This window comes from Rhizobium sp. AC44/96, assembly GCF_001692185.1.
In the GTDB taxonomy this organism is placed as follows: Bacteria; Pseudomonadota; Alphaproteobacteria; order Rhizobiales; family Rhizobiaceae; genus Rhizobium.
The window spans coordinates 1-57036 of sequence record NZ_LXKO01000025.1 but is presented as its reverse complement, the minus strand read 5'-3'; the positions used below and the strand labels follow the sequence as shown (position 1 = coordinate 57036).

At 60.2% G+C, this 57036-nt stretch carries 53 protein-coding genes and 1 pseudogene (1 of these 54 only partly in view); 27 read left to right on the top strand and 27 right to left on the bottom strand.

Annotated features, from left to right (window positions below):
• On the bottom strand, window positions 1-833 hold the 5' portion of the coding sequence (gene yghU / locus A6U87_RS17855; RefSeq protein ID WP_065692637.1) for a glutathione-dependent disulfide-bond oxidoreductase. The gene continues 64 nt to the left of window position 1, outside the view; 833 of the gene's 897 nt are visible here — the first part of the coding sequence; the start codon lies at window positions 831-833; the stop codon falls past the left edge of the window.
• Window positions 834-1353: 520 nt separating this feature from the next.
• Window positions 1354-1713 carry a hypothetical protein gene (locus tag A6U87_RS17850; RefSeq protein ID WP_065692970.1) on the bottom strand — a complete coding sequence of 120 codons (360 nt, stop codon included), beginning with the start codon at window positions 1711-1713 and terminating at the stop codon, window positions 1354-1356.
• A gap of 273 nt (window positions 1714-1986) precedes the next feature.
• Here A6U87_RS17850 and A6U87_RS17845 point away from each other — a divergent pair, with 273 nt between their 5' ends.
• Together A6U87_RS17845 and A6U87_RS17840 are read left to right on the top strand one after the other, a co-directional pair.
• The gene (locus tag A6U87_RS17845; protein ID WP_244499526.1) at window positions 1987-4551 is read left to right on the top strand and encodes an SH3 domain-containing protein; all 2565 of its coding nucleotides are present in this window, start codon (window positions 1987-1989) and stop codon (window positions 4549-4551) included.
• Window positions 4552-4859: 308 nt separating this feature from the next.
• The gene (locus A6U87_RS17840; protein ID WP_065692636.1) at window positions 4860-5231 is read left to right on the top strand and encodes an STAS/SEC14 domain-containing protein; all 372 of its coding nucleotides are present in this window, start codon (window positions 4860-4862) and stop codon (window positions 5229-5231) included.
• A gap of 92 nt (window positions 5232-5323) precedes the next feature.
• On the opposite strand, the gene A6U87_RS17835 is transcribed toward A6U87_RS17840, so the two are convergent.
• The 10 genes from A6U87_RS17835 to A6U87_RS17785 form a co-directional block, all read right to left on the bottom strand.
• Window positions 5324-5758 carry a DUF2721 domain-containing protein gene (locus A6U87_RS17835; protein WP_065692635.1) on the bottom strand — a complete coding sequence of 145 codons (435 nt, stop codon included), beginning with the start codon at window positions 5756-5758 and terminating at the stop codon, window positions 5324-5326.
• Window positions 5759-5938: 180 nt separating this feature from the next.
• Entirely contained in the window at window positions 5939-7096 is a 1158-nt protein-coding gene (locus A6U87_RS17830) for an alpha/beta hydrolase (protein WP_244499539.1), read from the bottom strand.
• Between the two features lie 181 nt (window positions 7097-7277).
• Entirely contained in the window at window positions 7278-8066 is a 789-nt protein-coding gene (locus A6U87_RS17825) for a hypothetical protein (RefSeq protein WP_065692633.1), read from the bottom strand.
• A 14-nt stretch (window positions 8067-8080) separates the two neighbouring features.
• A complete protein-coding gene (locus A6U87_RS17820) occupies window positions 8081-8719 on the bottom strand; it encodes a hypothetical protein (RefSeq protein ID WP_065692632.1) in 639 nt (212 codons plus the stop codon).
• A gap of 69 nt (window positions 8720-8788) precedes the next feature.
• Window positions 8789-10219 (bottom strand): DUF1254 domain-containing protein, encoded by a 1431-nt coding sequence (locus A6U87_RS17815; RefSeq protein ID WP_065692968.1) that lies wholly within the window; start codon window positions 10217-10219, stop codon window positions 8789-8791.
• A gap of 22 nt (window positions 10220-10241) precedes the next feature.
• A complete protein-coding gene (locus tag A6U87_RS17810; RefSeq protein WP_065692967.1) occupies window positions 10242-10811 on the bottom strand; it encodes an OmpA family protein in 570 nt (189 codons plus the stop codon).
• A gap of 785 nt (window positions 10812-11596) precedes the next feature.
• The gene (locus tag A6U87_RS17800; protein ID WP_275078414.1) at window positions 11597-11956 is read right to left on the bottom strand and encodes a response regulator transcription factor; all 360 of its coding nucleotides are present in this window, start codon (window positions 11954-11956) and stop codon (window positions 11597-11599) included.
• Window positions 11957-12088: 132 nt separating this feature from the next.
• Entirely contained in the window at window positions 12089-12733 is a 645-nt protein-coding gene (locus tag A6U87_RS17795; protein ID WP_065692630.1) for a response regulator transcription factor, read from the bottom strand.
• Window positions 12702-14834 (bottom strand): PAS domain-containing protein, encoded by a 2133-nt coding sequence (locus A6U87_RS17790; protein WP_141683990.1) that lies wholly within the window; start codon window positions 14832-14834, stop codon window positions 12702-12704. The genes A6U87_RS17795 and A6U87_RS17790 overlap by 32 nt, the downstream gene beginning before the upstream one ends.
• 485 nt (window positions 14835-15319) lie before the next feature.
• Window positions 15320-15520, bottom strand: coding sequence for a hypothetical protein (locus A6U87_RS17785; protein ID WP_065692628.1), 201 nt, complete (start codon window positions 15518-15520; stop codon window positions 15320-15322).
• A 410-nt stretch (window positions 15521-15930) separates the two neighbouring features.
• Here A6U87_RS17785 and A6U87_RS17780 point away from each other — a divergent pair, with 410 nt between their 5' ends.
• Window positions 15931-16194, top strand: coding sequence for a DUF982 domain-containing protein (locus tag A6U87_RS17780; RefSeq protein WP_065692627.1), 264 nt, complete (start codon window positions 15931-15933; stop codon window positions 16192-16194).
• 144 nt (window positions 16195-16338) lie between these two features.
• On the opposite strand, the gene A6U87_RS17775 is transcribed toward A6U87_RS17780, so the two are convergent.
• Window positions 16339-17034 (bottom strand): VIT family protein, encoded by a 696-nt coding sequence (locus A6U87_RS17775; RefSeq protein WP_065692626.1) that lies wholly within the window; start codon window positions 17032-17034, stop codon window positions 16339-16341.
• Window positions 17035-17228: 194 nt separating this feature from the next.
• Here A6U87_RS17775 and A6U87_RS17770 point away from each other — a divergent pair, with 194 nt between their 5' ends.
• A complete protein-coding gene (locus tag A6U87_RS17770) occupies window positions 17229-17606 on the top strand; it encodes an EF-hand domain-containing protein (protein ID WP_065692625.1) in 378 nt (125 codons plus the stop codon).
• Between the two features lie 159 nt (window positions 17607-17765).
• Here the strand turns inward: A6U87_RS17770 and A6U87_RS17765 are convergent, their stop codons facing one another.
• The gene (locus tag A6U87_RS17765) at window positions 17766-18668 is read right to left on the bottom strand and encodes a LysR family transcriptional regulator (protein WP_198928725.1); all 903 of its coding nucleotides are present in this window, start codon (window positions 18666-18668) and stop codon (window positions 17766-17768) included.
• Between the two features lie 109 nt (window positions 18669-18777).
• Here A6U87_RS17765 and A6U87_RS17760 point away from each other — a divergent pair, with 109 nt between their 5' ends.
• From A6U87_RS17760 to A6U87_RS17730, 6 genes are all read left to right on the top strand, one after another.
• Window positions 18778-19530, top strand: a complete 753-nt coding sequence (locus A6U87_RS17760; protein WP_065692623.1) for an SDR family NAD(P)-dependent oxidoreductase — start codon at window positions 18778-18780, stop codon at window positions 19528-19530.
• A gap of 343 nt (window positions 19531-19873) precedes the next feature.
• Window positions 19874-20710, top strand: a complete 837-nt coding sequence (locus A6U87_RS17750) for a metallophosphoesterase (RefSeq protein ID WP_065692621.1) — start codon at window positions 19874-19876, stop codon at window positions 20708-20710.
• Entirely contained in the window at window positions 20707-21870 is a 1164-nt protein-coding gene (locus A6U87_RS17745; RefSeq protein WP_065692620.1) for an ABC transporter ATP-binding protein, read from the top strand. Before A6U87_RS17750 ends, A6U87_RS17745 begins: the two co-directional genes overlap by 4 nt.
• Window positions 21863-22789 (top strand): carbohydrate ABC transporter permease, encoded by a 927-nt coding sequence (locus A6U87_RS17740; RefSeq protein WP_065692619.1) that lies wholly within the window; start codon window positions 21863-21865, stop codon window positions 22787-22789. The genes A6U87_RS17745 and A6U87_RS17740 overlap by 8 nt, the downstream gene beginning before the upstream one ends.
• The gene (locus tag A6U87_RS17735; RefSeq protein ID WP_065692618.1) at window positions 22786-23625 is read left to right on the top strand and encodes a carbohydrate ABC transporter permease; all 840 of its coding nucleotides are present in this window, start codon (window positions 22786-22788) and stop codon (window positions 23623-23625) included. The genes A6U87_RS17740 and A6U87_RS17735 overlap by 4 nt, the downstream gene beginning before the upstream one ends.
• A gap of 25 nt (window positions 23626-23650) precedes the next feature.
• Window positions 23651-24916: an ABC transporter substrate-binding protein gene (locus A6U87_RS17730; protein WP_065692617.1), complete on the top strand. Its 1266-nt coding sequence runs from the start codon at window positions 23651-23653 to the stop codon at window positions 24914-24916.
• A 6-nt stretch (window positions 24917-24922) separates the two neighbouring features.
• Here A6U87_RS17730 and A6U87_RS17725 read toward each other — a convergent pair whose 3' ends face one another.
• Window positions 24923-25954 carry a substrate-binding domain-containing protein gene (locus A6U87_RS17725; protein WP_065692616.1) on the bottom strand — a complete coding sequence of 344 codons (1032 nt, stop codon included), beginning with the start codon at window positions 25952-25954 and terminating at the stop codon, window positions 24923-24925.
• Window positions 25955-26439: 485 nt separating this feature from the next.
• Here A6U87_RS17725 and A6U87_RS17720 point away from each other — a divergent pair, with 485 nt between their 5' ends.
• From A6U87_RS17720 to flgK, 3 genes and pseudogenes are all read left to right on the top strand, one after another.
• Window positions 26440-26775: a hypothetical protein gene (locus A6U87_RS17720; RefSeq protein ID WP_065692615.1), complete on the top strand. Its 336-nt coding sequence runs from the start codon at window positions 26440-26442 to the stop codon at window positions 26773-26775.
• Window positions 26776-27252: 477 nt separating this feature from the next.
• Window positions 27253-28548, top strand: coding sequence for a flagellar hook protein FlgE (locus tag A6U87_RS17715; RefSeq protein WP_065692614.1), 1296 nt, complete (start codon window positions 27253-27255; stop codon window positions 28546-28548).
• A 12-nt stretch (window positions 28549-28560) separates the two neighbouring features.
• A pseudogene (gene flgK, locus A6U87_RS29355) lies at window positions 28561-29364 on the top strand (flagellar hook-associated protein FlgK); the annotation flags it as partial.
• 89 nt (window positions 29365-29453) lie between these two features.
• On the opposite strand, the gene A6U87_RS17700 reads toward flgK, so the two are convergent.
• The 9 genes from A6U87_RS17700 to A6U87_RS17660 are packed head-to-tail and all read right to left on the bottom strand — an operon-like array spanning window position 29454 to window position 38836.
• A complete protein-coding gene (locus A6U87_RS17700) occupies window positions 29454-30335 on the bottom strand; it encodes an intradiol ring-cleavage dioxygenase (RefSeq protein ID WP_065692966.1) in 882 nt (293 codons plus the stop codon).
• Between the two features lie 7 nt (window positions 30336-30342).
• Window positions 30343-32097, bottom strand: a complete 1755-nt coding sequence (locus A6U87_RS17695) for an FAD-dependent monooxygenase (RefSeq protein WP_065692611.1) — start codon at window positions 32095-32097, stop codon at window positions 30343-30345.
• The gene (locus A6U87_RS17690) at window positions 32090-33205 is read right to left on the bottom strand and encodes a branched-chain amino acid ABC transporter permease (RefSeq protein ID WP_065692610.1); all 1116 of its coding nucleotides are present in this window, start codon (window positions 33203-33205) and stop codon (window positions 32090-32092) included. Before A6U87_RS17690 ends, A6U87_RS17695 begins: the two co-directional genes overlap by 8 nt.
• A gap of 8 nt (window positions 33206-33213) precedes the next feature.
• Window positions 33214-34077, bottom strand: a complete 864-nt coding sequence (locus tag A6U87_RS17685; protein ID WP_065692609.1) for a branched-chain amino acid ABC transporter permease — start codon at window positions 34075-34077, stop codon at window positions 33214-33216.
• Window positions 34064-34786 (bottom strand): ABC transporter ATP-binding protein, encoded by a 723-nt coding sequence (locus A6U87_RS17680; RefSeq protein ID WP_065692608.1) that lies wholly within the window; start codon window positions 34784-34786, stop codon window positions 34064-34066. Before A6U87_RS17680 ends, A6U87_RS17685 begins: the two co-directional genes overlap by 14 nt.
• Window positions 34786-35505: an ABC transporter ATP-binding protein gene (locus A6U87_RS17675; protein WP_065692607.1), complete on the bottom strand. Its 720-nt coding sequence runs from the start codon at window positions 35503-35505 to the stop codon at window positions 34786-34788. Before A6U87_RS17675 ends, A6U87_RS17680 begins: the two co-directional genes overlap by 1 nt.
• Window positions 35506-35557: 52 nt before the next feature.
• On the bottom strand, window positions 35558-36838 hold the full coding sequence (locus A6U87_RS17670; protein WP_065692606.1) for an ABC transporter substrate-binding protein: 1281 nt from the start codon (window positions 36836-36838) through the stop codon (window positions 35558-35560).
• A gap of 58 nt (window positions 36839-36896) precedes the next feature.
• The gene (locus A6U87_RS17665; protein WP_065692605.1) at window positions 36897-37958 is read right to left on the bottom strand and encodes a maleylacetate reductase; all 1062 of its coding nucleotides are present in this window, start codon (window positions 37956-37958) and stop codon (window positions 36897-36899) included.
• Window positions 37955-38836: a dioxygenase gene (locus tag A6U87_RS17660; RefSeq protein WP_141683989.1), complete on the bottom strand. Its 882-nt coding sequence runs from the start codon at window positions 38834-38836 to the stop codon at window positions 37955-37957. Before A6U87_RS17660 ends, A6U87_RS17665 begins: the two co-directional genes overlap by 4 nt.
• 90 nt (window positions 38837-38926) lie before the next feature.
• Between A6U87_RS17660 and A6U87_RS17655 the strand changes: the two genes are divergently transcribed.
• From A6U87_RS17655 to A6U87_RS17605, 11 genes are all read left to right on the top strand, one after another.
• On the top strand, window positions 38927-39877 hold the full coding sequence (locus tag A6U87_RS17655) for a LysR family transcriptional regulator (protein WP_065692603.1): 951 nt from the start codon (window positions 38927-38929) through the stop codon (window positions 39875-39877).
• A gap of 386 nt (window positions 39878-40263) precedes the next feature.
• Entirely contained in the window at window positions 40264-40959 is a 696-nt protein-coding gene (locus A6U87_RS17650) for a GntR family transcriptional regulator (protein ID WP_065692602.1), read from the top strand.
• Window positions 40960-40976: 17 nt separating this feature from the next.
• Entirely contained in the window at window positions 40977-41891 is a 915-nt protein-coding gene (locus A6U87_RS17645) for a dihydrodipicolinate synthase family protein (RefSeq protein WP_065692601.1), read from the top strand.
• Window positions 41884-43401: an aldehyde dehydrogenase gene (locus tag A6U87_RS17640; RefSeq protein WP_065692600.1), complete on the top strand. Its 1518-nt coding sequence runs from the start codon at window positions 41884-41886 to the stop codon at window positions 43399-43401. Before A6U87_RS17645 ends, A6U87_RS17640 begins: the two co-directional genes overlap by 8 nt.
• Complete coding sequence (locus A6U87_RS17635; RefSeq protein ID WP_065692599.1) at window positions 43398-44735, top strand: FAD-binding oxidoreductase; 1338 nt, start codon at window positions 43398-43400, stop codon at window positions 44733-44735. The genes A6U87_RS17640 and A6U87_RS17635 overlap by 4 nt, the downstream gene beginning before the upstream one ends.
• Before the next feature lie 80 nt (window positions 44736-44815).
• A complete protein-coding gene (locus tag A6U87_RS17630; protein WP_065692598.1) occupies window positions 44816-45667 on the top strand; it encodes a glycine betaine ABC transporter substrate-binding protein in 852 nt (283 codons plus the stop codon).
• 83 nt (window positions 45668-45750) lie between these two features.
• Window positions 45751-46842 (top strand): glycine betaine/L-proline ABC transporter ATP-binding protein, encoded by a 1092-nt coding sequence (locus A6U87_RS17625; RefSeq protein ID WP_065692965.1) that lies wholly within the window; start codon window positions 45751-45753, stop codon window positions 46840-46842.
• Between the two features lie 22 nt (window positions 46843-46864).
• Window positions 46865-47713, top strand: coding sequence for a proline/glycine betaine ABC transporter permease (locus A6U87_RS17620; protein WP_065692597.1), 849 nt, complete (start codon window positions 46865-46867; stop codon window positions 47711-47713).
• A complete protein-coding gene (locus tag A6U87_RS17615) occupies window positions 47710-48564 on the top strand; it encodes a proline/glycine betaine ABC transporter permease (protein WP_065692596.1) in 855 nt (284 codons plus the stop codon). The genes A6U87_RS17620 and A6U87_RS17615 overlap by 4 nt, the downstream gene beginning before the upstream one ends.
• Before the next feature lie 141 nt (window positions 48565-48705).
• Entirely contained in the window at window positions 48706-49716 is a 1011-nt protein-coding gene (locus tag A6U87_RS17610; RefSeq protein WP_065692595.1) for a GlxA family transcriptional regulator, read from the top strand.
• A gap of 1 nt (window position 49717) precedes the next feature.
• Window positions 49718-50461 (top strand): MOSC domain-containing protein, encoded by a 744-nt coding sequence (locus tag A6U87_RS17605; RefSeq protein WP_065692594.1) that lies wholly within the window; start codon window positions 49718-49720, stop codon window positions 50459-50461.
• Window positions 50462-50549: 88 nt separating this feature from the next.
• On the opposite strand, the gene A6U87_RS17600 is transcribed toward A6U87_RS17605, so the two are convergent.
• Window positions 50550-51443, bottom strand: a complete 894-nt coding sequence (locus A6U87_RS17600; protein WP_065692593.1) for a LysR substrate-binding domain-containing protein — start codon at window positions 51441-51443, stop codon at window positions 50550-50552.
• A 106-nt stretch (window positions 51444-51549) separates the two neighbouring features.
• Here A6U87_RS17600 and A6U87_RS17595 point away from each other — a divergent pair, with 106 nt between their 5' ends.
• The 3 genes from A6U87_RS17595 to A6U87_RS17585 are packed head-to-tail and all read left to right on the top strand — an operon-like array spanning window position 51550 to window position 55191.
• On the top strand, window positions 51550-52803 hold the full coding sequence (locus A6U87_RS17595) for an SRPBCC family protein (RefSeq protein WP_065692592.1): 1254 nt from the start codon (window positions 51550-51552) through the stop codon (window positions 52801-52803).
• Window positions 52793-53875, top strand: coding sequence for a hybrid-cluster NAD(P)-dependent oxidoreductase (locus A6U87_RS17590; RefSeq protein WP_065692591.1), 1083 nt, complete (start codon window positions 52793-52795; stop codon window positions 53873-53875). Before A6U87_RS17595 ends, A6U87_RS17590 begins: the two co-directional genes overlap by 11 nt.
• Window positions 53876-53910: 35 nt before the next feature.
• Window positions 53911-55191 carry a Xaa-Pro peptidase family protein gene (locus A6U87_RS17585; RefSeq protein WP_065692590.1) on the top strand — a complete coding sequence of 427 codons (1281 nt, stop codon included), beginning with the start codon at window positions 53911-53913 and terminating at the stop codon, window positions 55189-55191.
• Between the two features lie 160 nt (window positions 55192-55351).
• Here A6U87_RS17585 and gfa read toward each other — a convergent pair whose 3' ends face one another.
• Both gfa and A6U87_RS17575 read right to left on the bottom strand, forming a co-directional pair.
• The gene (gfa, locus tag A6U87_RS17580; protein ID WP_065692589.1) at window positions 55352-55924 is read right to left on the bottom strand and encodes an S-(hydroxymethyl)glutathione synthase; all 573 of its coding nucleotides are present in this window, start codon (window positions 55922-55924) and stop codon (window positions 55352-55354) included.
• 139 nt (window positions 55925-56063) lie between these two features.
• On the bottom strand, window positions 56064-57008 hold the full coding sequence (locus tag A6U87_RS17575; protein ID WP_065692588.1) for an electron transfer flavoprotein subunit alpha/FixB family protein: 945 nt from the start codon (window positions 57006-57008) through the stop codon (window positions 56064-56066).
• Window positions 57009-57036 lie beyond the last annotated feature (28 nt).

The following is a 57036-nucleotide window of genomic DNA, read 5'->3' as shown; positions in this document are numbered from 1 at the left end:
AGCTGCTCGGACGGGTCGCCGGACATCCGGTTGACCATGCGTCCACGCTTCACCGCCGGCCGCTCCGCGATCTCGGCGGTCCAGCGCTGGAGGTTGCGATAGCTCTGAACATCGAGGAAGCTGCCGGCATCCCCATAGGTCTTGCCCTGTGCGAGGGCGCCATACCAAGGCCAGATGGCGATATCGGCGATGGTATACTCGCTGCCAGCCATATAGCGATGGTCAGCCAGATGCCGGTCAAGAACGTCGAGCTGGCGCTTGACCTCCATCGAGAAACGATCGACCGCATACTGGATGAGCATCGGCGCATAGGCATAGAAATGACCGAAGCCGCCGCCGAGATATGGCGCCGAAGCCATCTGCCAGAAGAGCCAGTTCATGGTCTCGGTCCGGGCCTTGTGGTCCTTCGGCAGGAACGCGTCGAACTTGTTGGCAAGGTAGAGGAGGATCGAGCCACTCTCAAACACCCGGGTCGGCTCAGCCGTCGAATGGTCCACCAGTACAGGGATCTTCGAATTCGGATTGGCGCCGACAAAACCCGACCCGAACTGCTCGCCTTCGCCGATCTTGATCAGCCAGGCATCATATTCCGCGCCGGCATGGCCCGCTGCCAGCAGCTCTTCGAGCATGATACCGATCTTGACGCCATTCGGCGTCGCCAGCGAATAGAGCTGCAACGGATGCTTTCCGACCGGGAGCTCCTTGTCATGTGTCGCGCCTGCGATCGGGCGGTTGATATTGGCGAACTGTCCGCCATTCCCCTTCTCCCAGGTCCAGACCTTGGGCAGCTCGTATCCGGCGGGGAAGTTATTGGCGGGGGACTTCTCGGTCATCAGTATCTGTCCTTGCTCAGAAACACACGCATCGTGGAACCACAAACGAGCGCTATAGGTATGGTCGAGCGGGCGGCAATGCCATAGCGTTGCGCTGTTTTTTCTGGTGTTTTTGCGATGAGGCGCTTGCGCGTAGAGATGTAGATGAGAGGGCGATGTTTTCTCGCAGCCGTCCCCACGCTTAACTCTTCTCTCTGTGCAACCCTCTACGCGCTGAGGGCCAGCGACGGCCAAGAGCGGAGTCGCTTGAGACAAGCGAGGGGATGTCTGGAGCGGAGATGTCTAACGAAATGGCCCACCTAGATATCAATCGTCCACCGCGAACCTACAAGCTGGCGCCGAACGGCCTTGCGGAGACGGAAGAGGCCTAGGCGAGGATCATAGAGCGCAGGCAAGCGATGTCGCCGCTGCTGACCAACATGGCATCGATCGAGGAAGGTCCACCGGTGCAAATCTGGGCCTACCGTACTCGCATCCTCGACCACGTCCATCTTGCTGCGCTTGCCTCGCGCTTGATCTGTCACTTGACGTAAAAGACCATGTTCCCGTTACGCGCGCGCATCACCCACTCAATATCGTTCGGCGTCAACTTTTTCGCCTTGAGCTGCTGGACCAACCACTTGTTCGATCGAGCCGCCGCTCTGATGGCCTCGACATGCGCCGCACTTCCCGGCGAAGGGTGTGCACCAGTCTCTGCGAAATCAGCAATCCTATAGCTGACGACAGAAAGTCGCTTGCCGTGATACGTGCGTACGGCCCCGGGCAGGCTGTCGCTCCAGTTCATCCGGCGATATTCGCGTCGGTCCTGTTGTGCCTGAACCGGACCGGCGCCGGTCGCAGCCAGCGCGGCTATTCCAAGGATAAGTGCCAGGCGTTTCATGTCTCTGCCTCCCAGAACGAGATTGCTACGCCCCGCATAATAATCCCTGCTACCGACCTGATCATTGCGCATAATCAATACTCCTACGATGCACTTCGAGGCACTGCGCTGCCGCAGAAAATAACCGTCGCCCTGCTCGCGCACGAACTAACCGATAGGTCCGCTACATAGAGAATTCTACATTAGGTTGCACTGGACGAACGTGGCATGCCGACATACATTTCACTTCAGACTTGGGCCAAGTCGGCGTGACGCAATCGGGGGGATGGTATCATGCGCAAAATATGTGCCTATTTGACGATTGCCTCATTCTTCTCGACATCAGCATTTGCCGATCCCGCCGTGCTGACGGCGAACGTGAATTTCAGGACGGGGCCGGGCACCGGCTTCGAGGCCATGCGCGTCGTCAAACAGGGTGAAGAGGTCGATATCAAGGAATGCGACGCCGGCGCCGCCTGGTGCGCGGTGAGCTATGCGGGAACCAATGGCTTCGTCGCCGGAAAATACCTCAATCAGTCCAATACTAGCGCCCCTGCCTGGCCAAGAGTCTTCAACACCGAGAGCGGTGCGACCATTACGCTCTTTCAGCCACAGATAACCGATTGGACGGACTTCAAGCAACTTGACGCGCTCATCGCTACAGAGCTGAAGCTTCCGACGGACGCCAAGCCGCTTTATGGCATCATCGGCGTGTCGGCCAAGACAGTAGCTGACGATGAGAACGAGAATGTCACGCTGACGGAGGTGAAGGCCACGCGCGTGGAATTTTCGACGCTTGATCGGCAGCAATTGTCAGATTTGTCGCTAGAGGTCGGCAAGCTCATGCCGACCGATCCCATCGTTGTCTCGGAGGACCGGCTAACGGCGAGTCTCGCCGACTACAAGCGGCTCGTCGACGTCACCGACATCAAGGCCGATCCGCCGCCGATCTTCACGAGCGAAGTGCCGGCAATCCTCGTGCAGACGAATGGAAAGGCTGTCTCCGCGCCCGTAAAAGGCGTGCAGGGTCTTTCCTTTGTCGCCAATACGAACTGGGATCTTCTGAAGGTCGACGCGACAAGCACCTACTATCTCCGGGACGACCGGAACTGGCTTACGTCAAAAACGCTGGAATCCGGCTGGGTGGTAGCGGACACCGTTCCAGACGTCGTTTCCAACCTGCCTGATGATGACAACTGGAAGGATGCGAAGGCGGCGCTTCCGCCGGTTCCCTTTGCCGGAAAGCCCATCCCGAAGGTCTTTTATTCGGACAAGCCGGCGGAGCTGATGATCTTCGAAGGCAAACCGGCGTTCGAGCCGGTGCCCGGAACAGCTCTCGACTGGGTGTCGAACACGACGGGCGCTGTCTTCTATTACAAGCCGACCAAGGCGTGGTACACGCTTCTTTCGGGACGCTGGTTCTCATCGACATCGCTCAACGGTCCATGGACCTTCGCCACCGCCAGCCTGCCAAAGGATTTCCTGCGCGTGCCCGATGATGCGCCCTATGCGGCCGTGCGCGCGTCCATTCCCGGCACCTCCGAAAGTGCGGAAGCGCGCCTGAAGGCAAGCATTCCGAAGATGGCCCGCGTCTCGACCGATGGATCAGTGACCGTGGAGGTCAGCTACAGCGGTGAGCCGAAGTTCGAGCCGATCGAAGGCACGTCGATGTTCTACGCTGTCAATGCCAACGAGCAGGTGATCAAGGTCGGTGACAAGTATTTCGTGCTCAAGGACGGTATCTGGTTCGTTGGCGACACGCCGACCGGCCCCTTTGCCGTCGCACGTGCGGTCGCCGATGAAATCTACACGATCCCCCCTTCTTCGGCCGTCTATAACGCCACCTACGTTCGCATCTATGACACCGAGGATGATGCCGTCTGGTATGGCTACACACTCGGCTATCTCGGCGCCTACCTGGCATGGGACACGCTGGTGTGGGGTTCGGGCTGGTATTATCCGCCCTATTGGGATTACGACGATCCAGACCTGCCCTACTATCCGCCGCCGATAACCTACGGTGTCGGCGCATTCTATAATCCGGCTTACGGCGCCTTCGGCCGCTACGGCTATGCCTATGGGCCGAACCGTGGCCTGGTGGTCGGCGCTGCCTACAACCCGAAGACAGGAACCCATCTCCGGGCCGGCGCAGCCGCGGGACCGAACGGTGAGAGAGGCTTTATCGCGGCCTACAATCCGCGCACGGGTAATGCGCTCGTCGCGCGCGGCGGGCAGAATGTCTACGGCTCCTGGGGAAGCGTCTCCGTCAAGCATGGCGGTGAATTCGCCCGCATCAGCGGCGGATCGACCGGCAGTGCCGGCGGCCTCCGCTGGCGCAATTCGGAAGGTGACAAGGGCTTCATTGTTGGGAGCAAGGGCGGCGATGTCTATGCCGGCCGCGACGGCAACGTCTATCGACGCCAGGATGGCCAGTGGCAGAAGCATTCGTCGGATGGCTGGCAGCCGGTTGGGCCGCCGGAACGCGGAGACCTAAAGCGACCGGAGCAGCGGCCGGCGGCAAACAGACCACAGATCTCGCAACGGCCCGCGGGACAACGCCCGGCCAGCCCGCGCCACACCCAGCAGCGCTCTCTCGACCGGGTGCCTTCGCATCTGTCGTTTGACATGGATGGACGGCAGCTCGGCAACCGCAACGAACTGAACCGCGCCTATGGCCGAAGCCTGCCGCAAACAGGGGGAAACTTCCATAACTTCGACCGCGGCGGCAGTTTCCACGGTGGAGGCGGTGGCGGCGGGCGCAGCTTCCATGGAGGCGGCGGACGTGGCGGCGGCGCAGTCATGCGCGGCGGCGGTGGCCCTAGTGGTGGCGGCGGTCGTGGTGGCGGTGGGAGGCGGTAAAGAGGCAATTCGGCCGGACGTCAGGCTCAATTCTTGCCGGAGCCTCTACCGACTAGACTATCGCAGTAAACGCATCCTCAAAAACCGGTATACAGCTCTACTGCCGTGCTATCTTGATGAGGCATGATCTTCACGCGGCGAGCTTTCGCTCCCCAGAGCCATTGATCATCACTCGGCGCGCTGGAAAAGAGGTTTTGCGTTTTCCGCATCCGCGATCGATGATCGCTGCAACACCCGTTTGCCGCTGCGGCGTCTACGCGTGTTTCGCCCGACCGACCGGACCAGTGCTGGAAAAGGAGCGATGGCAAATGATAAGCGTTGAGACAACGAGCAACAACAGCATTCTGATCATCACACCGCAAGGCCCACTCGAGCGGCAGGATTTCGAGACGATCGGGAAGGAATTCGACCAAGCCATTGTGTCGAGCGGCAAGGTGACCGGTCTCATGATCAAGATGAAGTCGTTTCCCGGTTGGGAAAACTTCGAGGCGATTGCCACCCACCTGAGTTTTGTCGCCGGTCATCACCGATTGATAGAACGGATCGCTGTCGCGACCGATAACAGCTTCCTGAAGCTCGTCCCGGGCTTGGCCAGCTATTTTGTTCACCCCAAGATTCAGGTTTTCGACCTCAGCGAAACGGAGCAAGCGATCTCCTGGCTTGAAACGGGAGTTCGGTGAACACTGAAGCATAGCTGAAAACCGGCTCTTCAACAGCCCTCGGACGACCTTCTTCGGTAGCAGCAGGTTGTCACCACATCTTCCGACGTCGCCTAAACATAGAAATCGAGGTCGTGGAGCGCGGCTCGCACTTCCAGCAGCAATGTGACCAGGGAGGCTGCGAAGAACAGGAGCGCGATCGAGAACATGATTGCCGCGCCGTATTCATGCTTGAGGTTGAGAAGGGAGCTGGCAAAAGCCAATATGACAAGCGCGGTCGTGCATATTCCGCTCATCACGGCAAACTCGATCGCCTTGTTGAGCAACCTTGCACGCCGCTTCAATCGTGGAAGAACGATCTGAAGATGGCTGCGGCTCATGTCCCCCTCGGGAAAGGCGCTCAGGACATTGCTGCGATCCGCGATCCGGTTCATGCGTGTGATCAGAACCGAGATGAATGCCGCGACCGCACCCAATAGAAAGGCCGGGGCCGTCGCTTGCGAAATCACGCGAGAGATCTGTTCAGCGGTTGTAACGTCATTCAGCATCACATCTCCTATGTTGAGCCCACCTTGAGAGGTTGAGCACGAGGGTAGCCTCGTGGCTCAGCAGCGCTTGTTTTCCTGGCCTGTTGGGGCCAACGGCGACGTCGCGGACTATCGCCAAGCCGCTTACCAAGGACACTGGGGATGAGTCTTCATCCAAGCGCAAGCCAATGTTGCAGCAGCCTAACGATCGCAGTTCTTCGCTGCTGTCTGGCTGGTGGTTTCACACTTGCTTTTAGCCGTATACGGCTTCGATTCACTGCCTGGCGGGACAAGCGTCTCGGCATAGTGGCTGTAGTTCTGCCGCGTGTTCTGATCGACGATGGCGACCGGAGCAGAGACGATCAAACCAGCAGCGGTCCCGAGGGTCTGCGCAGCGCCAGTCGTCGCCACCACGATATCGTCGCCAAGCACCAGCCTGTTGTCGGTCAAGGTTTGTCCGTCGGACAGGCGCTTGCCGATCAGTTGCACGATCTCCGGCGACTCGGCGAACTTGGTGTGGTGAAGGCTGTCGCCCTCCTTGAGCTTGGTCAGATCGATAACGGTGATCTTGTTCGCTTCCAATTCCTCCCGATAAGGTGACTGATCAGGATTGATCGCTCCCAATCGGGGGACGTTGCCCCAGACGCGGCGGGAGAGAGCGAGCGCGCGGTCGTCGCGGGAGACGAAGAGCGTGAAGTGCGGCCGTTGCTTGCCCATGTCGACGATCTGGGAGCCGAAAACGTCGACATCGACGTCCGGCGACGCCAACATGACGTTCTTGAACTTGGCTGGAAGGCCTCCGTTACGAATGGCCATTTGCCGCAAGGATTCCAACGCCAGCCAATTGCCCATCGAATGGGCCAGGATCGACACTTCCTTCACCTCGGGATCGCGGGCCAGATATTGAAACAGATTCTCTACCGCGTTTCTCGTGTAGTTGGCGCTCTCACGGTCATAGCCGTAGTCCAACAGCTTGCCGCGGGATGGCCATGTCGCGAGCACCGGCACGCTGTGAGCGCCTGAATCATGCACGATCTGCGCGAAACGAAAGACGGCATCGTCAAACTGGTTATTGAAGCCGTGTATGAAGACCAGAACACTGCCGTCCGAGGTTTTGCGGACGTGGTTGCTTAGCCATTGTTCGGCCGCGCGGCGGTCGATTTCATCGGCCTTCAACGTCGCAAAGTCCGTCGCCGGATTTGGCGGCAGCCGTCGCGGCCAGGCGACATCGCCCACTTTTCGCGCCTTGGCCGGCGGAATGGATACAGTTATATCAGCATAGTTCGCCGCGCGAGCGCGCTCGCCGCTGAACATCTCGCCGGGATTAGGTGACTTCGCACGGGTCGTGGCAACAAGCATCTCGACCTGGCTTGCGGAAGCATTGGCTGCTACGGGCTGGAGCACGCCGGTGGGGCGGCTCGCGCAACCGCAGAGCAAGGTCAAGATCACCGCTGCGCTAAGAAAGCCGAGCGAGCATCGAACGACACTGCAGGAACTCTGGAAAAAATTAGCCAAACCCAATCCCCCGTGTGGCTTCGAACTAGAAATGAACGACCAAGCCGAGGATGGGCCCCTGTTGGACGACATCGAATTCGAAACCGTCGTTTTCGAAATCGACGCCGATGGCACGATATCCGACCAAAGCTGAAAAAGTCTCGCTGAATTTGTAGCCTAGGGTTGCAGCAACGTCCCAGTCGAGGTCTGCGCCACCGCCCCCGACAAGACCCCATCCGCTGAGGTAGACATTCGGTGTCAACGAATAGCTTCCCTTGAGGCCGCCGACGGCATCGACCCAGGTGTCGCCGTCGCTCCTCGATCTGCCGTCGAGAATGCCACCCTGCAACGAAATCGTCGTGTCGACCGACCAGATCCGCGCGCCGCCGACAACGTCAAGCTGGCCGGTTGCATCTTCCAGCACCGAATACCCACCGCCAATGAGCCCGCTGAAAACTTCGGTTTCGAGCTTCCCGTCATCAGCCAGAACGCCAAAGGGTGTTGCCTTGCTGCCGGATATCTTCGTGTAGAGAACGTCGCCGAAAATGGAATATCGGTCGTAGCGAGCCTCTCCTATGGCCATGGCGCCAAAGTCGAGATGGTCCCAGATTTCACTGAAAGAGGTATCCACGTGAACCGCCGGCAGGCCGAACTGGGCAACGTCACCGGATAGCCCCGCGCCCCAGAAATAGGGTGCGAAGACAAGGGTCCAGCCACTCTCAGTTTCGATCTTCTTGGCGTCAGGAGTGACCGAGCGGGCCATATCGGCGGCGAGTGCGGCGCTGTTGAGCAACATCGCCGCACTCAATGACATCGTCCATAATTTCAACCGCATTGAAGTCTCGGGTCCTAGTAGCAGGGCGGATAGGGATAGAAGCCACAGGCAGGCAGGCCGTAGGCCGCCGCCGCTCCCGCTGCTCCGGCATACCATGCTCCCCGAAATGCAGTGCGGCGTGCCACGCCTGCAAAGGACATCGGTGTTCTCGGCATGCCAATGATGTCGATAAAGATCGATGCCGGGCCATCGGCCTTGGAAAGACTGCCCTCCAGCACATCCACCTTGAACGACAGGTTCGTGCCTTCGAGCTTCGGTTCCTTCAGCACGACGACAGCGTCTTCGACGCCTGACGCATCCTTGCTGAGCACCGAGATGGTAGCGTTCGGCGGATCCTTTTCAAAGCTGCCGCCCTGTGCCCATTCTTCCAGCAGGTGTTTGGTCAAGGCATGGCCGGCGGAGCGAACCGGCCGATCGGCGAACAGGATCGAGTTGCCGGAAATGCTCGTCAGGGTGAGAGTATCGCCCCTCAATGTCGCACCGCCGGAATTCATCACGATCAGCGAGGGGACCAGCTCGGTCTTCTGATTGCTCGGCGCGCCGATGGACTTCGCGGCAGGAGCCGAAATCGCGTCCTGTGCCAGCGCGGCGCCCGCGTACAGGGCAAGGCCCGCCAGGGCCGCAATCGTCAATGCAGTTCTTTTGAAGGTCATGGGTATTTCTCCTTCGAATGGTGAGAACGAGCCGGCCCGTCGTCCCGGTTGGACGACGGGCCGGGTGCACTAGCTGCGCACTTCGACGGGCGGGATCGTCCAGGTCGCATCGATGATCGAAGGGTCGTTCTCGTTCGGCCAATACATTCTGAGCATCAGGAGGAACTTGCCGGCCGGTGCAGGCAGCCAGTTCGACTCCTTGCCTGCACCCGGAGACTCGTGCTGCAGGAAAAGGTCCAACGACCCATCGGCGTTGTACTTCAGGTCCTGTCGAGGGCTGATGGAGTAGCGATTGATGGGGTTTGCGACGAAGAAGTAGTTCTCGTCATACATGGTGATCGACCAAAAGCCGGAGACCGGGGGCGCCTTGCCCTTGTCGAAGTGGATGACGTAATTCTTCCGGCCATCATAGGCTCGCTCGTGGGCATCCTTTTGGGATGTCGGATAGACCGCGTCCTGGGGGCGATTGGCGCCGAGACCAATCGCCGTGACGAGAGCCCGCATGAGATAGTCGGTGCCGTAAAGCCCGGTCTTGGTCGTAAATGCCCAGCCATTCATATTCTTAACCTGGCTGTTGACCTTGAACTGCAGCATGATCCGATCGAACCCGACCGTCGGGATCCGCTTCTGGAAGTCAGCCTTCAGCTTGCTGGCGTCAAAATCCTTGCCCGCGACCAATCCTATGCGCTCAAACCGTTCCAGTGCTGGCGCATCTGCGTCTGATGGCGGGTTGGTTTTCATGAGCTCAGCAAGCAGCGTGAAATACTCGACCGCAGTCAGACGGTTCACCTGGTCGCGCACAGCCGTTTTCATATCGATCGACGGATCCACCTTGCCGGCAGGAGGCGTGTAGTCTTTGCCATAGGCGCTGAGCGGGACCAGCTTGAACTCGTCCTGCAGCTTGTGGACCTCGGCGTAGTCCTCGGGGGTTCCCGTGCAGTAAATTCGGCCGAGCAGCCAGACGATGTTGGTCGGGGACTCGTATTTCGTGACGCCGTCCGGAAGCTTGCCACTCCAGCCGGGGGCCGTGATCGCATATGTCTGCGCCGCCGTCCCCGTCGTCCGCTTGCCCGGCACCTGAAAGACGTTTGTCCAGCCATCGAGCATCGGCAGCAGGAAATACCGGCCGTTCATATCAGGCACGCTGAGCACGTAGGGCTCCTTGCCGACATCAAGCCAGGAGGTCGTGTAAAGCGTATCAGCGTTCGGTGCGGTGACATCCTTGAAGGACGAGTCCGGATACTGCCGCAGCTTGATGATATGCCCCATTGGGCCACGGGTGCCCTTGAGCTCGGCCACGTTGGTCATGACGCGGCGCGTCATCTCCATGGTCACTAACGGGTAGCCATAGATGTAGGCATCGGTGGCAATCCAGAAATCCTCGAGGTCCGCACCGAGCTGCAATCCTCCTTCGCCGAACTCGGCATAGGCAGGAGAGATTGCGGTTCCAGCGAGAAGGCTGAGGCCAGCGAAAGTCAGGGTTCGACGGGTGATATTCATCATGAGCTCCTTCCAGACAGCGCTACTTGAGCAATCCGACGTTGATCAGCTGGACCCTCCGATTTGCGGCGGCCTTCGGATCGGCGACGTTCAATGGCATTTCCTCACCGACCCCAACCGCGAACAGCCGGTCGGGTGCGACGGCGAATGTCGTACTCAAAGCGTCCCGGATCGCATCGGCGCGGGCCGCGCTGAGTTTGAGATTGTCGTTCGCATCGCCGGTCGAATCGGTGTGACCGACGATCAAAATCTTGTGGCCGAGCAATCGCGGATCATGGAGCGCATCAGCGATCGCGCCGACATTTCGATACGACTCCGGTGCGATCGCCACCGAGTTGAGTTCAAACTCGATATCGACGTTGATCTGCGGCATCGCCGCGAGCCGGTGCCACGTCGGCAGCGCATCGCTTCCCTTGCCGACATTTGCAGCGACCTCCTCGACAAGCAGCGCCGCCTCGATCGATGGCGCTCCCTCGGACACTTGGCCGAGGGTCGCGATCAGCTGCTGGTTGGTGAACGTTTCTGCGTTCGCAGCACTCGCTGCGACCAAACCAACCAATGTGAGCGTGAACCGAAATTCTGAAATCCGCATTTGCCCCTCCCAGCCAAGGTTATCGCCAACGGCATCCGTTATGATCTGGCTACACTTCTTGCCGACGACTTCTGTCGCCCTGGCCAGACAATTGACAAGGTTCGCCTCACCGGGTGCCACGTCGTGGCAGACCCGCGCGGCATCCTCGCGGCAAATCTTGGTAACGCTGGCCTGTGCCTCCAGACGCTGCTGGATCGAATTCGTCACCTCACCGAGCGTCGTGGTGCAGGTCGGGGAAACCTCGGCCTCATGCTGCTGCAGGCATTGTTGAATGCTGTTGTTGGCGAGGTTCACGCCCTTGCAGTGCTTCTTGATGTCGGTGCTACAGGCCTGAGCGAGCGTCGATACGGCATCTGCAAAGCTGATCGTCTCCGCGCGGACCACACTGGCGGCAACCAACGTCGCGAAAAGCGCGCAACTGAGAATGCGAGATCGTTTCTGCATGCGCTTCCCCTCAACAATTTCTCGGTATTCTGCGACTTGCTCAGTTGCCTCAATGAGAAGGCGAGTACGGTAGGCGCCGCAGGATGGACGTCGATGCCAGTCAGACGCCCGCTTGGTGCTGACCCCAACGTTAGGTTGCTTAAAACGAGGCCAAAAATCACCTCGTAATATTACGAGTTCCCGGGTTGAAAATTTACGAGGTGAGCGCTCGCCTCATCGGTCAAAGCCTTCTCGAAGGCCCGCCCTCGGAGGTTGAGCCGTCCACAACCTCACGATTTCTATTGATAATTCTTGTCTCAACACTCGTGTTGCTGCGGTGGAACTCACTGTTCAAGTGCTCGTCACCGCTCAGCAGTACCGATGAGCGCCGCATCCAGCGCGGGGATGAGGTCTGTTGCAATCGCTCGTTTGAGTACGAACGCATCCGCTCCCGCCCGCAAGACTGCGCTGCGGACACTCGGCTCGTCGTGAACGCTGATAGCGATCAGCTTGAGATCGCAAAACTGTTTGCGCAGGCGGCTGATGATGTTCGAGCCGTTGCCATGCGAAATCGATATGTCCACAACGGCAAGCTCCACGCGCATACGGTCGATGGTCGTAAACAACGACGGCTCGTCCGCGACCATCACGACAACGGCAAACGTCGTCTCCAATAGACCGCGAATGCCGTCGCTCAAGGCCAGGTGGCGGTCGGCTAGCAGAGCGCAGCGAGGTGACTGGCTAATCGTACCCTCCCTTAGGCGGACAGCCTAAAAAATCGGTTGAGGGAACTGAAATGTCACCTCGCAAAAATACGGGTTCTCAGCCCGAAAATTTACGGGGGCCTCAAGCGTTCAGACCGTGACGATGCCGTTCTTGATCGCGAAGTGGAGGAGCTCGGCGCTGTTGCGCAGACGGTGTGTGTCCATCATCTGGTATTTATGGAATTCCACGGTCCTCGGTGATATCGACAGCGCCGCCGCAATCTCCTTGGCGGAGCGTCCCTCGGTCAGCAATTGCAGTATTTCGCGCTGGCGCTGGGTGAGAACCGCGTGGCCGGGCTCGGCATCATGCTTGGGGTCGCGCTCGATATCCGTCAGCACTTCCGCGGTCATTGAGGGGGCTATAAAGGTCTTCCCCTTGGATGCGGCGTGAATGGCCATCACCAGTTCGGCCGGAGCCGCGTGCTTCACCACAAAAGCGGAGGCGCCGGCTTCGATCGCGCGACGCGCGTAAGCCGCCGTCTGGTGCATCGTCAGGATGACGATCTTGACGGCCGGGTTGTCGCGCTTCAGGTGGTAGATAGCCTCGATGCCGTTGAGGTTGGGCATTGAAATATCGGTGACCACGACGTCGGGCTTGAGCCTCCTTGCGGTATCCACGAGCGTACGGCCGTCTTCCACCACGCCAATCAGCTCGAAATCGTCGGCAAGAATACGCTTCAGGCCCTCGGCGATCATTACGTGGTCATCTGCCAGCAGCAACCGTAGCCGTTCCATCGTCCTTCTCCTGCAGTGGAACCGACGCGAACACGGTGGTCCCGGTTCCCGTGGCGCTTTCGATCTCGATTGTCCCGCCAACCAATCTGGCGCGCTGTCGCATGCTGGCAAGACCGAGGCTCGCCTTCCCCGTCACAGCCAGGGAGTTGTAACCTTTGCCATTGTCCTGGATAGTCAGGTTCAACTTGTCACCCTTCCGGACCAGAGATACCCGTACTCGGCTGGCGTCTGCATGACGGCCGACGTTGCGGAGCGCCTCCTGGGCGATACGGAACAGGCACAAGGCGATATCCGGCGATATGTTCGTGGTGGAATTCTCGGTATCCAGATGGATGATCGTCCGCTCCAAGGCGGCAAAACGATCACACTCGGCCCGCAATGCTTCTTCCAGTCCAAGGTCTTCGAGGATCGATGGATGAAGTCGATAGGACAGCGAATGCACATCCTCGCTCAGCCGAACCAACTCTTCGCGCATCTCGTACATCGCGGCACTATCGGCGGGGCTATCCGCACTTCGCTCAGCGCGGCCGGCATTGATGGCGAGGACCGCCAGCCTCTGCGTGACATCGTCGTGCAGCTCCCGCGCAAGCCGCGCCCGCTCATCTTCGTGAGCATGAATGAGCCGGCCGCTCAGTTCCCTCGCCTCCTCCTCCGCTGCCTGCCGGCCGGTGATGTCGACAGCCACGCCGCGCATGCGGCTGGGCTTGCCGTCGGTATCGAATTCCACTCGTCCGCGTGAGGAGACCCAACGAAGGCCGCGGCCCGGCACAGTGAGGCGAAACCGCGGCTCAAACTCCCCTCTCTGGGTAAGCGCCTCGCCAACGGCGCGCCAGAACGGCCTGCGATCATCGGGATGGACTACTTTGACCAAGTGCTCGAACGTCGTCCCCTCGACGCCGAGGCCGAACAGTTGTCGCCCACTCTCCGACACCCAGATGTCGTTCTTTTGGATGTCCCAGACCCATAGGCCAACGTCGGCGGCAATCGCGGCCGTGCTCAGACGCTCCTCGCTTACACTCAACTCTTGCTTGGTCCGTCTCAATCGCCTGCGGTGTTCGAGCAGCGCAACGACAAAGATCGTTTCGATCAGCAGAAGAGCCAAAACACCGAGGATTTGCCATCGATAGGTTTCGTAGAAGGTCGGCTCCCTGAACAGCGCGACGCTGCCTGCTGGCAGACGACTTTCGGGTATTCCCCACCGAGCGAGCTCCCGCTCATCGAAGGTCGGCGCGCTGGGGCGGCGCGGAGGTATGTGGATATCGGCTGGCGCATCGCCGGCCAGCATTCGCAAGGAGGCATTGGCGGCGTCGCTGGCAAGATCGTCAATTGCCAACAGAGGCCCACCAACGATGCCCTTGCCGAGTTGACTGTCAAACAGGCCGAACAATGGTGCACTGGCGGCCTCATGCAATCGGGCGATTACCCGATCCTCTTCATAAGGTATCCCTGCTGCATCGACGACCATCAGGCCCGACAGGACAGCCGTGCTGGGCGGCAACGCCGCAACGCGGGAAACGATCTGGTCGAACGACATCGAGCTGGAAAATTCGAAGGCAACCCGATCCTGAAAGGGCTTGAAAGCGGCCTCGGCTTCCTGTGCCCAGAACCGTTCAAGCGGAGAGCTGCCGATCACGACAAAGATCTTTTTCGTCTCGGGTCGCACCTGCAGTATGTTTTCGACCATTGCCGGCAGGTCGAGACTGACCGTGACCGCAGCGTCATTGGCGGTCAGAGAGCTAGCCTTCAGCACGCGCTCGTCCAGAGCCGTGAAAAGGGTGGGGGTCGAGGGGAACAATTCGCTGCGGTGAGCCTGGGCAAATCGCGTGGCAGCGCCCCCGATAGCGACAACAAGCTTTGGCGGCCGCGCCCTTACCAGAGCGGTGAGGTAGTCCACGAACGGGTCGTTCTGCTGGTCGACAGAAAAGCGCGCGGTTTCAAGCGATGCCTCATAGATGTCGATCGGCTTTGGGGAGCGGCTAATGAGATCAACGCGAAAGGCGCTCGAGAAGGCGTTGAACGGGGAAAACCGCGCGCCGAACGAATGCAGCAACAGCACCCGTTGCGGCTCTTCAGCTCCCCCAACACCCTTGGTAAGGCACAACAGCGGCACCAACCAGAAAAGGCGGCGAGACGTCCTCCAAATCTTCCCTTTATCTATTATGATCCCTGCGCCGACACGATGTGTGCCCCCCCTCACGGCGAAAAAGGCCTCCGACAGATCGCCAGTCCATCGGCACCCCCTTATAAACTAACATTAGCGCGTGCGAGCGCAACCGGCTAAATGCACGTCAAAATGGAGACTAAGATCGCAAGCCGCACTGTCGCCGCGCCATGGCCTTCACCTCGATCGTAGTAATTGCCGGATGCGTCTGGCGACCGATCGCCTTGGCGTTGGACCAATGGATCGCGGGGTCAACCACCACACCGCTGTGCCCCGCTCCCGTCGAGCGCAATTCGCCTCATCGCTCAACTTAGCCGAGGAAAACTAGCATCCCATCCCAGTGCGGGCCCGTGGTATCCCGTAACATCTCTAGTACGAGGATCACACCGAAGTGCGTCCCTCCACTCATTTCCGGCACGAGGGAATCAGTTGGAAAGCACCAGCCTCCCGGAGGTGGTAGCAGTGATATGCTCAGCAATTGCACGCCTGATGTCTGTCACCGTATCGAACACACGATTATCGAGGTCGATGACGTGGAACCGGACAGCGATGAACCGCAGACGGTTATCGACCGGAACAGCGATCCCGACTTCCTGACCATTAAAGATGACAGCTTGCTTGCGCATGCCAAACCTCCGCCCCGCACAACCGTGCGCACTATTAGCAACAATGAATGAAAGATTTGCGACGCCCTCAGGGGCTTGCAAGCCGGTATCGGATCCGCCCGGCGCAACACATCCGCTCCGCCACCATGGAGGCGGGCAGTCGAAAAGATTGGCTCATCGTCCCTCCCTCCAGGCATCACCAACCAGATGCAATCCGAAGATATATGCAGGGTGAAGTACACCACCGCCTTAGGCAAAAACCTAGCCCAGATGAACGCCTCAAGCAACTGATTTTCCGATGATTTTAGAACATCTAATTATATGACAATTACCGCAATTGCGAACAGGATTTGATGTACGTTCATCCGAAGCCTCCGCGGAACGGAACTTGCAAGGTTAGCAATCTGTGAACCGATCGAGGTGCAGTTGTAGTGAATTGGGACAGAAATGAAGACTTCCTGCCATTGTTGCTGGTGATGGGTGGACGAGATAAATACAGGCATATCGGATCACTGCGCGATGTCGCAGAAGCGCTAATCATCGCGTGGCCCTCGGATGACGGTGAGGAATACATGGGTGCCATCAAGGCTTGCCTGGAAGCAATTCACGGTAGGGTCCCGGCGAAGGAAGCGCGCGTCGCCCTCATCCGAGCCGCCGAGGAAGCTGGCATCCCGGTGATCACCGTCGTCCACTAAAGGCGAAAGGCACCATCCAAGAGCCCCGTGTCCGCGCGCTGTGCTGGGCTCCGAACCTAGCGTCACTTATGCCTGATTAGCCGGGTGCCATCATTCGTAATGCACGCGGAGCAACTGATGCCCGGCCTACGGGAGAAGTCCACGCTACACTGCCCTACCGACCAGCGTTCCGATTCCAGCGGTCAGCGCCATGGCAAAGGCGCCCCAGAAAGTGACGCGTACGGTGGCTTTCAGGACGTTGGCTCCACCTGCCTTTGCTCCCACGGCGCCGAGCACTGCGAGAAACAGTAGCGAAGCGATCGAAACCGCCGTCACGAGGCTGGACGCAGGTGCAATCAAGACCATCCCAAGCGGCATCGCTGCGCCGACTGCAAATGTAAGGGCAGACGTAAGGGCGGCGACCACCGGTCGTGCCGTCGTGATTTCCGATATGCCGAGTTCATCTCTTGCGTGGGCTTCTAGCGCATCTTTTTCCATCAATTGGTCCGCAACGCGCCGGGCCAACTCGATCTCGACACCACGCTTGACGTAAAGCTGTGCCAGTTCCTCGCGCTCTGCCTCTGGCTGGGTCGCCAGTTCCTGCCGCTCGCGGGCGAGATCCGCCTGCTCCGTATCCGATTGGGAACTGACCGAAACATATTCGCCGGCCGCCATCGACATGGCACCTGCCACCATCCCCGCGATGCCGGCGATCAGGACGTCGGAACTCGCTGCCGAGGACGAGGCAACCCCTACGATCAGGCTCGCCGTCGAAACGATCCCATCATTGGCGCCGAGAACAGCCGCACGCAGCCAGCCTATGCGGGAGACGAGGTGATTTTCACGGTGCAATCGGCTCATGGTTTCCTCTTGTTGACCGCGGCTGCGGTCTGCTCGGGTGGCGATCAGACGCCACAGCCTGCTGTCTCTCCAAACATATTAGATGCTTACCCCGGTCCGCAATTTGATCCAGCACAACGTTGCAACACCGGATTTACCCTATTGATCAAAGCGGCCCCCATTTGTGGAGCAAGACCTCAAAGAGGAGACACAAAATGCGCACCTTCAAGCTGGCGACTATCGCCTTCCTTGCCCTTGCCGGCACAATCGGGATCGCCTCCGCCCAGACAAATGGTCCGGACGTTGCGCAGTCGGGTGATCAGTCTCATTCCGATCCATCGAAGATGATGCCCGGCATGATGGATCGCGGAACCATGATGCAGCCCTGGATGACCGAGGACATGCCCGCTATGGGACCCATGCGCGGTCACATGATGAAGATCATGTTCGCCATCGCGGATACCGATGGGGACGGCGCGATTTCTTTCGATGAGATGGTTGCGATCCACAAGCGGATCTTCACTGCGGTCGATACCAACCATGACGGCAAGATCACACCCGACGAACTGCGGGCGTTCATGCAAGACAGGTGAGCGCAGATTCACCTAGTCAGAGTGGTGTTTCGGCCCGTGAACAGCGGCGATGTCATACCATTGATCCGGTCGCGCCGATGCAGGAAATCGATACTGAAACACTGAAGCGCATAGCGAAGACGACTACGGCCGCACCGTGTTCGTCATGACAAGACATATTCAGTGCCCCAACGCATCCTTTGGAAAACCTGCGGCGATGCTGTCGATGAATTTGCGGACGCCGGGCGGCAGGCCGTGGCGAGTCGTGAACACGAGATGCACGAGCCCCTGCATGCCGCTCCACCCAGGAAGAACCCGTACGAGCTTGCCTTCATCAAGCGCCTCGCGACACGTGTGGTCTGGAAGCAGTGCGATGCCGAGGCCCGCCACGGCAGCGGCGCGAACAGCCGTAAAGTCCGCGCAACCCATCCGTGGCATATGGCTCAGAATATGCCGTCGGCCATCATTCGTTTCGAGATGCCAGTCCACGTCACCTTGATCGTCGCTAGTCGAAAGAGTCGGATGATTGCCAAGATCTTCAATGCCGGTGACCCGACTGGCAATCTGCGGGCTGGCGACGAGGATACGCACCGAATTTCCCAGCGAGCGCATAGTCAGCGAAGCGTCGCCGTCAAGCGACGTTCGAACCCGGAGTGCGACATCGATCCGCTCCTCGATCAGATCGACGGGGCGGTCGATCGCGACGAGTTGCAAGCGCACTTTCGGATAGCGCTCGAGAAACTGCGTCACCAGTCTGGAGACCAGCTCGACCAGGCCAGTCGGGCAGCTCATCCGGATCAGCCCATGTGGCTCCGAGCGCGCTTCTGCCACCAGCGCTTCGGCCTGCTCCGCCTCCGCGACCATCGCCTTGCAACGTTCGTAGAAGGTCTGCCCGACATCGGTCACTCGAAACCGTCTGCTCGAGCGTTCGATCAGTCGGACGCCAAGCCGGGCCTCGAGACCGGCGATACGACGGCTGAGCTTCGACTTCGGTTCGCGTAGCGCCCGCCCCGCGGCCGCGAACCCGCCATGTGACACCACCTCCGCAAAGTACACCAGGTCGTTCAGGTCAGATCGCATCATCGTTCTCCAGATAGAACGCTAAGTAACATTATTGCCGACTATTTGCACCAGCGTTCTGCTGGCATGTTCCTTCTCAACGGCAAGGGGCCGCAACACAAGGAGCTAAGCAATGACCAAGAAGTTCGAAACCAAAGTAGTGGTTGTCACCGGAGGCACGAGCGGCATTGGGCTTGCCACGGCAAAGGCCTTCTCTGAGGAAGGCGCTTCGGTATTCATCACTGGTCGCCGCAAGGAAGCGCTTGATGCTGCAGTCAGGGAAATCGGCGGACGCGTCACCGGTGTCCAGGGCGACATGAGCAACCTCGTCGACATCGACCGTCTCTACGACGCCGTCCAGCAGAAGCACTCCCATATCGACACCGTCTTCGCCAATGCCGGGGGCGGCGAGTTCGCACCGCTTGGGGCAATCACGGAAGAGCACTACCAGAAGACCTTCGATACCAACGTCAAAGGCGTGCTCTTCACCGTCCAGAAGGCGCTTCCGCTGCTTCGCGACGGCGGCTCCGTCGTCCTGACCTCGTCGACCACCAGCGTCTCGGGAACACCGGCGTTCAGCGTCTATTCCGCGACCAAGGCTGCCGTGCGCAACTTTGCCCGCAACTGGATCCTGGATCTCAAGGATCGCCGTATCCGCGTCAATGTTGTCAGCCCCGGCGTGACGGACACGGCTGGCCTCAACGAACTCTTTGGTGATGGCGACAGCGCCGAAAACACCAAGAACTACCTCGCCGGCCTTATCCCGGCCGGCCGCATCGGCAAGCCGGAAGAGATCGCCAAGGCGGTGCTGTTCCTTGCCTCCGACGAGGCCTCGTTCGTCAACGGCGTCGAGCTGTTCGTCGACGGCGGTCAGGTTCAGATCTGATCAGCTAGTCTTCGACGAGAATGGAGTATGGCAGGCATCGCCATGCTTCTCGATCGACGCGCAGATAGATCTTCGGGAGGGCGACAGCGCCCTCCCCCTGATACGACGAAGCGCTCATGCGGCCGTATGCTTGAGGCAGGAATGAGCGGCCAGTCAGACCCAATCCCTCGGCATCGAGCAAAGGATAGGCTTCGGCGGCGCGTATGTGACGATCCGATGACGCAATTGGAAGGACGGTGGAAACGGTTGTTACCGGCCTGACATTCGGGGGCACTAAAGAGGCGGCAGCTTAGAGCCCGGCGCCGGTTTTCCGGCGGGGCGCATCGAACTGGAGAGCACCGCCGTGAAGATTGTTCAGATCACCGACACCCATTTCAGCCCGTCAAAGCCGCATTTCAACGGCAACTGGCAGCCTCTGAAGGAATGGCTCGAGAAGAGCGGTGCGGACCTGATCGTGCACACTGGCGACCTCTCCGTCGATGGTGCCGACAAAGAGGAAGATCTGCGCTTCTGCATGGATCTGATGCGGCAGGTTTCTATTCCCATGCTGCTCGTGCCGGGCAATCACGACGTCGGGCATCTTCCAGGCTCCCTGCAGCCGGTCGACCAGGGCCGGCTCGGGCGCTGGCGCAGCGCGGTCGGCGCGGACTATTGGGCCGAGGATGTCTCCGACTGGCGGCTGATCGGCATCGACAGCCTGCTCCTCGGCTTCGAGGACGCCGAAGAAGAAGCACAGTTCGAATGGCTGGAAAAGACGCTCGCCGAGCGCTCCGGCCGGCGCGTCGCGATGTTCGCCCACAAGCCGCTTTTCGTCGATGCGCCCGATGAGGGCGACACGGGCTACTGGAGCGTTCGTCCCGCACAACGCCGCAGGCTCTTCGATCTGATCGCGGCCAACGACGTCGCGCTGTTCGCCAGTGGCCACCTGCATTGGGCATGGGCGGGGCGCCACCTCGACACCTCGCTCGTCTGGGGCCCTTCCGCAGCCTTCATTCTCGGTGGCATGGAACGCGACATGCCGGGCGAGAAGCTCATCGGTGCTGTCGTTCACGAGCTCGATCAGGGCGTGACCAGCCAGATCGTCGCCGTTCCCGGCATGGTGGCGCATGTACTCGACGACATCGTTGCCGAGGTCTATCCGCACGAGGCTCACAAGGTGCAGACGGAGCCGGCGCAATGAGCGCGCTCTCCCTCAAGGGCATTGCTAAATCCTACGGCGACAACGCCATCCTCAAGGGTGTCAGCCTGGATGTTCAGCCGGGCGAATTCATCGCGCTCGTCGGCCCCTCGGGCTGCGGCAAGAGCACGCTCCTTCGCATTCTCGCCGGCCTCGACCATGCTGATAACGGCGAGATCAGCATAGACGGCCGCGAAATGTCGGGCGTCGCTGCGGCAGACCGCAACATCGCCATGGTCTTCCAGTCCTACGCGCTCTACCCTCACTTGACAGCGGGTCAGAACATTGCCGTGCCGCTCGCAATGCGCCGGCTGAGCCGAACGCAGCGGTTTCCGTTCGTCGGGCCGCTCATGCCCGGCCACCGCGCGATCCGTTCGGGCATCGCCCGCGATGTGCAGGAAACGGCAAAAGCGCTGAAGATCGATCATTTGCTCGATCGCAAACCGGCGCAAATGTCAGGCGGCCAGCGCCAGCGTGTCGCGTTGGCCCGCGCAATGGTGCGCCACCCGAGCGTCTTTCTGATGGACGAACCACTCTCCAACCTCGATGCCAATCTGCGTGTCCACGCCCGCGGCGAGATCGTGGAGCTTCACCGCCGCGCCGGCGTGCCGACCGTTTATGTGACGCACGATCAGGCAGAGGCGCTTTCGATGGCCGATCGCGTTGCGGTCATGATCGGCGGAGAATTGCTGCAACTTGCAGCACCGCAGACGATCTACGACGATCCGGCCCATGTCGAGGTGGCCCGCTTCGTCGGCCAGCCGCGTATCAACCTGCTTCCGGCTCGCGTCGAGAACGGCACGGTCGCTTTCGGCGATATCAGGCTGGCACTCGAGGACAGAGGTTTCGCCGGCTCTGAGGTGACGCTCGGCATTCGTCCGGAATTCGTACAGCTTGCAGACGATCGGCAGGGAGCGTTGTCGTCGCGGATCGAACGCATGGAGTTTCTCGGCTCCGAAGTCCTCCTCTTTTGCCGCCTGGATGCAATCGGGGAAGCAATCGTCGCCAAGCTCGCACCGGCCGAAGCCGCAGGTCTTTCAACCGGCATGCAGATCGGCCTTTCGCTCGCCTCGGACAAGGCACTGGTCTTCGCCGAAGATGGCCGCCGGCTGCGCACACTGCCGTTGACGGTCGATGCTTCCCGGGAGAAAGCCCATGGCTAGCATCGCCATCAGTCACGCGGGTTCGATGTCGGCCGCTGTCCGTCACGAGCGCAGCGAGGCGCGCGTCGCCTGGTTGCTCGCAGCGCCGGCGATCGTGCTCCTTGTCCTGTTCGTGCTCCTTCCCGTCGTGGCCGTGCTGATCCTGGGCTTTACGGACTTCGAACTCGGCGTCGGCAACATCCGCTTCGTCGGCTTCGAAAACTATGCCCATCTCTTCAGCGACCGCATCTTCCGCAAGGCGCTCTGGAACACGACGCTCTACACGGCGATCGTCGCGCCTGTTTCGATCCTGCTCGGCCTTGGCGTCGCGATGCTGATTGAAAGCGAAGGCTGGGGGAAGAGCTTCTTCCGTACCGCCTATTTCCTGCCGGTCGTTTCCCTGATCGTCGCGATGGCAACGGTCTGGCAGTATCTGTTTCACCCGACCATCGGTCCGATCAACGCGTTGGCCGGCCTCGTCGGCCTCCCCAAGCTTAACTGGCTCGGGAGTTCATCGACCGCGCTCTACAGCCTTGCCATCATCGGCATCTGGCAGTCCGTCGGCTTCAACATGGTGCTGTTTCTTGCCGGACTGACGGCAATCCCGCGGGAACTCTATGCCGCAGCCGAGATCGACGGCGCGAAATCGTCGCTTGATCGCTTCCGGCTCGTAACCTGGCCGATGCTCGGGCCGACGACGCTTTTCGTCGTCATCATCAGCATCACCAATGCCGTGAAGACTTTCGAGACCGTGAAGACATTGACGGATGGCGGTCCGAACCATGCCTCGGAAGTGCTGCTCTTCACCATCTACCAGGAAGGCTTCGTGTACATGAAGGTCGGCTATGCCTCCGCCATGACCATGGTCTTCCTCGCCATCCTCGTCGTGCTGATGTTCCTTCAGTACCGTATCCTCGACCGGCGGGTGCACTACACATGAGAACACAGTCTCGTCTGACGCCCGGTCGCGTGTTGCGCCTGGCGCTCCTGATCCTCGGCGCCATCGTCTTTTTGGCCCCCTACATCTTCATGATCTCCACGGCCGGAAAGGCGCAGGACGATATATTCACCGCGGCCCTGTCGCTGATCCCGCAGCAGTTCCGCTACCTGGAGAATTTCAGCAAGGCGCTCGAGAAGGTCGATATGGGCCGGCTCCTGTGGAACGGCGTTCTCGTCTGCGCGCTGATCTTCTTCTTTCAGGTGGTCGTCGCCATTCCGTGTGCCTACGCCATGGCCAAGCTGCGTTTCCGCGCCGCGCGCACCATGATGGCGCTCGTCATGCTGGGGCTGCTTGTGCCGATCCACGCCACGGCGCTGCCGCTCTATGTCGGCTTCGACAAGCTCTCGCTGCTCAACAGCTATACCGCGCTGGTCGCGCCGTTCACGATTTCGGTTTTCGCGATCTTCCTGTTCCTGCAGTTCTTCCGCGCCATGCCTGACGATCTCATCAATGCCGCGCGGCTCGATGGCATGTCGGAACTCGGCATCATCTCCCGCGTGATCGTGCCGAACGCGTGGCCGGCGGTCACCGCATTCGCGATCTTCTCGGTCGTCGCGCATTGGAACGATCTCTATTGGCCGCTGATCGTGATCAGCAAGCCGCAATACGCCACGCCGCCGCTTGGTCTCATGAACTTCCGCGCCGCGGAAGCCGGTGACGACTACGGGGCGCTGATGGCGGCCACCATCATCATCACCATCCCTCTCGTCGCAGCCTACCTGTTCGCCCAGAAGCGCTTCGTCGAAGGCATAACCATGACCGGTCTCAAAGGCTGACCGGTCGAACCCAGGAGAACCAGCGATGAAGCATTTCACCAAGTTCCTCGCAGCGGCTACGCTGTCGATGGCTGCGGCCCTGCCGGCCTATGCCGAAACCACGCTGACCGTGCACTATCCCATGCCAGGTTTCTTCAAGGACGTGATGGACACGGTCTCGAAGAAGTTCATGGAAGAAAACCCGGACATCAAGATCCAGTTCGCCGCCCCGTCCGCGACCTATGAGGATGGCATCCAGCTCATCCTGCGCCAAGCCGGCACCTCGGAAATGCCCGACCTCACCTTCATCGGCCTGAACCGCCTTCGCATGCTCGACGCGCGCAACGTCGCTGTCGACCTGACGCCGATTGTCCAGAAAGAGGGCAACATGGCCGAGCAGGGTTTCTCCGACACCATTCTCAAGCTTGCCCAGGTCAACGGCAAGCAGGTCGGACTAGCTTTCGCGACCTCGAATCCGATCATGTATTACAACGCAGATCTGGTGAAGGCTGCCGGTGGCGACCCTGATAACCCGCCGAAGACCTGGGACGACGTCATCGCGCTCGGTGGCAAGATCAAGGCTCTCGGCAATGGCGTCGACGGCATCGACTTCCGCTGGCAGGGCGACGACTGGATGTTCTCGGCGCTGCTCTTCGGCGCCGGCGGATCGATGCTGAGCGCGGACGAACAGAAGGTCGCCTTCAACGGTCCCGAAGGCCAGAAGGCCGTCGACCTGATCGCCCGCATGGTCAAGGAAGGCGGAATGCCGGTGTTCACCAAGCCGGCAGGCGAGCAAGCTTTTGCTGCCGGCAAGGTTGGTTTCGAGTTTCAGACGACTGGAGCGCTCGTCAACACGATCAAGAACGTCGGTAAGAAGTTCGATCTACGCACCGCGAAGATTCCGCTGATCGATCCTGAAAAGGGCCACCTGCCGACCGGCGGCAACGCCGTCGTGATCCTGACCCACGATACGGCCAAGCAGGAAGCCGCCTGGAAGTTTGCGAAGTTCGCCGCCGGTCCTTACGGCGCTTCGGTTGTCGTCCCCGGCACCGGCTACGTCCCGAACAACGAACTCGCCGCCAAGTCGGCTGAGTATCTCGGCGACTTCTACAAGAAGAACCCGCTCTTCCAGGCCGGCCTAAGCCAGATGCCCCTGATGGTTCCGTGGTATGCCTTCCCGGGATCGAACGGCGTCAAGGTTACCCAGACCATCGTCGACAACCTGTCGCGCATCGTCGACGGCTCTGCCGAACCGAAGGAAGCGCTTGACGATGCAGCCGGTGATGTCGAAGGCATGCTGCCGCGCAGCTAAGACGCATCACGCATGATACTGGGAACCGCCGCGCCTGACGGTTGCGGCGGTTTCGCCTTGTTCAAAGGTGCGCACGGTGCCTCCTTCGCGCAGGGCGTAGGGGAGCTCGAGATGCCGGCGCGGCGCATTGTTTTCGGCGATATCGAGCAGCAGCGAGGCGGCCGTCGTCCCCATGATGGCATCCGGCATCTCGATGGTCGTCAGCGGCGGATCGATGAGCTTGCCGATCGCGATACCGTCGAATCCAGCGACAGACACATCACCGGGAACGGAAAGCCCTTCGCGCCGTACCGCGCCGATGACGCTAAGCGCGATCAGATCGTTCGAGCCGATGATGGCCGTGGGGCGATGAGCCTGCAGGGCGCGACCGAGATCCAGTTGGTCGTAGCCGCTCACGAAGGACGTCTCGATCGCATCGAGCGGCACCACGCCCGCGTCCTCCATCGCCTTCCGATATCCGTGGTATCGCAACAGCGCCCGGTCCGAGGCAGCGAAATTGCCGGAGACATAGAGGATCCTGCTATGTCCCTTCGACAGCAGGAATTCGGTCAGCCGGTGCCCTGCCCTGTAGTTGTTGACCGTCACCGCCGCGGGAAAGCGCTCGCTTGGCGAACTGCCGAGAAGCACGGTCGGCGGCAAGTCGCGTTCGGCCGCAAGACTGGTGCCACCGTCGCAGACCGTGAGGATGAGACCGGTCGGACGCTCGCCCAGCAAACTGGCGACAGCATGCGCTTCCTGGTCCGGATCATAGTTCGACTGGGCAATCAAAACGCTATGGCCGGCGGCCAACATGCGATTCTGTATGCCTGAGAGAGAAGAGGCAAAGACTGGATTGGTGACGCTTGGCACTAGGACACCGATGACGGGGCGTCGGGTATTGCGACTGAATGGAGCACCGAACCCGTAGCCGATCTCTGCTGCGGCCCGCCGCACCCGAAGCGCGGTCGCCTGGCTGACGGGTCCGCTCAGGTTCAGGACCCGGCTTGCGGTCGCTGACGAGCACCCCGCCCGCAACGCAACCTGTTTCAGAGTCGCCATCAATCGTCGCCCTCTTCTCGGAAGATAAGTTGGGGCGGATCAATACACACGGCTTGTCATGAAACGATGACGGAAACGCAGTGGATACAAAGCTCTCTACGACGACCCAGGAGGGCATCGCATCCACCAGAGCGCGCTCAAGATGAGTGCACGCGTCGCTTGCCCATCATTACAAATCCTTTCAGCTTAGCAATCATTTGAAACACTGCTGCCACACCGAGGTCAAGCTTCGTGGTCAAATGCTTGCACATCGCAACGCAACAGGTCGGCAAGACAGATGCCAGTCTGACAGTTGCGTAAGGCAGGTTTTGCCGGACTTATGTTGATGATTTTTGATTGGCCCGTCCAAGAGTCGGGTCGTGAGTATCGCCATTCCAACCCCTCAAGGAAAATGGCGATGGGCCGGATAGGCTCTCGATCGCTCGGCCTGAAAACGTCGAGCGATCGATCTCTTTGCTACGAGCGATATTAGAGCGGAAAGACAGATGTCAGAGACAATCCAGAAGCTGTGCGAGCTTCGCACACAGATCAGTTGCTGCGACGCAGCCACCGCGACGCAGCTCCCAAAAACAACACACAGCCTGATCGTGGAGGTCCTCGATGCCGCGCCCGCATGTGCTTATGTTGTCGATTGCCTTCCTGCTATCAGCGTCTCGATGAACACGCTTTTGCGGGCGTTGGGTACTTTCGGACGTCAGCCCCGATCTCAAGGCGCGATCGCGGACGCGCGCAGCGACCTCCTACGAATGATTGACATCTTCTTTGATGAGGTCAGTCTCCAGCTTGCGCCTCAGAGCAACGTCGTCTTTTTTCGCGCGTAGGCCCGTCGATTAGCGATCCAAGTAGCCGGCACGAATGGTGTTGTCAGTCGTTCGACAGCTGCCGGGTAGAATATTGACTTCGCGAACTCCCCTGATCCGGCAACAAGTTTATCGGCATCTCGCGACCGCTCGACCGCTTACGCCTAAATAAGCGACGCGCGGACACACTGTGCTCGGCTACGGGATGCCTCTTGATGACACCGCCCCTCATCACCCTTCCAAACAAAAAATTGCAGGTCATTTATCGGGTTGCGGAAGTCAGTTTTATATTTACGGTACTTCATAGTACTTTAATGATTCACCGCTGACTGGCCTGAGTTGAAGCAAGCCTCAGCGCGCGCGTGCGGATTATCCGCATGACTGAAGCCAATCCCAACTTCCCGCCAGACAACACGGTCGACACATGTCTTCGGTGCGGTCGTTGCCGTGGCTCGAGTTGGCGGCGGCATGTCTCTCAAACCAAGACAGGGAAGCGCCATGAGCATCTTCGGCAGTATGAAAACAGCGGTATCTGGAATGGCGGCGCAGGCAAATCGCTTGAGCACGGTCGCCGATAACATCGCCAACTCCAATACGACGGGTTACAAGTCGGTCTCCACTGCGTTTTCCTCCCTCGTATTGCCGTCCACGACTGGCAACTACAGCTCAGGCGGCGTGCAGACGACGGTGCGCCAGGCCGTCGCCGAACAGGGTGATATCTCCTATACGACATCGGCCTATAATCTCGCGATCTCAGGGGACGGCTTCTTCATCGTCACTGGCGCAGACGGTACGCCGGTCTTGACGCGCGCAGGCGATTTCTCCGTCGATTCCAGCGGCAATCTTGTCAACAGTGCTGGCTACACGTTGATGGGCTACTCCTATGACTCGGGCGCTCCCGCCGTCGTCGTGAACGGCTTTGATGGCCTTGTTCCGATTAATGTCAGCCAGTCGGGCCTTAGCGCGGTGGCTTCCACGTCCGCCTATTTCAGCGGCAATCTGGATGCGAGCGCGGAAGTTGTTTCAGACACCAGCACATTGCCGAGCGCGAACGACGCAACGACACTCACCGACGACACCAAGAAGATGTCGCTGGTGGCCTATGACACCCTCGGCAACACGGTGCAGTACGACTATTACTTCACCAAGACCGGCGAGATCACAGACGCGAACGGCGCCGTAACGGGCTCGACCTGGGAAGTGGCTGTTTATCGCAACGCCGATGCCACGACAGGCGGCACGACCTCTTTCCCCTATTCGTCCAGCGCCGTCAGCGTAGCAACGCTGAACTTCGATGCGAATGGGCAACTCACCTCGGCCACCGATACCGACATCGTCGATCCGGTAACGGCCGGGACGATCACGATGGATTACTCGGACTTTACGCAGCTCGCATCTGATTTCGCGGCCACCGGGTCGGCCGACGGCCAGGCCGCAAGCACGGTCAGTTCCGTCAGCATCGGGACCGACGGCGTCGTGTCGGTTTCCTATTCGAACGGAACGACAAAATCGCTCTATCAGATCCCGCTGGCGACCGTTGCAAGTCCCGACAATCTCACCTTGCTGAGCGGAAACGTGTACAGCGCAAACGGCGCGTCGGGCGTCACGGTCACGGGCTTTCCCCAGTCAAACGGGCTTGGCTCCATCCAGTCGGGCGCATTGGAAAGCTCCAACGTCGATCTGGCCGGCGAACTGACTGAGATGATCGAGGCTCAGCGTTCGTACACCGCCAACTCAAAGGTCTTCCAAACCGGCTCGGACATCATGGACGTTCTCGTCAACCTGAAGCGATAAGGACAGCCGCCGATGTCATTGTCCGCCGCGCTCAATACGACAAAAAGCATATTCAGCACGACGACCTACCAAAGCAGTGTTCTCGCCAACAATATCGCAAACTCAAGCAACACCGACTATGTCCGCAGGGAAGCATCGGTCACGACCTCACTTGATGGAGCAGGTCGTTGCCGTCTCTCGCGCCCAGGAAGATACCCTGCTGACGCAATATCTGCAGGCGAATGCGAGCGATAGCGGACAGGAGACCTTGCTCGGCGGATTGGAGCAACTAAAATCGACCTTGGGGGCAACGATTACGAAACGTCCCCAAGCACATATCTCGCCGCTTTTCAGGAGGCACTACAGACCTTTGCAGCATCACCGAGCAGCTCTGTCGCCGGCCAGCACCGCGGCGCAGGATCTGGCAACTCGCTCAACGATGCCAGTGACAGCGTTCAATCTCTTCGCGAGGACGCCGATGCGGAAATTGCGACCCAGGTCGACACGCTGAACAGCCTTCTGGCACAGTTCCAAACGGCAAATGATGCCGTCAAGGTCGCGACCGCAACCGGCGAGGATACGTCGAGTGCGCTTGACCAGCGTGACGCCTTGCTCAGGCAGATATCGTCGATCATCGGGGTTACCACGATGACCCGCGATAACAACGACATGGCGCTGTACACGAGTGACGGGACCACGCTGTTTGAGACGACCGCCCGCAACGTCACCTTCGAAGCGACGTCCACCTTTGTGGCCGGAACGGAAGGAAACGCTGTGTATGTGGACGGCGTCGCTTTGAAAGCTGGAGAGGGATCGGCGACTTCAGCGAGCAAATCGTGGCAGGTCGCCATTTCCCATGGGTGAAGAGCAACGATACATGCGATTGCCTCTCGACCCCGCGCAACCGGCACGCCGACACAAGCCACCTAGGTGCCACGCGCGAGCACGAAGTTATGCTCCACCTCCCAAAACCTGTCCGAGAAGCCGAGCTCCTTGGCGCGTTGGGCGTCGTGCGTCAGGCGAAACTTGGCGAGCAGGCTTTCCTTAACTCCGAATACCGCGTCGGAATGAATATAGGGATCGTCGGGATCGAAAATATGCGTCGTCAGCGTCTCGAACCCATTCGCCATGATGATGTAGTGAAGGTGCGCAGGGCGATAGGGATGTCGACCGAGCTGACCGAGCAATTGCCCGACGGGGCCATCATCTGGTATCGGGTAGAACTTCGGCTTCACCGCGCGGAACCAATACTGTCCGTCAGCGCCTGTGCGGAAGATTCCACGCAAGTTGAAGTCCGGCTGAATGCCTTTTTGCTGGACGTCGTAGAAGCCTTCGTCGTTGGCCTGCCAGACATCGATGACAGCGTCCGCGATCGGGGCACCCTCCGTGTCGAGGATACGTCCGCTGATCACCAGATCCTCGCCTTTCTGGTCGAGGCAGATATTGGCACCCATCGGCAGCTCCGGTGCGTCGGCGACGTGGAATGGCCCGAGTACGGTGCTCTCCGAAGCTCCAGAGGGCTTTCGATTGTTGATTGCATCCACGAGCATCGACACGCCCAGCACGTCCGACAGCAGAATAAACTCCTGCCGCCAGTCGGTGCAGGTGTGCCCCGTACGCGTGAGAAACATGATCGCCTGCATCCACTCGTCCTGGGTCGGCTCCAGTTCCTTGACGGCTTCGTGCAGCTTTCGGGTCACGACCTCCATCACCTGTTTCAGCCGCTCGTCCTTTGCGTTGACGTTTCGGCTCGTGACGACTTCGACCGAGCTAGCCTCAGTGAAGTATCCTTTTTCTTCGCTACTCATCTTCATCTCACCGATCCAGGACAGCTTTGATGACGCGGCGCAATTCGCCTTCGGCGTTGGCCACCACCGCCTCGGCACGCCATGCGATGTGGTGATCGGGACGCACAAGCAATGCGCCGGAATCACGGATTTCATGGGCCCGCGCCCAGTCGCCGCTCAAGTCCTGCCAGACCTGTCGCGGTCCGATCTTGTGTACGTTGATCTGGATTCCCAACTCCTTGGAAATAGCCTTCGCAGCGGCGACCCACGCGTCGCCGCCGATACCCGTCAGGATCGTGAAGACCCCATGGCCAGTCAGATCAAGACTGGAGACCTTTTCGCCGTCCTGACCAAACAGCCAGACATGCGGCAAGCGTGCGCCCGGCCATGACGTCGGCTGGAAATGAAGCTCGGCATCCCTCTCAAATTTCGGTTCCGGCTGTCCGTCCTTGGCGACCGCCTCCGAATTGTAGCGGTGGTTCATCTCGACACCGTGCGCGTCGAACTCATAGACCTTGCTGGCAATCGCGTTGCGAATAGCCTCTCGCTGACGCTCGGCGTCGGTCGTGTCGTTGCATCGAGCGTCCATGTTCTGCTGCATTTTCACCGGATCGACCGAATCCAGCAGACCCAGCGACTTGAAGATCGGTCCGAATTCCTCGATCGACTTGTTGGCACGGGTTACGATCTGTTTGGCGATCGGTGCGCGCTCGGCCTGGTAGCTGTCGAGCAGACCCTCGCCTGCTTGTCCCTTGAGCACCATGGCCAGCTTCCAGGCGAGATTGAATGCGTCCTGAATGGAGGTGTTCGATCCGAGGCCGTTGGATGGTGGATGCCGATGAATGGCGTCACCCATGCAGAAGACGCGACCCTTTGAAAGCGTGGTCGCATACATGTTGTTGACGGTCCAGGTCGACACGGACTTGATCTTCGGTTTCAGATCCGGAACGCCAACGAGCTCCCTGACGACCTTGGTCGCGAATGCATCGTCAACCTGCGGGGCCGGTTGATTGATGTCGTAGCCCCAGACGATCAACCACTCGTTCCATGGCCGGACCATGCGCACGAGACCCATGCCGATGCCGCCGACATCGGCGCCCGGTTGCAGCACCCAGTAGAGAACCGACGGCCGGTGGGCCACATATCTCGACAGATCGGCTTCAAAAAGGATGTTCATCGATCCGGCAACACCCATCTTGCCTTCGAAGGCCAGCCCCGCGTGCTCGGCGACCTTGGAGTTTCCTCCGTCTGCTCCGACCAGAAACCTAGACCGTATCGTCAATTCCTTGCCCGTCAGACGATCAAGGCACGTGGTCGTCACCCCTTCGGCGTCCTGAACGTGGCTGACATACTCGGTCGACATGCGCGATTGAGCACCGCGCGAACATGCGGTCTTGAAGAGCAGCGGTTCCATGAAAGTCTGCGGCAGGTCGTTCATCCGGCTGGGAGACGACAGGAGGTGCTCGGCCCTCGACAGCGGGTGATTGCCCCAGCTTTGCATCCGGCCGATTTCTTCGCCTGCGACTGCCGTGCAGAACACGTTCTGCCCCATCAGATCCTGCTCGACGGCGAACATATAGGCCTCGTCCTCCACATCGCGGCCCAGATCGCGAAGAACCTCCATGGTTCGCTGGTTGGTGATGTGGGCACGTGGCGTATTCGCGAGCCAGCGGTAGCGGTTGACGACAAGCGGTTCAAGGCCGTAGCTGGCAAGAAGCGCCGCCGTCGCAGACCCTGCGGGCCCCGTTCCGATAATCAAGACGTCGGTGGTAATGTCAGCCATTCGGCCCTCCCTTTTCAGAATATGAAGCAGATCCGCCCCTCAGGCGTCGGCGGACCGGAAAGAGTTCCCATCCTGTGCGGTGGGAGATCAGACCCCAGAGCCCCTGGGGCGCGAAGAGCATCGTGACGATCGCCAGCGCCCCGAGCGCCAGCAGATACCAGGATCCGTAGCTCGAAAAGGCGTTCTGCAGCAGGAAGAAGACCAACACACCGAGGATAGGACCTTCGATCGTGCCAATGCCACCGATCACCACGATGAAGACCACATAGGCCGTCCAATCCGTCAGCGAGAACGCCGCATCGGGGGAGATGCGCCCCTTCTGCAAGTAGATGAGCGCGCCGACCACGCCGGTCACGAAGGCGGTCAGCAAATAGATCGCTGTTTTCAACCGACGGGCATCGACGCCCAGGGCTCGGGCCGCCGTCTCGTTGTCGCGCACGGCCGCAAGCCCGAGGCCGTGCTTGCTGCGCAGGAATTTATAGACAAGCGCGATCGTCGCCACTGCCACTGCCAGCGCCAGCCAGTAGGCCAACGCATCAGCAGCAGCCGACGGGCGCATGCCAAACCAATCTGCAAGCCCGGAAATTCCGACCATCTCACGCGTGGCATCGCGCGGCAGCGAGGTGCCGGTACCGCCACCCAAGGCTTTCCATTGCGCAAGCACAAGCCGGCCGACCTCCGCGATGACCCAGGTGCCGATCGCAAAATATGGACCGTAGAGTCGAAAAACGAAGAAGGCCGTCGGGATGGCGATCAACGCGGAAAACAGACCGGCGACGGGGATGGCTAGCAGCGGATCCCAGCCTGCCAGGATCACGGCGGCAAACAGGGCGTATGCACCGCAGCCTACGAAGAGCTGCTGTCCAACCGAAATCAGCCCGGCATAACCGGCAAGAAGATTCCAGCTCTGCGCCAATGTCAGCATGGTGAGGATGAAGAACAGATCCTGCACGACCCCGCGAGAGACGGCAAACGGCGCTGCCGCCATTGCGACGACTGCCACGAGCGAGACGATCGAGAAGATGCCGGACAAGGTGGTCCGCGTCTCGATCTTCCACTCGCTTTGCATGTCAATGTCCTTGGTCATGGTCTCGAAACCGGTCGTCATGATGCACCTCAATCCACGGCCCTGGGGAAGAGACCTCGTGGCCGAAACAGAAGCACGAGGAGAAACGCGATATGCCCCGACAGAATCTGCCATTCCGGATTGATCGAGGCGCCGACTGTTTGCGCCACGCCCAGGATCACTCCGCCGGCAAGCGTTCCCCAGAGCGAGCCAAGCCCACCGATGATGACCGCCTCGAAGGCATAGATAAGCCGGGCGGGACCCGAGGTTGGATCGAAATTCGCCCGTGTTCCGAGGTATAGCGCCGCCACCGTGACGATCACCATCGCGATCCCCGTCGCGATCGCGAAGATCGAATTCGGGCGTATTCCCATAAGCCGCGCCGTGACGAGGTCGTCCGATGTCGCTCTGAAGGCCCGCCCGAGCGCGGTCCGATAGATAAGCTGGTTGAGCGCCACGATGACAACGATGGCTGACGCGAAGGTGATCAGCGGCATCAGCCCCGCCGTTACCCCTGCCAACTGGACCGATGCCGTTTCCAGGGTGCCGGCGGAGACGCGCTTGCTGTCAGCGGTGAATGTTTCGAGCAGCCCGTTCTGGATCACGATCGACAAGCCGAAGGTGACCAGAAGTGGTGGCAGAATGTCCTTGCCAAGCGTTCTGTTGAGAAGATGATATTGCAGCAGCCAGCCTAGCGCGAACATGAGTGGCGCGGCGAGCATCGCCGCGAGAAACGGATTCAAGCCCAGCGTCGACACGATGAGAAGGATCAGGAAGGCCGCGAGAACGATGAGATCGCCATGCGCGAGATTAACAAGACGCATGATACCGAAGACGAGGCTGAGGCCGGCCGCGAACAAGGCGTAAAGCCCGCCGAGCAGGACGCCTTGCAGAAGTGTATCAAGCCAGTTCATGGGTACCCGCTCCGAAATAGGCCGCGTGAATATCGGCGCGATCGAGCTCTGCCGGACGGCCGCTCAACGTGATCCTGCCCTCCATCATGCAATAGACACGATCCGCGACCTTCAGCGCCTGGCCGATGTCCTGTTCGACGATCACGATCGCAGCACCCGCCGCGCGGATCTTCGAGAAGGCGCTGTAGATGTCCTTGATCACGACTGGAGCCAGCCCGAGGCTCAACTCGTCGCAAAGAAGCACTTCCGGATTGGACATCAGCGCCCGTCCGATCGCCACCATCTGCTGCTGCCCGCCCGAAAGCGCCGTCGCTGCGTTTCGCCGACGTTCCTTGAGTACGGGAAACAGGGCATAGACGCTCTCGAGCGACCAGGGGCCCTGTGTCTTGCGTCCGTAGGCGCCGATCTGGAGGTTCTCTTCCACGCTCAGCGAAGGAAATAGCTTCCGTCCTTCGGGGACGAGCGCGATGCCTCGCCGCACCACGTCCGCGGCGTCTTCCGCCCCGATCGGCTCGCCACGATGGAGGATCATGTCGGGGCGGTTGGCAAGAATTCCGGCGATCGATCGCATGAGCGTCGACTTCCCGGCTCCATTAGCGCCGATGACGGCGATCGTCTCTCCGGCGTCAAGCGCCATGTCGACACCGAAGATAGCCTGGAAATCGCCGTAGAACGCGGTGAGCGCGCGTGTTTCAAGAAGGCTCGGCATCAGACCTCCATCCCCAGATAGATCTCGCGAACTTCTTGCGACGACATGATGGTCTGCGGTGTGCCGACTCCAATGACCCGTCCGAAATTCAAGACGAGTATCCGCTCGACCACCGCCGTCAGCGCATGAAGGACATGCTCGATCCAGATGATCGCCACGCCTCGGCCATGCACTCTCTTGATGGTTGCCACCAGTTGCTGACACTCTCCTTCGGTTAGGCCGCCGGCGATCTCGTCAAGCAGCAGAAGTTTTGGCTGGGTCGCAAGTGCGCGAGCGAGTTCGAGACGCTTGCGTTCGAGGAGTGTCAGCGACGATGCCTGCACATTGGCCTTGGCGATGAGGCCCGTTTCCACGAGGATATCGGCGCAAATGCCCGCCACGTCGTTTTCGCTCGCCTGCGAACCGAACGCACCGGCGACCAGAAGATTCTCATAGACGGTGAGCCGTTCGAACGGCTGCGGAATCTGGAAGGTTCGCCCCATACCCGCCAGACAGCGTTGCATTGGGGAAATAGAGGTCACGTCCTTGCCATCGAAGCTGACGGAACCGCTCGCGACCGAAAGATTGCCGTTGATCAGGTTGAACAGCGTCGATTTTCCGGCGCCGTTCGGCCCGATCACGCCGAGCGCCTCGCCCTGCTCTACCGAAAGGCTGATCGCATCGGCCACGACGAGCGCGCCGAAAGACTTCGAGACATTGTCGAGCTGCAATATGGGCATGGATCGTCTCCGCACCGGAGCCGCCCGGCAATGTTGCCGGGCGGTTGCCGGTTCAAGCCAGCGCTTCGAGTTTTCCGCCGAGCGGCACGTTCGGCGCCAGCCCGTTTTCCACGACGACAAGATCGTAGCCGCCGCCTGACTTGAGGCGCCATTGACCACCGACCAGCGGCGTCTTGGCCACGTTCTTCTGGGCGAAAGGCGGTAGCTTTTCGTTGCCCCAGGCAATTGGGCCGACGAGCGTGTCGAGCTTGGTCTCGCCAATCGCCTTGGCAACCGCATCGCCGTCACCCGCGTCGCCGGCGCGCGTCATGACGTCGACAGCAAGTTCGAACAGCGCATGGGCAAAGCCGATTGGCTGCGTCCAGGGGCGACCGGTACTCTTCGTAAAGGCATCGGCAACGGCCGCGGTGGTCTCTCCGGTAAGGGAGGACTTGAAGGGATGGCTCGGGGTCCACCAGACTTCAGTGGAGAGGTTGTGCCCGGCGTCGCCAAGCGCCTCGACCGTCTGCGGAAATAGAAGTGCCTTGCCGATCGATGCGATCTTCGGCTTCAGGCCCTGCTGCTTTGCCTGGTTCCAGAAGGTCGTGAGGTCCGGGGGGATCATCACGCCGGTCAGAATGTCTACGTTGGCCTGTTTGAAGGCGTTGATCTGGGCCGAGAAATCGTCGGTCAGGTTCTGGTACCGGCCCGTGTCGGTCAGCGAATAACCCAGCTTCTCAAGGACCGGCGGGAAGCCGACGACCTTGTCACCCCAAGCGTTGCCATCGCCATCGTTGGGGAACAGCCCACCGACCTTCTTGTTCGTGTCGATCTGCCCCCACATTCCGGTGAAGACCGCGATGATGTCCTCGAGGCCCCAGAAGAAATGGTAGACGTAGTCGAACGGCTTCCACGAAGCCGGATCGCCGGGATTGCCCTGCTGCCCGATGAACCATGGCTGCCAGGGAGCCACGGTCGAGATACATGGCATCTGCTCGCCTTCGCAGGTCGTCGAGACCGGATTGGTCGTCTCAGGCGTCGACGAGACGAGCATTAGATTGATCTCGTCGGTGACAATCAGTTCCTTGGCAACTTCCGCGGCGCGGTTGGGATTGGACTGACTATCCTTGACGACGACCTCGTAATTCAGACCAAGCTTTTTCGTGGTGGCCAGAAAGGCGTCGATGACGAACTTGTCTGCCTCTCCGAACGCTGCCAGTGGTCCCGTCTGCGGGCTCACATAGCCGAGCTTGATCGCCTTATCCTGGGCAATCGCCGGCGCAGCCAGGCCTGATGTGGCGATGACAGCCCCACCGGCTGCGGTCGTCTTCAGAAAATCGCGTCTCGTAAACATGTGTCCTCCCATCATTCTGTCTCCTCCCAAAGAGCGCGCTCAACAGCGCGTCAAAAATTCATTCAGATGGCCGGCGGCCCTCCCAGGCATTTTGCAGAAGCTGCCGGATGGATTGGCGGTTGATCGGCTGCGGGTTCCAGTAAGGGTTCTCCACAGCTATGCCCGCCGCCTTGTCGAGATCCGCTTCGGTCAGACCGAAATCGCGAAGTGACAGCGGCGCGCCAATTGCCTTCGCGAAGTCCCAGAGACCGCCGCCAACCGATCCGCCGAATATTTCCGCGACCGGCGCAAGCTCTTTTGCCGCCGCCTTCGCATTGAAGCCGGCCGTGTGAGGCAGCATCACCGCGTGCGTTTCGGCGTGCGGCGTATCGAAGGAACCGCCGAGCGTGTGACAAATCTTGTGATGGAGCGCCATGCCGACGGTTCCGAGAACGGTGCCGCACAACCATGCACCATAGAAGGCGTCACTGCGCGCCTCCGCGTCGTCGGGTGTCTTCACGATCGTCGGCAAGCTGCGGGCGAAGGCGCGAAGCCCCTCGATTGCCATCAAGGTCGAGATCGGATTGCGATCCTGCGCGTAGAGCCCTTCGACGGCGTGGGCCATGGCGTTCAGACCGCTCGTCACGCTCATTGAAACCGGTAGCCCATAGGTCAGGAGCGGATCGTAGATAACGATTTCCGGGAGGATCTTCGCATCCTTCACCGTCGTTTTTCGCCCGCCCTCGGTTTGACCAAGAATGGGGGTGACCTCGGAACCCGCATATGTCGTCGGCACGACGATCTGGAGAAGGTCGGTCCGATAGGCGATCGCCTTGCCGAGGCCCGTCGTCGATCCGCCGCCGAGCGAGATGACGCAGTCGGCCTGCGTCTCCGCAACGACCTTCATCGCGGCCTCGGTGACATCCACGGGCGTGTGCATGACCGCGCCGGAAAAGACGCCGCAGGCAACGTCGCCGATTTCCCGAGCCAGCGCCTCGGCATCGGCCTTCTGGTGGGGAGTGGAGAGGACAAGCGCTCGCTTGGCGCCCGACTTGGCAATCCATTCCGACAGACGCTTCCTCTCGCCATTTCCGAAGACGATACGGGCAGGACTGCCGGCGTATGAAAACTCGACGGTCATATTGTTTTCCCCGGTTTCGAACGAACCATGGTGAAGGTGATTGCCACCGCCTTTCCTCCTCCGTCACCGAGCTCTACAGGCTCGAAGCGATGGATAAGTTCGGGACGAACGCCGAAGAGAGCGTCTTCTGAAAGGATAGGATCGCTCGCGTCGTAAATGTGCGTGGTAATCGGTTCGAAACCCTCGGCCCGAACCTGGAAATGCAGATTTGCCGGGCGGTGAAGCGGCAGCCCGGCCGCCGATAGCAACCGTCCCACGGGTCCGTCACCCGGCACGCCGTAGCCGGAAGGAACGATCGAGCGATACCGGACTCTGCCGTCGGCATCGGTGCGGAAAACGCCACGCAGATTGTGCTCCGGCTGCAAATCAGGCTGCTGGTTCTCGTAGAAGCCCTGTGCGTTCGCTTGCCAGGTCACAACCTCCGCGTCCTTGATCGGCAAGCCATCGAGGTCCTGAACCCGAACGGACACCGCCAAAGGTTCGCCGATCCCGTCCAATGATATCGACGCACCCGGCTTGCGCTCCGGAGCGTCGCCTCTGAAGAACGGTCCACGGATGGTGTTGGGCGTAGCCCCCTTCGGCCGTCGGGAATTGATCTCCTCGACGAGAGCCGAGGCCCCTGTCAGATCGGAAAGCAGCACCCATTCCTGACGTTTGTCGTCGGAAGCATGGCCGACCTCGGTCAGGAAGGCGATGACCTTGCGCCAGTCTTCCTGCGTTGGGCGGAACTGTTTGATGAGATCGTGAACATGGGTAACGGCTGCGGCGATCAGGCATGCCACGTCAGCATTCTTCTGGCTGGCGAGACGCTCGGCAAATACCTCCGATGAGGTCGCCTCGCTGAATGTGAGTGTCGGAACACCGCCCGCCATCGTCATCCTCCCAAATCGCCTGCCGGTAGAAAGTACCTTATCAACGACGTTGCGAGGCATTGATGATTTTATTGCCAGTCAATATAACGGATTGTTATGAAGATTGACGAACGCCATCTCATTCAACTGGCCGCGGTGGTAAATACCGGCGGTGTGACCGAGGGCGCGGCCTTGCTTGGACTGGCGCAATCCGCGGTCTCGCGAACCCTCTCCATGCTTGAGCGCCGGGTCGGCGAGCCCCTGTTCATCAAGGGCAGGCGCCCGCTTCAGCCGACATCCTTCGGCCTGGCCCTCGCCGAGCACGGTTTCGTCATGCTTGCGGCATCCCGAAAGGCCTCCGACTTGGTGGAGAGCTTTCGGATCGGCAACAGCGGCGTGGTGCGGGTGGGTGGAACGCCCTTTTTCATGGACTCATTGATCGCGGGGCTGTGCGCGGAATTTCAGGTCACACATCCCGATGTGCGCATCGATCAGAGCTATGGGTACTTCCCGGATCTGCGCGCCGGGCTGAAAGCCGACCAGATCGATATCGCAATCTGCCCCATCGACATCCTGGACGAAGGGTCGGGCCTGGAATTCCAGCAGATTCTTCCCGGCCGGAACGTCATCGCGTGCGGTGTGACACACCCTCTCCTTCTGAAGAGGAAACCGCAGCCAAGCCAGCTTCTGAATTATCCTTGGGTTGCGCCGCCGCCGGGAAGCCCGCTGCTGGCGGACCTTCGCGCCTTGCTGCTGTCGTTCGGTGGCACGGAGATAAAGGTGCGCTACTCGGGGGGATCCCTTATGGGGGTCATCAACTACCTGAAGGTTTCCGACGCGCTTACCGTCATGCCGCATAGCGTCGTCTTTGCGCAGCGCAAGGAGAGGTCGATCACCGCTCTTCCGATCAACATCCCCCACCCCGAACGAGCCCTCGCCATCCTGAAGCGCGTCGACGCGCCGCGCGCGCCGGCTGTCGAACAATTCGCCAATCACATCCGCTCCGGTTTCCAGACGCTTCGCCATCTCATCAAGCGCCACGAGGAAGCGGTTATCTGGGGCGGCTAATCGGGCCTTCAGTCTGAGCAAGCCGCACAGTGCGCCATCTCCCGGGTGGCCGCTCGCGGACCACGATTTTCGCCTTTGGCTCGTCAACAATCACCTGACCGAACTGACTGCGACGACAGACGCGCCAGCATGCTACCTGCTGCCCGACAGAGAAGACCGACCTCCGGCAGTGGCGTCTGGCGTGCAGCAACCTAGCGTATTCGGCCACCGCTACTAACCCCTAAGAACCCTCGACAACCCCATGTATCGACACGGCTTTTGTCCGCGCTCGCACCCAGTTGTATTTTGCATTTACATCTATTGTGTACGCAAAGTACACAATCCGTTGACTCTCGTTTTCTAAGGTGTATGGTTTGCATGTCGAGGAACGAGGAGTTGGCCCCAAAATGGCGAAAGCGATCAAAAGCAATCTCTACGAGGACCTGAAGCGTCAGATCCTGACGATGGAACTTGATCCCGACACCGATCTTGATGAGGGCAGCCTCAGCGAGCGTTACGGGCTCTCGCGGACGCCGGTCCGCGACATCTTTCGTCGCCTTGCAGGCGAGGGATACATCGACATCCGCGAAAACCGTGGAGCGCGGGTCATCCCGATGAACCATGTTACGCTCCGAAACTTCTTCCTGGTCGCACCGATGATCTACGCAGCGATCGGGCGGCTGGCGGTGCAGAATTTCAAGTCGACGCAACTGGCGGATCTCCAGCAGACCCAGGAGCGGTTCCGCACGGCGAGCGTGAACATGGATCCGCTTGCCATGGTTCTCGAAAACAATCGCTTCCATGAGATTTTCGGCGAGATGTCGGCCAATGCCTACCTGCAGCCAAGCCTGGGCCGATTGCTGATCGATCACGCCCGTATCGGCCACACCTTCTTCCGCCCTCGCAACGACGACATGAAGCGTCGCCTGCAGGTCGCGGTCGAGCACCACGACGCCTTCATCGAGGCACTGAGCGCGCATGACGAGGATGCGGTTGTCGATCTCGTCTTCGAACACTGGGAACTGTCGCGCGAAAACATGGAGATGTTCATCGCGCCACAGGGCCTCAAGGCGGACGCCCTGGTCGGCACTCCGGCCACTTAATCACTGGAGAAGTCATCGTGAAATTCGAGGGGATCTACACCCCGGCCGTGACCCCGCTCGACGAGAGCGGGCAGATCGACCGGAAGGCGTTCGCTGCTGTCCTGGAATCGCTCATTGAAGCTGGCGTTCATGGGATTATCGTCGGTGGGTCGACGGGCGAATATTACGCACAGACCAGCCAGGAGCGTTTCGATCTTGGCGCCTACGCCAAGGATGTGATCGGCAACCGACTGACGCTGGTCATCGGAACCGGCGCTACCCGCACAGAAGATTCGGTCGAGTACGCCAAAGCGGCGAAGGAGATCGGCGCCGATGCAATTCTCGTGTCGACGCCACCCTACGCCCTGCCGACCGAGCGCGAGAACGCCGTCCACGCAATGACCGTCGATCGCGCGGCGAACATGCCGATCATGCTCTACAACTATCCGGCCCGCATGGGCGTGATGATGGGCGAGGAGTATTTCTCCCGCGTCGGAAAATCCAAAAACGTTGTCGCCATCAAGGAAAGCTCCGGCGACATGGGCAACCTGCATCTGCTTGCCCGCAAGTTCCCGCACATCGCCCTCTCGTGCGGTTGGGACGACCAGGCGCTCGAGTTCTTTGCCTGGGGCGCGAGAAGCTGGGTCTGCGCCGGCTCGAACTTCCTGCCGAAAGAGCACGTCGCGCTCTATGAGGCTTGCGTCATCGAGAAGAACTTCGACAAGGGCCGCGCCATCATGACCGCGATGCTGCCCCTCATGGACTTCCTTGAGTGCGGCAAGTTCGTCCAGTCGATCAAGCACGGCTGCGAGATAATCGGCCTGAAGACCGGCTCCGTGCGGGCGCCGCTGCGTCCCCTCAACTCCGAAGAAAAGCGAACACTTGAGACCGTTGTTTCGACGCTGAAGCGCACGGTCGGCCAGATCATATCGGGAGCCAATCGTCATGCATGAGCCCTTGACCGCCGCCGAATACAAGGCGATTGCAGCCGACCTTCAATTTCCGACGAATGCCTTCATCGATGGCGCCTTCCGCCCTGCAAGCTCGGGCAAGACCTTCAAGGCGAAGAACCCGGCGACCGGCGATACGCTCGCCAAGGTCGCGGCCTGCGACAGCACCGACGTCGACCATGCGGTGGCGAAAGCCCGCGCGGCTTTTGATGATGGTCGCTGGCGGCTGCGCTCGCCTGGCGAACGCAAGCAGGTTCTCCTGGAACTCGCCAAGCTGATCGAACGCAATCGCCACGAACTTGCGGTCATGGAAAGTCTCGATAGCGGCAAGCCGATCCGCGAGTGCCAGACGGTCGACATTCCAGATACCATTCATACGCTGCGATGGCATGCCGAGCTGATCGACAAGCTCTACGACAATACCGCGCCTGTCGGATCGAATGCGCTGACGATGATCGTCCGCGAGCCGATCGGCGTCGTCGGTTGCGTTCTTCCCTGGAACTTCCCGCTCCTGATGCTTGCCTGGAAGATCGGCCCGGCATTGGCTGCGGGCTGCTCTGTCGTCGTCAAGCCCGCCGAGGACACGACGCTGACAACGCTTCGGGTCGCCGAACTCGCCCATGAAGCCGGGGTCCCCGCGGGCGTCTTCAACGTCGTTACCGGCAGCGGCAAGGAGGTCGGCGAACCGCTCGGCCTGCACATGGACGTCGACATGATCGCCTTCACCGGATCGACGCCGACCGGGCGCCGGTTCCTGCGCTACGCTGCCGATTCCAATCTCAAGAAGGTCGTTCTCGAATGCGGCGGCAAGAACCCCGCCGTCGTTCTCGATGATGCCGAGGATCTCGACCTTGTTGCAGAACAGGTCGTCAACGGCGCCTTCTGGAACATGGGCGAGAACTGCTCGGCCACCTCGCGCCTTATCGTCCATGCCAATGTGAAGGACGATCTGCTGAAGCGGATTGGCGCCTACATGAGGGAATGGAGAACCGGCGATCCGCTCGATCCGGATAACCGCATCGGCGCCCTGGTCAACAAGGCGCATTTCGAGAAAGTCACATCCTTCCTCGACGATGCGAAGAAGGAGAAGCTGTCGGTTGCCTATGGCGGCGACACGCATGACGGCATCTTCGTGGAACCGACGGTCGTTGATGGCGTGACGCCATCAAGCCGCCTCTTCAAGGAAGAGATTTTCGGACCGGTGCTGTCGGTGACCACCTTCAACACGCTCGCCGAAGCGGTCGCGCTCGCGAACGATACCAATTATGGCCTGACGGCGTCCGTTTACACCGGCAGCCTCCGCAACGCGATCCGGCTCTCGCGAGACATCCACGCCGGCGTGGTTACGGTCAATTGCTTCGGCGAAGGCGACGCCTCCACGCCGTTTGGCGGCTACAAGGAATCGGGATTCGGCGGTCGCGACAAGTCGGCATTCGCCCACGACAACTATTGCGAACTGAAGACCATCTGGATCGACATCTCCGAACGGTCAGTCGACGAGAGCATCCGATGACCAGCAACCCTGTCAGAAGGCTGCCGGTTGAGAACGGGGTCTCTGGCTGGGAGGCCATCAGTCAGCGCCCATTTCCCTTGAGAAAACTCGACGGCAACGTGTCTGCCGACTGGTTGGTCATCGGCGCCGGATTTGCCGGGCTCTCGGCTGCCCGACGCCTCCGTACACTGCGCCCGGGTGAAAAGATCGTTTTGGTGGACGCCGGCGAGATCGGAAAAGGCACGTCGGGACGGAATTCCGGCTTCATGATCGACGTGCCGCACAATCTCTCGGCAAGCGAATATTCGAGCGGAGGCGACGAAGCGACACGGATCGAAATGGCGCAGAACCGCTCCGCCATCGCCTTTGCGCGGGAGGCCGCGGACGAGTTCGGGATGTCGCGCGAAACTTTCGACCCGGCCGGCAAGATCAATGCCGCGGCAACAGTGCGGGGCATGGCGCTCAATGCGAACTTTGGGCACTCCCTGGGAACTGCTGGCGAAAAGCACCTGTTTCTGAACGCCAAGGAAATGCGGGATCTAACAGGATCGAACTATTACCTCGGCGGGCTTTATACGCCTGGCACGGTGTTGATCCAGCCTGCCGACTACGTAAGGCAGTTTGCGGCGGGACTAACAAGCACCGTCGACATCTTCGAGCGCTCGCCCGTCACCGCTTTGGCAAGGCATGGTTGCGATTGGACCGCGACCTGTCCGTCCGGAACAGTCACGGCGCCCAAGGTCATCCTCGGCGTCAATGGGCACATCGATGATTTCGGCCACTTCGGCGGGCGGCTGATGCACATCTTCGCCTATGCGTCGATGACCGCTCCCTTTCCGGCGACGTCTGCGATCGCGGGTAAGGAAAAATGGGCTCTCCTGCCTGCAGACGCCATGGGGGCGACGATCCGCAAGATCACGTCCGGTGGGCTTTCGCGCATCGTCATCCGCACGCGATATACCTACGACACCAAGGTCGCCGTGAGCGAGCAACGCATGACGAAGATGGCTGCCGAACATCGCCGCTCGTTTGACGCACGGTTTCCGGAACTTGCCGGACTTCCCTTCGAGCACAGCTGGGCGGGGCGACTGTGTCTCAGTCGCAATCATTCGCCGGCATTCGGCGAGGTCGAGGAAGGCCTGTTTTCGGCATGCTGCGAAAACGGCCTCGGAACCGTGAAGAGCACGCTTGGCGGAATGATGGCAGCGGAGCTCGCCACGTCGACCGCATCCCAGGAACTCACTCGGTACATGGACCACCCGGCGCCGACCAGGCTGCCGCCCGAGCCATTCGCGTGGCTCGGGATCAATTCGGTGATCCGCTTGCAGGAATTGCGTGCAGGTCGCGAGGGATGATCCCTGGCCGCGCAATATGAAGTCACCGCCGCTCGCAGGGCTTCAACGATAATGGGAACGAAGAACTAGGAGTAAGAACAATGAAGACATTGTGGAAGGCGCTTTGCGCTGCTGCGATGGTCGGGATCAGCATGCTCCCCGCCCGTGCAGAAGAAAAGACCATCAACATGGGCACGCTGTCCTGGGAAGACCTGACGCCGATCACCGGCATCACCAAGAAGGTTCTCGAAGACGCCGGCTATACCGTCAAGGTCACTCAGTTCTCTGAATGGGGCATTGCCTACGCCGCTCTCGCCAAGGGCGACATCCAGGTTCTCGCCTCTCAGACCGACTATGTTGCCCAGGACTACTGGAACAAGAACAAGAGCCGCCTCGAGAAGATCTCGCCGGTCTCGCATGGCCTCTACCAGGGCATTGCCGTGCCGAAATATGTCCCGATCGACTCTCTCGAACAGCTCAACGAGAACGCCGACAAGTTCGGCGGCGAGATCATCGGCATCGAGCCGGGCTCGGGCCTGATGCGTGACGCATCGAACGCCGTCAAGGACTATGGCCTCAAGCTGCAGCTCGTCGAAGGCAGCACCGCGGCGATGACGGCTGCGCTCAAATCGGCATACGACCGGCAGGAATGGACCGCTGTGACGATCTGGGAGCCATCGTGGATGGTGCAGAAGTTCCCGATCAAGTACCTGAAGGATCCGAAGGGCGTCTTCCCGCCACCGCAGAGCTACTACTGGATCGGCCATAAGGGCTTCTCGGCAGACAATCCGCACGCCCGCGAAGTCATGGCCAGCGTTTACGTCCCGCTTGCCGATATCACCGCCATCAACGGTGCCGTCAACGAGGGCAAGACCATGGACCAGGCCGTCCAGGATTGGGTCGGTGCGCATGCCGACCTGATCAAGCGCTGGGAAAACATCAAGAAGGATTGATGTCGCCACGGCCGTCCGGGCGCCGGACGGCCACTTCAAGCCCAAAGACAGAAGCCAGCACCAATTGGCTCAAGGGGATCGCTATGAAAGCCGCTAATACCGATACCAATGAAGTCCTGATTGACTGCCAATCCCTGTGGAAGGTCTTTGGCGACAAGTCCACCGCCGCCATGAAGTCCATTGCCGAGCGCGGTCTTGGAAAGAAGGAAGTCCTCAAGGAATTCAACTGCGTCGTCGGCGTGTCAAACGCCGGCCTGCAGGTCAGGCGGGGCGAGATCTTCTGCATCATGGGTCTGTCAGGCAGCGGGAAATCGACACTGATACGCCTGCTGAACAAGCTGATAACGCCAAGCGCCGGCAAAGTGCTGGTGAAGGGCAAGGACATTGCGGCGCTGGCCCCGGTCGATCTCAGGCAGATGCGGGCGAAGAACATCGGCATGGTGTTCCAGAGCGTCGCTTTGCTTCCGCATCGCACGGTGCTGGAGAACGCTGCCTTCGGGCTGGAAGTTCAGGGCATACAGAAGGCCGAGCGCAACAAGACTGCGAAGGCGGCCCTTAAAACCGTCGGGTTGGCCGACTGGATCGACCGCTATCCGACAGAGTTGTCCGGCGGCATGCAGCAGCGCGTCGGCCTTGCCCGGGCACTGGCCTCCGATCCCGAAATCATCCTGATGGACGAGCCTTTCAGTGCCCTCGACCCCCTGATCCGCCGCCAGCTCCAGGACGAATTCCGGCAGCTCACCAAGTCGCTTGGCAAGTCAGCGGTCTTCATCACGCACGATCTCGACGAGGCCATCCGGATTGGCGACCGTATCGCCATCATGAAGGACGGCGTGATCATACAAACCGGCACCGCCGAGGACATCATCCTCAATCCGGCCGATGACTACGTTGCCGAGTTCGTGGCAGGTATCTCGCGCCTGCATCTGATCAAGGCGCATTCGGTGATGCATAGCGTGAGCGAGTTCCAGCGGGCCGCACCGAATGCCGACATCTCGTCGCTGGCGCGCACCACGCCGGACGCAGATATCGACGAACTGATCACCCTGACCATGCAGACGGACCGCGATGCGATCGCGGTCGTTGATAATGATCAGGTGGTCGGCGTCGTCACCCCCCGAAGCCTCCTGATGGGAGTGAAGGGAACTTCAAGTCACGATCGCGCGGCCGCTTGAGTGCCGGCAGGAGCTGAATGACATGGACATTTCAAGCTTCACAGATGCCTTCGACGAATGGACCGATACAGCGCTCGGATGGTTGGGCGACAATGGCGAGTCCGTGTTCGAGTTCATCAGATGGTTGCTGGAGGGGCTCTATAACAGCATCCTCTTCCTGCTTGAGCTTCCCCCCTTCTATGTGATTGCAATCGTGGTTGCGGTCATCGGTTGGCGGCTCGTCAACAAGTGGTTCGCAATCCTCAGCGCCCTGGCGCTGGCGCTCTGCTTCTCGATGGGCCTTTGGCCGCAGACGATGAGCACTCTGGCACTCGTTCTGACCGCGACTGTCCTTGCATTGGCCATCGGCATTCCGGTCGGAATAGCAGCCGGCTTCTCAAAGGCGCTCAACAAGTTCATGGAGCCAGGCCTCGACCTGATCCAGACATTACCGCCGTATATCTACCTGCTGCCGGCAATTGCACTGCTTGGCTATGGTCCGGCCACTGCGCTGATCGCAACCATCATCGTCGCCGTACCGCCGACGATCAGGCTGACATCCCTCGGCATTCGCATGACGCCGCGGGAATTCATCGAACTTGGCGAGGCGAGCGGGATCACACCGGCCCAGATGTTTTTTAAGATCCGCCTGCCATTCGCACTTCCAAGCATCATGGCCGGCATCAATCAAAGCCTGATGATGGCGTTTGGCATGGTGGTTATCGCCGGCATCGTCGGTTCCGGTGGGCTTGGCGAAACTATCTACGGTGCCATCCGCACCCTTGATATCGCCACATCGATCAACGGCGCGATCGCGATCGTGGTTTTGACCATGGTGCTTGATCGCATCACACAGAGCGCAGCGCGTCTCGGAACGGGGAGGACGTCATGAATACTTCGCTTTTGAAGTTCTCGCCGGGCGCTTTCCTGGCGCCCGCTGTCGATTGGCTGAATACCAATCTCCATCCATTGTTTTCAGCCATCAGCACTATCGTTGAAACGGTCCTGTCGGCAATCGAGGCAGTCCTTCTCATCCTGCCGCCGCCTGCCATGATCGCGATCGTCGTCGTCGCGGCGTTCTTCGCCGTCAATCTTCGTGGCGCTGTCCTTGCCGGACTTTGCCTCGGTTTTTGCCTCATCGTCGGCTTCTGGACGGCATCGATGCAGACCGTCGCGCTGGTGACCGTCGCCGTATTCATCTCCGTGCTCATTGCGTTCCCTGTTGGAGTGTTGTGTGCCCGCTATCGGGCCCTGGAGGCCGCCGTCCGACCTGTCCTCGATGTGATGCAGACCGTGCCGCCATGGGTCTATCTCATTCCGGCTGTCATGGTCTTCAGCCTCGGGCGCGTGCCGGCGATCATCGCGACGATCGTCTATGGGATCCCACCTATGCTGCGTCTGACCACGCTGGCATTCAAACAGATACCGCGCGAATACATCGAGCTCGGCAGTGCGATCGGGGCGCATCCGCGGTCGGTGCTTTGGAAGATTGAAATTCCGCTCGCAAAGCAGACACTCCTTGTCGGCCTCAACCAATGCATCCTGCTGTCCCTGGCGATGGTTGTCCTGGCGGGGCTCGTGGGCGCTGGCGGTTTGGGCGCAGAGGTAACGCGTGGATTGACGCGAATGGAAATGGGCCTCGGGTTGCGGGCCGGGCTGGCAATTGTCGCCGTCGCCCTCCTGCTCGATCGCCTGAGCCGAGGGCTGCTTGATCGCAACCGCGCGTCTGCTGCTCCCAAGTGATGGGGGGACACGCTCTTCTGCATCGGGGCGTTGCGCCTGCGTCGTTGGTCGCAACGCCATGGTCGTGGACGAGCGGTATCCACTCGCGTACGGATTCTAAGATCGCTTGATGATGGGCTTTCGAAACAGGAGGCATGACCGATGAGACCCGAGGAATTTCGAACCGGGGAAAATGCAGTCGCAACCAAGCAGCTCAAGGTTGGCTTCGTGCTTGCGCGGACATTCACGCTGTCGGCATTCGCCCTTTTCGTAGACACCCTGCGTCTCGCGAGTGATCAGTTCGATCGCTCCGGAAGGGTGCGTGCCGATTGGCAGGTTTTGGGAAGCACGCGTCATCTCGTCACCTCAAGCTGCGGCGTCCAGGTCGCGCCGACCTCCGACTTCATCGACCCGTCTCGCTTTGACTACATCGTGGTCGTCGGCGGTCTGCTGACGGTTGACCGACCGGTGGACGACGAAACCGTCGCATTCCTGAAACGTGCGGCCGCACAACGCGTTCCCCTGATCGGTCTCTGCACCGGGACCTTCATCCTTGCCGAGGCCGGTTTGATGGCAAATCACAACGCCTGCGTCAGTTGGCTCCACGCCCAGGATTATAGGGAGCGGTTTCCGACCTTGTCGGCTCGCTCGGACAGGCTCTTCAATCTCGACAACCAGCGCGGTTCGTGTGCGGGTGGAACCAGTGCTGCCGACATGGCTGCCCTTCTTGTTCGCCGTTACATCAGCCACGAGGCAGAACGAAATGCACTCGAGGTCCTTCAGATCGAGAAGGCGAGATCTCCCGGAGATGTGCAGCCGCACAGGCCGCTCTATGAGAACTACGAGGATGATCGCGTCAGGGCTGCGATGATCTTGATGGAGCAGAACATGGAATACGGCCTCTCGATCCCCCAACTCGCCTCCGCCGTCGGGTTGTCGCGCCGCCAACTCGAACGCGTTTTCATGGAGAAGGCGGGAATGTCGCCGGCGCAGGCTTACAAGCTGGTGCGTCTGAAAAGAGCAAGAGCCCTGCTCGCCAACCCTAAACTGTCGATGATCGAGATCGCGCTCGATGTCGGCTTTGAAAACGCTTCGCACTTCACGCGCGCCTTCAAGCGCACCTTCGGCGCCACCCCGTCACAGGTGCGGGCATCACCGGCGGAGATCCACTAGTATGCGACAAGTCGGCAAAATCACGGAGCTTTGGCGCTATCCCGTAAGCTCCGTGACGGGAGAATTGCTTGAGCGGGCCGAGGTCTCGGCAGACGGGCTGGCTGGTGACCGGCGCTTTGCTCTTGTCGAGGTGTCAAGCGGCATCGTCGCGCATCCGGAGCGGGACCGGCAATGGCAGAAGTGCGTCTTCGTGAAATCCCGCACGACATCGGCAGGCACGGTCGAGGTAAAGACCCCCGACCACGATTGGCGTGGCGTGAATGATCCGCACCTTGCGTTGGAGTTGACGGATTTCTTCGGGTTCGATGTTGCGCTTCGTCCGTACGAGCGGGCGCGGGCAGGAACATCGGACGTCGAGGTCGCAAAGGATCGCTACCAAGTCTCCCCCTTGCATCTTCTCACCAGCGCTTCGATTGACCACCTGAAGTCGATCCACCCGGCTGGCGATCCCGATCGCCGACGGTTTCGACCCAACATCGTGGTGGAGACATCGAAGGACATAACGGGATTTGCAGAGCTCGACTGGATCGACAAGGGCGTCCGGCTCGGTGAAGTGGAGGGCACGGTGATTGCCCCCACAAAACGTTGCGGCTTTACCATCATCGAGCAGGACGGCCTGCCAAACGATCCCGAGATCTTGAGAAACATCATGAGGTTCGGCCGTCGCAACATGGGCGTTTACTGCGCGCCGGCCCAAGGCGGTGTCCTCAAGGTGGGGGATCTCGTCAACCTTGATCAAGGATGACGCAGACGAAACCAATGGACGTCATGCTTCGTGGCGTTGGGCATCTCGGAACGGCTTCGGCAACGAGAGAATCCTCCGACGGCTGCCTCTAGAGCGGCCGCGTTAGTGCGTTGGCGAGCCAGCTTGCCGCATGTTCCGAGGCAAGCGAGCGGCGGCGTCTGTTCGGCAGAACAATGCAATACTGTTCGACCGTTGGCATCTCTCCTTCGGCAAGGGCAACCAGTGTCCCGTCGTCGAGGAACGTCTGAACAAGCAGGCGCCAGCCGAGTGCGAGGCCCTGCCCGGCACGAGCGGCCGCAATCGTCTCGGTATAGTGACTGAAGCGAAGCTGAGGCTTTATCCTTAGGTGCCTGCCGGTCTCATCCGACCATTGCGACCAAGACAGCCAGGACCGATCCTGCACATCGGTTTCGATGAAATCATCCCTTTCGGATAACTCTGTCGTGGGCCGACGCCGAAGATAGTCCGGTGAACATACGGGAAGAACGGCGTCCGTCTGGGAGGCGACAACCTTCGCATCGGCAAATGGCGGGATTCCGTAACGGATGGCGATGTCTACGCCCCCGGCATCCAGATCGATCCTGGCATCCTGAGAGATGACCCTTATCTGCACGCCCGAATTTTCCCGTCGAAACTCTGCCAACCGCGGCAAGAGCCAAAACGACGAAAAAGCAACCGTCGCACCGATCGTCACGACATCGGTCTGCGACACCCTGATGGCATCGACGGTGTCGGCGATGTTGGCAAAGCTCTGTGCAAGGGTGGCTCCAAGGGCGAGGCTTGCGGCTGTCGGCTCGATGGCACGATGCCTGCGCACGAACATTGGCACACCCAGTTCGTCCTCAAGAAGCGCGATCTGGCGGCTGACGGCCGCTTGCGTGACACCGAGCTCACCTGCGGCTGCGGTGAAGCTGCGATGCCGCAAGACTGCCTCCAGCGTCATCAGCGCTGTTAGCGAGGGAATGCGCCGCCTGAAGTTCATCCGCCCTCCTTCCCATTACATAATATTATGCATCCCTAAAAATTAATGCCGTTGAAGGATCGGATAAGCAAGCCCAAACTGGGTTATCAAAACATAAGGGGATCTCATGCTCAACAAACTTCCGTCCTCCATATCCGCCCTGCTTGAAGCGCGCGCCAACGGCTATTCCCTGCCGGCTGGCCTCTATACTCGAGAGGACGTGTTTGACGCCGATATCGATGTCTTCTTTCACAAGCACTGGATCTGCGTCGGACTGGATTGCGACGTTCCGGAGCCCGGAGACGCAACCGTCATCGATATCGGCAAGACCAGCCTGATCCTTCTGCGTGACGATGACGGAGAGATCCGCGTCCTTCACAATGTTTGCCGCCATCGCGGCTCGCGCCTCCTCGATGCCGGAAAGACGATCGTCTCGAAGCTGGTCTGTCCCTACCACACCTGGACCTACGAACTCACCGGCGAGCTGGCCTATGCCCCGCACATGGGCAGCGACCTGGACAAGCAGTGTCACAGCCTGAAACCGGTGCACTTCAAGTCGATCGGAGGGCTGATCTATGTCTGTCTCTCCGATAACCCACCGGAAGACATCGCAAACCTGGAACGGGCGATGGTCGAGCGGCTTGCACCCTATGACATCCGCAATGCCAAGGTTGCCCATCAGACGGATGTGATCGAGGATGGCAACTGGAAGCTCACGATGGAAAACAATCGCGAATGCTACCACTGCTCCGCCAACCATCCGGAACTCTGCGTATCTTTCGTCGACCTCGACTTCGGCTTCGATCCTGAGACCTTAAGCCCTGAAGATCGTGAGCAGGCCGCAGAACACTTTCGCCTCTACGACGAGCGGACAAAGGCCTGGGAAGCCGATGGTTTTCCGTCGGCCGCGGTCGAACAGCTGGCCGATTGCGCAACGAATTTTCGCACACAGCGCCTGATCATTGCCGGCGCCGGCGAATCCCAGACCCATGATGCGACCGCCGCGTCCTCCAAGCTGCTCGGTGAGATGACGCGCAAGGATCTCGGCGATACGCATCTCTGGGGCCACAATTCCTGGAACCACTTCATGGGCGACCACGCCGTCGTGGCAGTCGTCATCCCGCTTTCGGCCGGAAAGACCCTCGTCAGAACGAAGTGGTTGGTCCACAAGGACGCCGTTGAGGGCAAGGACTATGATCTCGACAAGCTGACCGATGTCTGGATTGCCACCACGGACCAGGACGCCGACCTCGTTGCCCGTTCGCATGCAGGCGCCCTCGATCCGGCCTATCAGCCCGGCCCCTACTCCCGTTTTTCGGAAACCAACCTCGACAAGTTTGCGTCTTGGTACATCGATCGGATGCGCGCTCATGGGTATTGAGTTCACGCAAATGCAGCGTAACCTTGCTGCCACCTGGGATCCGGAACACGACGAAACGCTCGTGTGTCTCGACGTGCATCAGGAGACGCACGACGTGAAGAGCTTCACCTTCGCCTCCCCCGAGGGCAAGCGGTTCAGCTTCGACGCCGGCCAGTACTTCCTCTTCGACTTCCCGACCGGCTCGGAGGGCGAGACTCGCTGTTACAGCATCTCCTCGTCGCCCCACCGTAGCAACGCCTTCACCGTCACGGTCAAGCGCGTGCCCGGCGGCAAGGTGTCGAACTGGCTGCACGACAACATGGCCGCCGGCATGACGGTCAAGGGCCAGGGTCCGCTCGGCCATTTCGTGCGCCCAAGGGCTGCGCAGACGAAATTGCTGCTGCTGTCGGGAGGATCGGGCATCACGCCGGTGATGTCGATCGCCCGCGATCTCGCGGATAGCAGCGAACGGGCCGATATCGTGTTCCTGCACGCGTCACGCACGCCTCTCGACCTCATTTTCCGAGACGAGCTTTCCTGCCTCGCCCGTCGGATGAAGGGCCTGCGGCTGCACTTCCTGCCGGAAACGGTCGCCGGCGAGCTTGCCTGGCCCGGATTGACCGGCCGGATCTCGCCTGAATTCCTCAAGTTGGCCGTTCCAGATATCGCGGAGCGTGTCGTCATGTGCTGCGGGCCTGCACCGTTCATGGCGGCCGCCCGTTCGATCACGGTGGCTCTCGGCGTTCCAGCCTCGAACTATATCGAAGAAAGCTTCGATGCGGCCGTGATCGACGAACCGTGCCTCGACGTCGAGGCTCGGCCGTCGACCAAGACCTATCAGGTCGAATTCTCGAAACAGAAACGGACACTGGACGTCTTGTCCGACCAGACCGTGCTCGCCGCCGCGAAAAAGGGCAGCGTCCGGCTGCCGTCCTCCTGCTCCAACGGCGTGTGCGGCACCTGCAAGTCCAAGCTTGTGTCGGGTTCCGTCGAGATGAACCACAATGGCGGCATTCGCCAGCGCGAGATTGACGCCGGAATGTTCCTCCCCTGCTGTTCAAAGCCGCTCAGCGATCTTGTGATCGACCGCTGACCACTGCCTGCGTTTCCTGGTGAAGGATCAATCGAATGCTGCGTAGCGAAGACAATTCATCGGCGTCATCAACTGCTCCCGTGTTCAAGGATGATCGCAAGCAGGCCTACCTGAACCCTGATGGTGCTGATCGTCCCCTGATCAGCGCCATTCCTTCGTCCACGCTCGACATTGCTCGGCGCTATCGTCTCGGGCGTCTGCGTTCGAAGATGAAGGAGTGGGACTGCCCGGCACTGCTGCTCTACGATCCGGTCAATATCCGCTATGCGTTCGACTGTTCGAACATGAGCATCTGGACCATGCACAATCCATCGCGATACGCGCTGATCCTCGCGGATGGACCAGCGATCATGTTCGAGTTCGAAGGATCGGAGCACGTCAACGATGGACTGCCGGGGATCGATGAGGTTCGAACATCGAAGTCGTTCCTGTTCTTCACTGCGGGAAATCTGGTCGAAAACAGGATGGAGGCTTGGGCCGACGAGATTGCTGACATTGTGAAAACTCACTGTCGCAGCGGCCGGATTGCCGTGGACCGGCTTGAGCCGGCGCCGGCGCATGAACTGCAGATCCGCGGCTTCACGTTGCTCGACGGACAGGAACTGGCGGAACGGGCGCGGTCGATCAAGAGTGCCGAAGAAATCGAGTTGATGCGCTGGACGATCCGCGTTTGCGAAGCCGGGATGGCGCGGATGTATGAGGCCTCCGAACCCGGTCGCACCGAGCGTGAGATCTGGGCCGAGCTTCACTTCGAGAATGCGCGAAGTGGCGGAGAATGGCTGGAAACCAAGCTCCTGACCGCGGGCCCACGCACCAATCCCTGGTACCAGGAATGTTCCGACTACGTCATCCGGCGCGGTGACATGATCTCCTTCGATACCGACATGATCGGGCCGTACGGCTATTGCGCCGACCTGTCGCGCTCATGGACCTGCGGGCACGTGGCGATGAACGCCAAGCAGAAAGAACTCTACGCGGCAGCGCGGGATCAGATCGATCATAACCTTGCGATCATCCGACCGGGCATGACGTTCGGCGAATTCAACGCGAAGAGCTGGCGTATTCCCGAGAGGTACATTCCCTATCGCTACACCCTGGCTGCGCACGGAACCGGCATGGCTGACGAGTGGCCGGGGATCCTCCTGCACCCCGACTATGACGAGGGGTTTAGCGGCTGCATCGAGGAAGGCATGGTCCTGAATATCGAAAGCCTCATTGCCGAGGACGGATCCGAGAGCATCAAGCTTGAGACACAGGCCCTCATCACCCCGCTCGGCGCAGAACGCCTCGACAGCTTCCCTTGGGAGGAAATCTAGAAGACCCCACTCAGTTTGGCTGGGCCGCAAGATTGCGGCCACGCTTGTCCGCGCCTATCTCCGCGTATCGGCAGAAAGCAAACGCGGAAACCGAGAACGGCCGCAGGAAAGTTTCGGCGACGTCAGAACGGCCTCCCTCAAACTGACGTCGCCGTTCCTCCTAGGCGGGTAGCGCGCCGCTTTTCTTCGCTGTCCAGGTCGCGATGTAATCCATGAGACCCGGAGACAGGCAGTCATACGGCTCAAGGCCGGTTGACCTTAGCGTCGAGCGAACCTGATCCATCTTCGAAGGATCGAAGCCGCTTTCGATTATCGACGATACGAATGCGGCAAAGCCAGGTCCGGCCCAGCCCTTGGTCTCGAAACGCTCAGGGTGGACAAAGGACAAGCCCTGGAACGGATGCTCCCGTACAACTGGCCCGTACATGTGAACACCACATTCCTTGCAGGCGTGCCGCTGGATCAGAGCCGAGGGGTCGACGACGGCCAGTTTATTGCCATTTTCGACGACCTCCACGGTGTCTGTCGGCGCGACCGCCACGACAGAAAAGACAGCGCCCGCAGGCTTCCAGCACTTCGTGCAGCCGCACGCGTGATTGTGCGCAATGTCGCCTTTGATCCGGATCCTTACGGGATTGCCTTTACAATTGCACACAAGCGTCCCGCCCGAAAAACGGGCGTCCGTGGCCTGATAGCCAGAATCCACGACGGGATGGATATTGATGCTACTCATGGGTCTTTTCCTTCCCTCCTGGGCAGAAGCGGAATGCTTCGGCCAAGCTGCAGCACACGCGGGTCACGGCCGATGGGCCCGCCGACGATCATAACGAACACCACGCCTTCCCGTTCGCCCAGGTCAGGCGGAACGGTGATCACAACCCTTTCTGCAATTCCGGCAACGTCTCGAAGAGATCGGCGACGAGGCCGTAGTCGGCAACCTGGAAGATCGGCGCTTCTTCGTCCTTGTTGATCGCGACGATGACCTTCGAATCCTTCATGCCGGCTAGGTGCTGGATCGCACCCGAGATGCCGCAGGCAATGTAGAGATCAGGGGCCACGACCTTGCCGGTCTGGCCAACCTGCCAGTCGTTCGGGGCATAGCCGGCATCGACGGCGGCGCGGCTGGCACCAACGGCGGCACCGAGCTTGTCGGCGACAGGCAGGATGACTTCCTGGAACTTCTCGGCAGAACCGAGCGCACGGCCGCCCGAGATGATGATCTTGGCAGAGGTCAGTTCCGGACGGTCGGAGGCCGACAGCGCGTCCTTAACGAAGGTGGAGAGGGAAGAAGAAAGGGCTGCCGTTGAGACAACCTCAACGGCAGCAGCGGGGCCTTGGGAGGCCTGGGAGAACGAAGCGGTTCGGACGGTGATGACTTGTCTGGCATCGTTCGACTGAACCGTCTGGATGGCGTTGCCGGCATAGATCGGGCGCTTGAAGGTGTCTGATGAGACGACCTCGATAATTTCCGAGATCTGCGCGACGTCGAGGAGCGCTGCCACGCGCGGCAGCACGTTCTTGCCGGTCGAGGTGGCGGCGGCGATGATCGTGTCATAGCCGGCAGCCAGCGAGACAATCAGGTCGGCCAGCGGCTCGGCCAGATTGTTGGCAAGCTCATCGCTTTCGGCAAGCAGCACCTTGGAGACGCCGGCGAGTTTGGCGGCGGCATCGGCGGCAGCCTTGGCACCCTTGCCGGCGACGAGAACGGTGACATCGCTTCCCTTTTCCTTGGCGATCTTGGAAGCTGCCGTCAGCGTCTTGGCGGTCTGGTCGGAAAGGCTGGCATTGTCGTGGTCAGCCAGAAGAAGAATGGCCATGGTGATGTTTCCTTTCGAACCTTAGAGG

Excerpts from the sequence above, each read along its gene's own strand:
- A6U87_RS17850 (WP_065692970.1), bottom strand. The coding sequence starts at position 1,713 with ATGAAACGCCTGGCACTTATCCTTGGAATAGCCGCGCTGGCTGCGACC.
- A6U87_RS17845 (WP_244499526.1), top strand. The coding sequence starts at position 1,987 with ATGCGCAAAATATGTGCCTATTTGACGATTGCCTCATTCTTCTCGACA.
- A6U87_RS17840 (WP_065692636.1), top strand. The coding sequence starts at position 4,860 with ATGATAAGCGTTGAGACAACGAGCAACAACAGCATTCTGATCATCACA.
- A6U87_RS17835 (WP_065692635.1), bottom strand. The coding sequence starts at position 5,758 with ATGCTGAATGACGTTACAACCGCTGAACAGATCTCTCGCGTGATTTCG.
- A6U87_RS17830 (WP_244499539.1), bottom strand. The coding sequence starts at position 7,096 with ATGCTTGTTGCCACGACCCGTGCGAAGTCACCTAATCCCGGCGAGATG.
- A6U87_RS17825 (WP_065692633.1), bottom strand. The coding sequence starts at position 8,066 with ATGCGGTTGAAATTATGGACGATGTCATTGAGTGCGGCGATGTTGCTC.
- A6U87_RS17820 (WP_065692632.1), bottom strand. The coding sequence starts at position 8,719 with ATGACCTTCAAAAGAACTGCATTGACGATTGCGGCCCTGGCGGGCCTT.
- A6U87_RS17815 (WP_065692968.1), bottom strand. The coding sequence starts at position 10,219 with ATGAATATCACCCGTCGAACCCTGACTTTCGCTGGCCTCAGCCTTCTC.
- A6U87_RS17810 (WP_065692967.1), bottom strand. The coding sequence starts at position 10,811 with ATGCGGATTTCAGAATTTCGGTTCACGCTCACATTGGTTGGTTTGGTC.
- A6U87_RS17795 (WP_065692630.1), bottom strand. The coding sequence starts at position 12,733 with ATGGAACGGCTACGGTTGCTGCTGGCAGATGACCACGTAATGATCGCC.
- A6U87_RS17785 (WP_065692628.1), bottom strand. The coding sequence starts at position 15,520 with ATGCGCAAGCAAGCTGTCATCTTTAATGGTCAGGAAGTCGGGATCGCT.
- A6U87_RS17775 (WP_065692626.1), bottom strand. The coding sequence starts at position 17,034 with ATGAGCCGATTGCACCGTGAAAATCACCTCGTCTCCCGCATAGGCTGG.
- A6U87_RS17770 (WP_065692625.1), top strand. The coding sequence starts at position 17,229 with ATGCGCACCTTCAAGCTGGCGACTATCGCCTTCCTTGCCCTTGCCGGC.
- A6U87_RS17765 (WP_198928725.1), bottom strand. The coding sequence starts at position 18,668 with ATGATGCGATCTGACCTGAACGACCTGGTGTACTTTGCGGAGGTGGTG.
- A6U87_RS17760 (WP_065692623.1), top strand. The coding sequence starts at position 18,778 with ATGACCAAGAAGTTCGAAACCAAAGTAGTGGTTGTCACCGGAGGCACG.
- A6U87_RS17745 (WP_065692620.1), top strand. The coding sequence starts at position 20,707 with ATGAGCGCGCTCTCCCTCAAGGGCATTGCTAAATCCTACGGCGACAAC.
- A6U87_RS17740 (WP_065692619.1), top strand. The coding sequence starts at position 21,863 with ATGGCTAGCATCGCCATCAGTCACGCGGGTTCGATGTCGGCCGCTGTC.
- A6U87_RS17735 (WP_065692618.1), top strand. The coding sequence starts at position 22,786 with ATGAGAACACAGTCTCGTCTGACGCCCGGTCGCGTGTTGCGCCTGGCG.
- A6U87_RS17730 (WP_065692617.1), top strand. The coding sequence starts at position 23,651 with ATGAAGCATTTCACCAAGTTCCTCGCAGCGGCTACGCTGTCGATGGCT.
- A6U87_RS17725 (WP_065692616.1), bottom strand. The coding sequence starts at position 25,954 with ATGGCGACTCTGAAACAGGTTGCGTTGCGGGCGGGGTGCTCGTCAGCG.
- A6U87_RS17720 (WP_065692615.1), top strand. The coding sequence starts at position 26,440 with ATGTCAGAGACAATCCAGAAGCTGTGCGAGCTTCGCACACAGATCAGT.
- A6U87_RS17715 (WP_065692614.1), top strand. The coding sequence starts at position 27,253 with ATGAGCATCTTCGGCAGTATGAAAACAGCGGTATCTGGAATGGCGGCG.
- A6U87_RS17700 (WP_065692966.1), bottom strand. The coding sequence starts at position 30,335 with ATGAGTAGCGAAGAAAAAGGATACTTCACTGAGGCTAGCTCGGTCGAA.
- A6U87_RS17695 (WP_065692611.1), bottom strand. The coding sequence starts at position 32,097 with ATGGCTGACATTACCACCGACGTCTTGATTATCGGAACGGGGCCCGCA.
- A6U87_RS17690 (WP_065692610.1), bottom strand. The coding sequence starts at position 33,205 with ATGACGACCGGTTTCGAGACCATGACCAAGGACATTGACATGCAAAGC.
- A6U87_RS17685 (WP_065692609.1), bottom strand. The coding sequence starts at position 34,077 with ATGAACTGGCTTGATACACTTCTGCAAGGCGTCCTGCTCGGCGGGCTT.
- A6U87_RS17680 (WP_065692608.1), bottom strand. The coding sequence starts at position 34,786 with ATGCCGAGCCTTCTTGAAACACGCGCGCTCACCGCGTTCTACGGCGAT.
- A6U87_RS17675 (WP_065692607.1), bottom strand. The coding sequence starts at position 35,505 with ATGCCCATATTGCAGCTCGACAATGTCTCGAAGTCTTTCGGCGCGCTC.
- A6U87_RS17670 (WP_065692606.1), bottom strand. The coding sequence starts at position 36,838 with ATGTTTACGAGACGCGATTTTCTGAAGACGACCGCAGCCGGTGGGGCT.
- A6U87_RS17665 (WP_065692605.1), bottom strand. The coding sequence starts at position 37,958 with ATGACCGTCGAGTTTTCATACGCCGGCAGTCCTGCCCGTATCGTCTTC.
- A6U87_RS17660 (WP_141683989.1), bottom strand. The coding sequence starts at position 38,836 with ATGACGATGGCGGGCGGTGTTCCGACACTCACATTCAGCGAGGCGACC.
- A6U87_RS17655 (WP_065692603.1), top strand. The coding sequence starts at position 38,927 with ATGAAGATTGACGAACGCCATCTCATTCAACTGGCCGCGGTGGTAAAT.
- A6U87_RS17650 (WP_065692602.1), top strand. The coding sequence starts at position 40,264 with ATGGCGAAAGCGATCAAAAGCAATCTCTACGAGGACCTGAAGCGTCAG.
- A6U87_RS17640 (WP_065692600.1), top strand. The coding sequence starts at position 41,884 with ATGCATGAGCCCTTGACCGCCGCCGAATACAAGGCGATTGCAGCCGAC.
- A6U87_RS17635 (WP_065692599.1), top strand. The coding sequence starts at position 43,398 with ATGACCAGCAACCCTGTCAGAAGGCTGCCGGTTGAGAACGGGGTCTCT.
- A6U87_RS17630 (WP_065692598.1), top strand. The coding sequence starts at position 44,816 with ATGAAGACATTGTGGAAGGCGCTTTGCGCTGCTGCGATGGTCGGGATC.
- A6U87_RS17625 (WP_065692965.1), top strand. The coding sequence starts at position 45,751 with ATGAAAGCCGCTAATACCGATACCAATGAAGTCCTGATTGACTGCCAA.
- A6U87_RS17620 (WP_065692597.1), top strand. The coding sequence starts at position 46,865 with ATGGACATTTCAAGCTTCACAGATGCCTTCGACGAATGGACCGATACA.
- A6U87_RS17615 (WP_065692596.1), top strand. The coding sequence starts at position 47,710 with ATGAATACTTCGCTTTTGAAGTTCTCGCCGGGCGCTTTCCTGGCGCCC.
- A6U87_RS17610 (WP_065692595.1), top strand. The coding sequence starts at position 48,706 with ATGAGACCCGAGGAATTTCGAACCGGGGAAAATGCAGTCGCAACCAAG.
- A6U87_RS17605 (WP_065692594.1), top strand. The coding sequence starts at position 49,718 with ATGCGACAAGTCGGCAAAATCACGGAGCTTTGGCGCTATCCCGTAAGC.
- A6U87_RS17600 (WP_065692593.1), bottom strand. The coding sequence starts at position 51,443 with ATGAACTTCAGGCGGCGCATTCCCTCGCTAACAGCGCTGATGACGCTG.
- A6U87_RS17595 (WP_065692592.1), top strand. The coding sequence starts at position 51,550 with ATGCTCAACAAACTTCCGTCCTCCATATCCGCCCTGCTTGAAGCGCGC.
- A6U87_RS17590 (WP_065692591.1), top strand. The coding sequence starts at position 52,793 with ATGGGTATTGAGTTCACGCAAATGCAGCGTAACCTTGCTGCCACCTGG.
- A6U87_RS17585 (WP_065692590.1), top strand. The coding sequence starts at position 53,911 with ATGCTGCGTAGCGAAGACAATTCATCGGCGTCATCAACTGCTCCCGTG.
- gfa (WP_065692589.1), bottom strand. The coding sequence starts at position 55,924 with ATGAGTAGCATCAATATCCATCCCGTCGTGGATTCTGGCTATCAGGCC.
- A6U87_RS17575 (WP_065692588.1), bottom strand. The coding sequence starts at position 57,008 with ATGGCCATTCTTCTTCTGGCTGACCACGACAATGCCAGCCTTTCCGAC.